At 50.3% G+C, this 56,009-nt stretch carries 56 protein-coding genes and 3 tRNA genes; 34 read left to right on the plus strand and 25 right to left on the minus strand.

All coding sequences use genetic code 11. From position 1 onward, the window contains the following. Positions 1-536 precede the first annotated feature (536 nt). Positions 537-1,568 carry a hypothetical protein gene (locus tag GM556_RS03510; RefSeq protein ID WP_155579292.1) on the plus strand — a complete coding sequence of 344 codons (1,032 nt, stop codon included), beginning with the start codon at positions 537-539 and terminating at the stop codon, positions 1,566-1,568. 42 nt (positions 1,569-1,610) lie between these two features. Here the strand turns inward: GM556_RS03510 and GM556_RS03515 are convergent, their stop codons facing one another. Further along, on the minus strand, positions 1,611-2,033 hold the full coding sequence (locus tag GM556_RS03515) for a hypothetical protein (protein WP_155579293.1): 423 nt from the start codon (positions 2,031-2,033) through the stop codon (positions 1,611-1,613). 38 nt (positions 2,034-2,071) lie between these two features. Further along, on the minus strand, positions 2,072-2,458 hold the full coding sequence (locus GM556_RS03520) for a hypothetical protein (RefSeq protein WP_155579294.1): 387 nt from the start codon (positions 2,456-2,458) through the stop codon (positions 2,072-2,074). A gap of 210 nt (positions 2,459-2,668) precedes the next feature. On the opposite strand from GM556_RS03520, the gene GM556_RS03525 reads away from it, so the two are divergent. The 3 genes from GM556_RS03525 to GM556_RS03535 all read left to right on the plus strand — a co-directional run bounded on the left by GM556_RS03525 (position 2,669) and on the right by GM556_RS03535 (position 5,019). Further along, positions 2,669-4,081 carry a mannose-1-phosphate guanylyltransferase/mannose-6-phosphate isomerase gene (locus GM556_RS03525; protein ID WP_155579295.1) on the plus strand — a complete coding sequence of 471 codons (1,413 nt, stop codon included), beginning with the start codon at positions 2,669-2,671 and terminating at the stop codon, positions 4,079-4,081. Between the two features lie 106 nt (positions 4,082-4,187). After that, the gene (locus tag GM556_RS03530) at positions 4,188-4,568 is read left to right on the plus strand and encodes a VOC family protein (RefSeq protein WP_155573093.1); all 381 of its coding nucleotides are present in this window, start codon (positions 4,188-4,190) and stop codon (positions 4,566-4,568) included. Between the two features lie 97 nt (positions 4,569-4,665). After that, on the plus strand, positions 4,666-5,019 hold the full coding sequence (locus GM556_RS03535) for a hypothetical protein (RefSeq protein WP_155573094.1): 354 nt from the start codon (positions 4,666-4,668) through the stop codon (positions 5,017-5,019). Positions 5,020-5,039: 20 nt separating this feature from the next. On the opposite strand, the gene GM556_RS03540 is transcribed toward GM556_RS03535, so the two are convergent. After that, positions 5,040-5,918, minus strand: coding sequence for an N-formylglutamate amidohydrolase (locus GM556_RS03540; protein ID WP_266137984.1), 879 nt, complete (start codon positions 5,916-5,918; stop codon positions 5,040-5,042). Between the two features lie 55 nt (positions 5,919-5,973). Here GM556_RS03540 and GM556_RS03545 point away from each other — a divergent pair. Beyond that, positions 5,974-6,048, plus strand: a tRNA-Val gene (locus tag GM556_RS03545). A gap of 452 nt (positions 6,049-6,500) precedes the next feature. Beyond that, positions 6,501-7,745, plus strand: coding sequence for a Gfo/Idh/MocA family protein (locus GM556_RS03550; protein ID WP_155579296.1), 1,245 nt, complete (start codon positions 6,501-6,503; stop codon positions 7,743-7,745). 74 nt (positions 7,746-7,819) lie between these two features. Here GM556_RS03550 and ruvX read toward each other — a convergent pair whose 3' ends face one another. Beyond that, positions 7,820-8,287 (minus strand): Holliday junction resolvase RuvX, encoded by a 468-nt coding sequence (gene ruvX, locus GM556_RS03555; protein WP_155579297.1) that lies wholly within the window; start codon positions 8,285-8,287, stop codon positions 7,820-7,822. A 65-nt stretch (positions 8,288-8,352) separates the two neighbouring features. Between ruvX and gatC the strand changes: the two genes are divergently transcribed. The 5 genes from gatC (at position 8,353) to GM556_RS08595 (ending at position 12,512) form a co-directional block, all read left to right on the plus strand. Next, complete coding sequence (gene gatC, locus GM556_RS03560; RefSeq protein ID WP_099027382.1) at positions 8,353-8,640, plus strand: Asp-tRNA(Asn)/Glu-tRNA(Gln) amidotransferase subunit GatC; 288 nt, start codon at positions 8,353-8,355, stop codon at positions 8,638-8,640. After that, a complete protein-coding gene (gene gatA / locus GM556_RS03565; RefSeq protein ID WP_155579298.1) occupies positions 8,640-10,127 on the plus strand; it encodes an Asp-tRNA(Asn)/Glu-tRNA(Gln) amidotransferase subunit GatA in 1,488 nt (495 codons plus the stop codon). The genes gatC and gatA overlap by 1 nt, the downstream gene beginning before the upstream one ends. Further along, positions 10,124-11,584 carry an Asp-tRNA(Asn)/Glu-tRNA(Gln) amidotransferase subunit GatB gene (gene gatB / locus GM556_RS03570; protein WP_155573098.1) on the plus strand — a complete coding sequence of 487 codons (1,461 nt, stop codon included), beginning with the start codon at positions 10,124-10,126 and terminating at the stop codon, positions 11,582-11,584. Before gatA ends, gatB begins: the two co-directional genes overlap by 4 nt. Before the next feature lie 92 nt (positions 11,585-11,676). Beyond that, positions 11,677-11,769 (plus strand) — tRNA-Ser (locus GM556_RS03575). A gap of 587 nt (positions 11,770-12,356) precedes the next feature. Beyond that, complete coding sequence (locus tag GM556_RS08595) at positions 12,357-12,512, plus strand: VOC family protein (RefSeq protein ID WP_196424767.1); 156 nt, start codon at positions 12,357-12,359, stop codon at positions 12,510-12,512. A 400-nt stretch (positions 12,513-12,912) separates the two neighbouring features. Here the strand turns inward: GM556_RS08595 and GM556_RS03585 are convergent, their stop codons facing one another. From GM556_RS03585 to GM556_RS03595, 3 genes are all read right to left on the minus strand, one after another. Beyond that, positions 12,913-13,404, minus strand: a complete 492-nt coding sequence (locus GM556_RS03585) for a hypothetical protein (protein ID WP_155573143.1) — start codon at positions 13,402-13,404, stop codon at positions 12,913-12,915. A gap of 126 nt (positions 13,405-13,530) precedes the next feature. Continuing rightward, entirely contained in the window at positions 13,531-14,283 is a 753-nt protein-coding gene (gene gpmA / locus GM556_RS03590) for a 2,3-diphosphoglycerate-dependent phosphoglycerate mutase (RefSeq protein ID WP_155573144.1), read from the minus strand. A 161-nt stretch (positions 14,284-14,444) separates the two neighbouring features. Next, positions 14,445-15,734, minus strand: a complete 1,290-nt coding sequence (locus GM556_RS03595; protein ID WP_155579299.1) for an MFS transporter — start codon at positions 15,732-15,734, stop codon at positions 14,445-14,447. 383 nt (positions 15,735-16,117) lie between these two features. Here GM556_RS03595 and GM556_RS03600 point away from each other — a divergent pair, with 383 nt between their 5' ends. Next, positions 16,118-16,381, plus strand: coding sequence for a bacterioferritin-associated ferredoxin (locus GM556_RS03600; protein WP_155573146.1), 264 nt, complete (start codon positions 16,118-16,120; stop codon positions 16,379-16,381). 39 nt (positions 16,382-16,420) lie between these two features. On the opposite strand, the gene bfr is transcribed toward GM556_RS03600, so the two are convergent. After that, entirely contained in the window at positions 16,421-16,915 is a 495-nt protein-coding gene (bfr, locus tag GM556_RS03605) for a bacterioferritin (RefSeq protein ID WP_155573147.1), read from the minus strand. Between the two features lie 323 nt (positions 16,916-17,238). Here bfr and nfsB point away from each other — a divergent pair, with 323 nt between their 5' ends. Beyond that, the gene (gene nfsB / locus GM556_RS03610; protein ID WP_155579300.1) at positions 17,239-17,895 is read left to right on the plus strand and encodes an oxygen-insensitive NAD(P)H nitroreductase; all 657 of its coding nucleotides are present in this window, start codon (positions 17,239-17,241) and stop codon (positions 17,893-17,895) included. 71 nt (positions 17,896-17,966) lie between these two features. Here nfsB and GM556_RS03615 read toward each other — a convergent pair. The 4 genes from GM556_RS03615 to GM556_RS03630 form a co-directional block, all read right to left on the minus strand. Then, positions 17,967-18,057 (minus strand) — tRNA-Ser (locus tag GM556_RS03615). A 25-nt stretch (positions 18,058-18,082) separates the two neighbouring features. Further along, positions 18,083-18,736, minus strand: coding sequence for a phosphoribosylanthranilate isomerase (locus tag GM556_RS03620; protein WP_266137980.1), 654 nt, complete (start codon positions 18,734-18,736; stop codon positions 18,083-18,085). Then, positions 18,733-19,452: an orotidine-5'-phosphate decarboxylase gene (gene pyrF, locus GM556_RS03625; RefSeq protein WP_155573149.1), complete on the minus strand. Its 720-nt coding sequence runs from the start codon at positions 19,450-19,452 to the stop codon at positions 18,733-18,735. The genes GM556_RS03620 and pyrF overlap by 4 nt, the downstream gene beginning before the upstream one ends. Positions 19,453-19,464: 12 nt before the next feature. Beyond that, positions 19,465-19,797: a LapA family protein gene (locus tag GM556_RS03630; protein WP_155573150.1), complete on the minus strand. Its 333-nt coding sequence runs from the start codon at positions 19,795-19,797 to the stop codon at positions 19,465-19,467. Positions 19,798-20,031: 234 nt separating this feature from the next. On the opposite strand from GM556_RS03630, the gene GM556_RS03635 reads away from it, so the two are divergent. From GM556_RS03635 to GM556_RS03650, 4 genes are read left to right on the plus strand one after another with little or no spacing between them, the layout of a single operon-like run. Then, a complete protein-coding gene (locus tag GM556_RS03635; protein ID WP_155579301.1) occupies positions 20,032-23,226 on the plus strand; it encodes a glycosyltransferase in 3,195 nt (1,064 codons plus the stop codon). A gap of 13 nt (positions 23,227-23,239) precedes the next feature. Beyond that, on the plus strand, positions 23,240-24,643 hold the full coding sequence (locus GM556_RS03640; protein WP_230873277.1) for a M20/M25/M40 family metallo-hydrolase: 1,404 nt from the start codon (positions 23,240-23,242) through the stop codon (positions 24,641-24,643). Positions 24,644-24,649: 6 nt separating this feature from the next. After that, positions 24,650-25,657, plus strand: coding sequence for a 4-hydroxythreonine-4-phosphate dehydrogenase PdxA (gene pdxA, locus GM556_RS03645; protein ID WP_155579302.1), 1,008 nt, complete (start codon positions 24,650-24,652; stop codon positions 25,655-25,657). 18 nt (positions 25,658-25,675) lie between these two features. Then, complete coding sequence (locus GM556_RS03650; RefSeq protein ID WP_155579303.1) at positions 25,676-26,371, plus strand: pyridoxine 5'-phosphate synthase; 696 nt, start codon at positions 25,676-25,678, stop codon at positions 26,369-26,371. A 9-nt stretch (positions 26,372-26,380) separates the two neighbouring features. On the opposite strand, the gene GM556_RS03655 is transcribed toward GM556_RS03650, so the two are convergent. Further along, positions 26,381-27,076, minus strand: a complete 696-nt coding sequence (locus tag GM556_RS03655) for a hypothetical protein (protein WP_230873278.1) — start codon at positions 27,074-27,076, stop codon at positions 26,381-26,383. A 140-nt stretch (positions 27,077-27,216) separates the two neighbouring features. Here GM556_RS03655 and GM556_RS03660 point away from each other — a divergent pair, with 140 nt between their 5' ends. Continuing rightward, a complete protein-coding gene (locus tag GM556_RS03660) occupies positions 27,217-27,441 on the plus strand; it encodes a DUF3126 family protein (RefSeq protein WP_099027357.1) in 225 nt (74 codons plus the stop codon). Positions 27,442-27,474: 33 nt separating this feature from the next. Here GM556_RS03660 and GM556_RS03665 read toward each other — a convergent pair whose 3' ends face one another. From GM556_RS03665 to GM556_RS03675, 3 genes are read right to left on the minus strand one after another with little or no spacing between them, the layout of a single operon-like run. Then, positions 27,475-29,244: an aminopeptidase P family protein gene (locus tag GM556_RS03665; RefSeq protein ID WP_155579304.1), complete on the minus strand. Its 1,770-nt coding sequence runs from the start codon at positions 29,242-29,244 to the stop codon at positions 27,475-27,477. Between the two features lie 33 nt (positions 29,245-29,277). Then, entirely contained in the window at positions 29,278-30,183 is a 906-nt protein-coding gene (locus tag GM556_RS03670) for a 50S ribosomal protein L11 methyltransferase (RefSeq protein WP_370513590.1), read from the minus strand. A 17-nt stretch (positions 30,184-30,200) separates the two neighbouring features. Next, positions 30,201-32,432, minus strand: coding sequence for an ATP-dependent helicase (locus GM556_RS03675; RefSeq protein WP_370513580.1), 2,232 nt, complete (start codon positions 32,430-32,432; stop codon positions 30,201-30,203). 96 nt (positions 32,433-32,528) lie between these two features. On the opposite strand from GM556_RS03675, the gene GM556_RS03680 reads away from it, so the two are divergent. Next, positions 32,529-33,152 (plus strand): JAB domain-containing protein, encoded by a 624-nt coding sequence (locus GM556_RS03680; RefSeq protein ID WP_155573156.1) that lies wholly within the window; start codon positions 32,529-32,531, stop codon positions 33,150-33,152. Positions 33,153-33,182: 30 nt separating this feature from the next. Beyond that, a complete protein-coding gene (locus GM556_RS03685) occupies positions 33,183-33,803 on the plus strand; it encodes a RadC family protein (RefSeq protein WP_155573157.1) in 621 nt (206 codons plus the stop codon). A gap of 30 nt (positions 33,804-33,833) precedes the next feature. On the opposite strand, the gene GM556_RS03690 is transcribed toward GM556_RS03685, so the two are convergent. The 4 genes from GM556_RS03690 to rpmE all read right to left on the minus strand — a co-directional run bounded on the left by GM556_RS03690 (position 33,834) and on the right by rpmE (position 36,566). Then, positions 33,834-34,970: a 5-(carboxyamino)imidazole ribonucleotide synthase gene (locus tag GM556_RS03690; protein ID WP_155579308.1), complete on the minus strand. Its 1,137-nt coding sequence runs from the start codon at positions 34,968-34,970 to the stop codon at positions 33,834-33,836. Then, positions 34,970-35,461: a 5-(carboxyamino)imidazole ribonucleotide mutase gene (purE, locus tag GM556_RS03695; RefSeq protein ID WP_155579309.1), complete on the minus strand. Its 492-nt coding sequence runs from the start codon at positions 35,459-35,461 to the stop codon at positions 34,970-34,972. Before purE ends, GM556_RS03690 begins: the two co-directional genes overlap by 1 nt. Positions 35,462-35,464: 3 nt before the next feature. After that, positions 35,465-36,076, minus strand: coding sequence for a DUF1013 domain-containing protein (locus GM556_RS03700; protein WP_155579461.1), 612 nt, complete (start codon positions 36,074-36,076; stop codon positions 35,465-35,467). Between the two features lie 262 nt (positions 36,077-36,338). Beyond that, positions 36,339-36,566, minus strand: coding sequence for a 50S ribosomal protein L31 (gene rpmE, locus GM556_RS03705; RefSeq protein WP_099027348.1), 228 nt, complete (start codon positions 36,564-36,566; stop codon positions 36,339-36,341). Positions 36,567-36,798: 232 nt separating this feature from the next. Here rpmE and mscL point away from each other — a divergent pair, with 232 nt between their 5' ends. Together mscL and GM556_RS03715 are read left to right on the plus strand one after the other, a co-directional pair. After that, positions 36,799-37,251, plus strand: coding sequence for a large-conductance mechanosensitive channel protein MscL (gene mscL / locus GM556_RS03710; RefSeq protein ID WP_155579310.1), 453 nt, complete (start codon positions 36,799-36,801; stop codon positions 37,249-37,251). After that, complete coding sequence (locus tag GM556_RS03715; RefSeq protein WP_155573162.1) at positions 37,248-37,586, plus strand: hypothetical protein; 339 nt, start codon at positions 37,248-37,250, stop codon at positions 37,584-37,586. The genes mscL and GM556_RS03715 overlap by 4 nt, the downstream gene beginning before the upstream one ends. A 75-nt stretch (positions 37,587-37,661) precedes the next feature. On the opposite strand, the gene secF is transcribed toward GM556_RS03715, so the two are convergent. Together secF and secD are read right to left on the minus strand one after the other, a co-directional pair. Continuing rightward, positions 37,662-38,591, minus strand: coding sequence for a protein translocase subunit SecF (gene secF / locus GM556_RS03720; RefSeq protein ID WP_155579311.1), 930 nt, complete (start codon positions 38,589-38,591; stop codon positions 37,662-37,664). A 5-nt stretch (positions 38,592-38,596) separates the two neighbouring features. Continuing rightward, positions 38,597-40,135 (minus strand): protein translocase subunit SecD, encoded by a 1,539-nt coding sequence (gene secD / locus GM556_RS03725; RefSeq protein WP_155573164.1) that lies wholly within the window; start codon positions 40,133-40,135, stop codon positions 38,597-38,599. A gap of 170 nt (positions 40,136-40,305) precedes the next feature. On the opposite strand from secD, the gene GM556_RS03730 reads away from it, so the two are divergent. Continuing rightward, the gene (locus GM556_RS03730) at positions 40,306-41,289 is read left to right on the plus strand and encodes a Gfo/Idh/MocA family protein (RefSeq protein ID WP_155579312.1); all 984 of its coding nucleotides are present in this window, start codon (positions 40,306-40,308) and stop codon (positions 41,287-41,289) included. A gap of 32 nt (positions 41,290-41,321) precedes the next feature. After that, complete coding sequence (locus GM556_RS03735) at positions 41,322-41,744, plus strand: superinfection immunity protein (protein WP_196424610.1); 423 nt, start codon at positions 41,322-41,324, stop codon at positions 41,742-41,744. 19 nt (positions 41,745-41,763) lie between these two features. Here the strand turns inward: GM556_RS03735 and GM556_RS03740 are convergent, their stop codons facing one another. After that, complete coding sequence (locus GM556_RS03740) at positions 41,764-43,581, minus strand: ABC-F family ATP-binding cassette domain-containing protein (protein ID WP_155573166.1); 1,818 nt, start codon at positions 43,579-43,581, stop codon at positions 41,764-41,766. Between the two features lie 133 nt (positions 43,582-43,714). Here GM556_RS03740 and cydD point away from each other — a divergent pair, with 133 nt between their 5' ends. The 4 genes from cydD (at position 43,715) to recQ (ending at position 49,404) form a co-directional block, all read left to right on the plus strand. Then, positions 43,715-45,412 (plus strand): thiol reductant ABC exporter subunit CydD, encoded by a 1,698-nt coding sequence (gene cydD / locus GM556_RS03745; protein ID WP_155579313.1) that lies wholly within the window; start codon positions 43,715-43,717, stop codon positions 45,410-45,412. Next, positions 45,409-47,049, plus strand: coding sequence for a thiol reductant ABC exporter subunit CydC (cydC, locus tag GM556_RS03750; RefSeq protein ID WP_155579314.1), 1,641 nt, complete (start codon positions 45,409-45,411; stop codon positions 47,047-47,049). Before cydD ends, cydC begins: the two co-directional genes overlap by 4 nt. A gap of 61 nt (positions 47,050-47,110) precedes the next feature. Next, the gene (locus GM556_RS03755; RefSeq protein ID WP_155579315.1) at positions 47,111-47,527 is read left to right on the plus strand and encodes an OmpA family protein; all 417 of its coding nucleotides are present in this window, start codon (positions 47,111-47,113) and stop codon (positions 47,525-47,527) included. A gap of 56 nt (positions 47,528-47,583) precedes the next feature. Continuing rightward, on the plus strand, positions 47,584-49,404 hold the full coding sequence (recQ, locus tag GM556_RS03760) for a DNA helicase RecQ (protein WP_370513591.1): 1,821 nt from the start codon (positions 47,584-47,586) through the stop codon (positions 49,402-49,404). A gap of 21 nt (positions 49,405-49,425) precedes the next feature. Here the strand turns inward: recQ and GM556_RS03765 are convergent, their stop codons facing one another. Beyond that, positions 49,426-49,914 carry a copper chaperone PCu(A)C gene (locus tag GM556_RS03765; protein ID WP_196424593.1) on the minus strand — a complete coding sequence of 163 codons (489 nt, stop codon included), beginning with the start codon at positions 49,912-49,914 and terminating at the stop codon, positions 49,426-49,428. 166 nt (positions 49,915-50,080) lie between these two features. Between GM556_RS03765 and nrdR the strand changes: the two genes are divergently transcribed. Genes nrdR through thiL form a run of 3 tightly spaced genes read left to right on the plus strand, consistent with a single transcriptional unit; the run spans position 50,081 to position 51,992 of the window. Further along, positions 50,081-50,557: a transcriptional regulator NrdR gene (nrdR, locus tag GM556_RS03770; protein ID WP_155573521.1), complete on the plus strand. Its 477-nt coding sequence runs from the start codon at positions 50,081-50,083 to the stop codon at positions 50,555-50,557. Beyond that, on the plus strand, positions 50,554-51,042 hold the full coding sequence (gene nusB, locus GM556_RS03775) for a transcription antitermination factor NusB (RefSeq protein ID WP_155579317.1): 489 nt from the start codon (positions 50,554-50,556) through the stop codon (positions 51,040-51,042). The genes nrdR and nusB overlap by 4 nt, the downstream gene beginning before the upstream one ends. A gap of 5 nt (positions 51,043-51,047) precedes the next feature. Then, entirely contained in the window at positions 51,048-51,992 is a 945-nt protein-coding gene (gene thiL, locus GM556_RS03780; protein ID WP_155579318.1) for a thiamine-phosphate kinase, read from the plus strand. A gap of 15 nt (positions 51,993-52,007) precedes the next feature. On the opposite strand, the gene GM556_RS03785 is transcribed toward thiL, so the two are convergent. Continuing rightward, positions 52,008-53,189: a hypothetical protein gene (locus tag GM556_RS03785; protein WP_155573174.1), complete on the minus strand. Its 1,182-nt coding sequence runs from the start codon at positions 53,187-53,189 to the stop codon at positions 52,008-52,010. 61 nt (positions 53,190-53,250) lie between these two features. On the opposite strand from GM556_RS03785, the gene GM556_RS03790 reads away from it, so the two are divergent. The 3 genes from GM556_RS03790 to GM556_RS08795 all read left to right on the plus strand — a co-directional run bounded on the left by GM556_RS03790 (position 53,251) and on the right by GM556_RS08795 (position 55,823). Then, the gene (locus GM556_RS03790) at positions 53,251-54,054 is read left to right on the plus strand and encodes an SDR family oxidoreductase (RefSeq protein ID WP_155573175.1); all 804 of its coding nucleotides are present in this window, start codon (positions 53,251-53,253) and stop codon (positions 54,052-54,054) included. A gap of 83 nt (positions 54,055-54,137) precedes the next feature. Then, positions 54,138-55,121, plus strand: a complete 984-nt coding sequence (locus GM556_RS03795) for a glucokinase (protein ID WP_155579319.1) — start codon at positions 54,138-54,140, stop codon at positions 55,119-55,121. A 66-nt stretch (positions 55,122-55,187) separates the two neighbouring features. Beyond that, positions 55,188-55,823, plus strand: a complete 636-nt coding sequence (locus GM556_RS08795) for a phosphatase PAP2 family protein (protein WP_155573177.1) — start codon at positions 55,188-55,190, stop codon at positions 55,821-55,823. Positions 55,824-56,009: the final 186 nt, after the last annotated feature.

The raw sequence follows: 56,009 nt of genomic DNA on the forward strand, positions 1-56,009 counted from the left end.
TGTTCGGTTGGTTCGGGGAAGGAAGCCAATTTTGAGGGGCGTATTTGCTCTCTAATATAAGAGGTTGCCAGAAGGCGATGTCTGGGCGGAGGAGTGTTGTGATGGTTGTTCCGGCCTCGTTATATTTAGGGTAGCCAACCATACCATTTTGGGCAGAGATGATGGGTATTGATTTTTCTTGCCCATTTGGAGGGGTGCCAGTGTAGGAGCCGCCCCAGATTTCAACTACCCCTAGATGGGCTGTTGTTTGGGAGATTTGCTGCTTGTAGCTGTTGGGGAGGTTGTTAGTCTCGTCTTGCGTAATGGGGGTGTAGGGCTGGAAATTATAGTTGATGTGTGTTGCGTTTACGACTCCTTCTATTTGGTCTCGTACAGTCCCAGAGCGGTAATGGTTGGTGAGGGGGCGTTGTTATCATCGCTCACAGAGAGCATGATGGTGGTGCGCCCGGGGAGAAGGTGGTTGAGGAATGTTAAGGTGACAATTTGGTTTATTTGTTGATAGGGCGGTTTTGACTTTGTGATTATTGGGGGGTGTGATGCGGGGCATTGTTGCGGGGATTTTGGGTTTTGTGGCGTTTGTTTTTGTGCCGGCTTTGGGTGTTTGTGCTGATGGGATACCGCCTATAGAGGAGGGGTTGAAGATGGTTGCGGCGCAGCAGCAATATGCGTTGCAGCGGATGGGCTTGAGTGCGTCGTTAGCGCGGCAGGCTTTGTGGGGGGCGAAGTATAAGCCTGAGTCTATGTGCGCGCAGCATGTGAGTTTGCTGTTGAGCGGGTATGATGCGTTGCATCCTGAGTTTCCTGATGATGGGCCGCCGGATAAGGATAGGCAGGAGCGTATTCGCTTAGCGAATTCTGGGTCATGGCGATTTGTTTACGATATTGAGCAGGTGCATATTTGTAGTAAGGCTTTTTTGGATAAGACGCCTGCGAAGCCCGCTTATAACCCGGGGAATGATCCTGTTCAGATTATGGCGCGGCGTTTTCAACAAGACCGGCAGGGGACGATTGATGAGATGGTGCAGGCTGGTGTGGAGAAGAATGTTGCGGAGAGTGCGGCTGTGCTTGTCACTTCTCAGCGAGGGATGTATGCGGGGTGCGCGGTTGTCGCAGTTGATATGTATCGTCGGATACCCGGTATGCCAATAAGCCGAGAGGATGCTAGGGCAATGAATATGCGGAATCCTGATACGGCGGAAACGGCTTGTGATATTAACTGGATGTATAGGGACCCGAATGCGGTTGACCCTTATGCGCCATCGATTGAGCGGTTGCAGAAGGCTTTTCGGGAGGACCGGAAAGGGACGATTAAGAAGCTTGTGAAGGTTGGCGTTAGGCGTGTATGGGCAGAGAATGCAGCGGATTTGGTGTTGGCGCAGAAGGGACGTTATCGCCGTTGTGCGGTTATTGTAGGAGGGTTGTTGGATAATATGGGGTATGAATGGGGAGATATTACCCATCATGTAGATGCGATAAATGAAGGTTATTATAGTATAGGGAGTATCGTTGGTGATGGGGTTTGTGATGTGGATAATGTGAATCATGACCCGCGGGAGGGGCTATGGTAAGTCGGTCAGTTCTATCTATCGGTGGGTTAGATTGCTCTAATTCTAGGATGGTTTTTGGCCGAGATTGGTGCGGATGCACTCTATGGTTGTGTGCCATTTGCCTTCTTGCATTTCTGTTGAGACTTCATGTTGGATGGCGATGGGTAGCCATAGGCCATCCCAAGGGGCTTTGCTGATAAGCTGGTGACTTTGGTTGGTGAGGCTGTCTGGTTGGTCCTGGGGAGGAAGCCAGTTTTTGGGAGCATATTCACTATTTAGGATGATGGGTTGCCAGAAGGCGATGTCTGGGCGGAGGAGTGTTGTGATGGTTGTTCCGGCCTCGTTATATTTGGGGTAGCCAACCATACCGTTTTGGGCAGAGATGATGGGTATTGATTTTTCTTGCCCATTTGGAGGGGTGCCAGTGTAGGAGCTGCCCCAAATGACAAAGCCCATGCTGGGCTCGCCGCTATTGCCGCAACTCATACCACCCATACAAAGGCCGATAATGTCGCCTCCGCCGCCTAAACTATACGTGATAATACGGCAATTTGCTCTTGCCGTGTTTTAGTAAAGCAGGTTTTTTCTACTTCAGTGGGTGGGGTCGTTGTCGGGTCGGTCGGTGGTAGGGCACATTCATGTTGTAGAGCAGCATTATTCTCGGTTAGTTGCTTCTCTAAAAGCTGATTCTCGACCGGTGTATTTTGCCCTTTAAGGGCATAGTATGTTTGTGCGTAATGGAAGGCAGTAACCCTAAGTGCTGGGTCGGAACAGGCGGCAGTAGAGAGAATATTAGCTTGATTTAGCCTAGCACATAGTGCACCCTCATTCTTCTGTTCTTGTGCGGATGCTATATTATTGAAGTATGAAAAAAACAAGAGTAAGCTAGTGCAGCCTAGCCATTTCTTCATGATATACGATCCTGTATTTCATATTTTTATTAAAGGAATAATAGAATTATTTGTACAGTAAAGTAAGAAAATATGGATAAAAAAGTAATTTTAATTTTATGGTTTAGTGGTCTGTTTTGCCCGTTAGGAGTTGACTTTTAGAGAGGAATAGTAGAAGGGGACAGCCATGTATGTGGAGTAGCATTCGTCCTATTGGTGAAGGAACGTAACATGATTGTTCCTGTAGTATTATCTGGGGGTTCTGGTACGCGGTTATGGCCGGTCTCGCGTAAGAGTTATCCCAAACAGTTTTGTACGCTTTTGGGGCAGGAGACGCCATTTCAAGAGACTGTGCAGCGGACGAAGTTGCTAGGATTGCAGGCAGCTCCTATTATTGTGGGTAATTGTGATCATCGTTTTGTCATGGCTGAGCAGCTGCGGCAGGTTGGGATAGAGGATGCGCGGATTGTGTTGGAGCCAGTCGCGCGTAATTCTACTGCGGCGATGGCCGCAGCGGCGTTTTGGCAAGCCAAAACCGATGATGAGGCTATTTTATGGTTTATGCCAGCCGATGCCGCGATTACAGATATTCCCGCTCTGCGAGAGGCGGTCTCTCAAGCGCGAGAAGCTGCCGAGAAAGGTTATATCGCGACATTTGGCATGACACCCACAAAAGCTGAGACAGGCTATGGGTATATTGAGCAAGGCAAGGCGTTAGACGGTACGAAAAATGCGTTCCATATTACGCGCTTCCTCGAAAAGCCAAATGAGGAGGAGGCAAAACGTCTCTTAGCAGCGGGGAAATATCTTTGGAACTCCGGCATGTTTATGGCACGAGCCAAGGTGTTTTTGTCTGAGTTAAAAGCTCTTGCTCCAGAGATTTACAATGCGGTTGAGCGTTCGGTTGAGAATGTTCAGACAGATTTAGGGTTCCTTCAGTTAGAGGCAGAAAGTTTCGCACAAGCTCCGTCCATCTCGGTGGATTATGCTGTGGCAGAGAAGACGCAGCGCGCTGCTGTAGTGCCTGCTCGTTTCGGCTGGATGGATGTTGGGAGCTGGGATGCCGTTTGGGAGTTAACACCCAAAGATAGTGACGGTAATGCAACGCGAGGCAATGTTTTTTTAGACAGAGCCAAGAATTGCTATGTACATTCTGATAGTGTCGTTGCGACCGTAACAGGCGTGGATGACCTTATCATTATCGTAACCAAAGATGCTGTTATGGTATCGCATCGTGACCGTGCGCAAGATATTAAGCATATGGTTTCGCGCCTTCGGGAAGAAGGGCGCGCGGAGGCTGAGAAGCATGTAAGGATGTATCGGCCTTGGGGCTTCTATGAGAGCTTGATTCAGGGTGATCGTTTCCAAGTGAAGCGTATTCACGTAAGCCCGGGGGAGAAGTTATCGCTACAGAAGCATTTTCATCGTGCAGAGCATTGGGTCGTTGTCGCTGGTACGGCCCTTGTAACGCGTGATGATGAAGTCCTTACGGTTAAAGAAAATGAGAGCGTTTATTTGCCATTAGGGGCTGTTCATCGGTTGGAGAATCCCGGCCGTATCCCAATTACTTTGATAGAGGTGCAATCTGGCCCGTATTTGGGGGAAGATGATATTGTGCGGCTAGAGGATGTTTATAAACGCTAGCCCTTACGGAAAAGTTAGATTTTAAAGGGCACGCATCTTATTGAAAGTAATGTATGCGTGCCCATATCCTAGCAAGATGAATATCTTCAGGCGAGGAGAGCTTGCTATGTTATATACACATGTTGTGTTGGGTACGAACGACCTTACCCGCGCTAAGAAGTTTTATGATGCGTTATTCTCCGTTATGGGTGGGAAAGCCTTAGGGGAGGCAATGCCCGGTAAGTTGCTTTACGAAAAAGACGGTCAGATGTTCATGATTGGTAAGCCAATAGATGGTAATCCTGCCTCGGTGGCGAATGGTTTCACGTTGGGATTTGCTCTTGGAAGCGAAGATGAGGTGAAAGCATGGCACAAAGCGGGCATTGAGCATGGCGGCTTGGATATAGAGAACCCGCCGGGGATACGTAAAGTCGGCGATGCGGAGTATTTTTTTGCTTATCTGCGGGATCCAGATGGCAATAAGCTTTGCGGACGGTACGACCTGTAACAGTCTGCAAGGGTTGGAGTGGGGCTATAATATGGATGGCCCCTGTCCCTCAATGTGATAAGCTTGTGGAATTGTTTGATAGAGAAAGAGGTTAAAAATGTCGGTATCGTCTATGCTAAAGCGGACATGCTTATTATTGGGTATGGTGCTGGGGCTTTGTGCAACATCTTTAGGTGTAGCAGCCGCTCAGTCTGAGGCACCTGCGACCGGCGTGAAGCAAATCACAACGCAGTTTTCTGGCTCTGTAAGCCCAGCAGGGGCAGTGTTGGATAATAAGACGGGCAAGATTATTGGCGAGATTGATCGCGGCGGCGTTGTTTATAACAATCAGGGCAGTGCTGTTGGTTCTGTCGATGATAACGGGACTGTGCGTAATAAAGCAGGGGTCGTTGTGGCGCAGGTTGCGAAAACAAACAAACTTGCAGGTGTTGCTTTCCTGTTAGAGAAGTAAGATGCGTTGCTGCTCTTTCCTTATCCTTTAGTGGTGGGGAAAGAGTGTGCCATTGTTGATAGAATCTCTGTTAAGTCCTTTTGCATAGTCTCAAAGTGACGATTAGGCTTTAGTGTTCCTAAGTTTACATAACAAGCGCGGTTGATTTCAATCTGTAGGCTTTGTTTATTTTCCTCTATTACGCCATACCGGCTTGTTATATAACCGCCCGGATAGGGTACATTGCGTTGGACGTGGTACCCTTTAGCGGTGAATAAATCTTCGGCCATGCTGATGAGTTCATGAGAGCATGTTGTACCGTGTTTATTGCCGAGTACAATGTCGCACGGCCGTGTTTGAGCAAGTGGCGGCATGGAGTGAATATCCAATAAAATAGCCGTACCAAATTGCTCGGTGAGCGAGTTCAGCGTTGTATGGAGGGCATGATGATAAGGCTGCCAATAATGGGTAAGGCGTGCTCTGGCTTCCTCGACGGGTAAGCAATAACGGTAAATACTTTTCCCCGGCGCAAGGCAACGCGGTATGACGCCATAACCTGCACGCACTTTTGCACTATAGATGAGGTCTTGCTCAACAAGTGGAGGGGAGAACATGCTGGCATCAAGCTCCCGCCAATCTCGGTTTACATCGCAAAAACTTCGTGGAAAGAGAGCCTGAATGAGGCTGAGGCCATGGGCGGGAAGATCCTGTAAAAGCTCATGAATGAAACGATCCTCCATGCGCTCTAGTTCATTTAAGGAGAGAATAGTCGTTTTTAGGAACTCAGGCGGATAATTTTGCCCAGAATGAGGGGATGATAATAAGAAGGGCGTCCGGCTTTTGCAGGGTGGCAGCTGTACCCCAACAGCGTGGGAGGAGCGGAGTGGAAGCGCACAGGGAGTTTTTTGAATTTTTTTCACGATAAAGGCTTGCCACATCTTATAGGGCAAGGTAAATACCCTCTTACACCAGGCGGGGCGCATAGCTCAGCGGTAGAGCACTACCTTGACATGGTAGGGGTCACAGGTTCAATCCCTGTTGCGCCCACCACCCCTCTGGTGATTATCTCCTTGAAAAATTGATGTTTTTAGTTGGGACTGGTCCTTTGTGGGACCTCTGCTGTGCCATAATGACCTATTCTCGTGGTGGGGTGATTATCCTTACCCAGAAGCTGTTATGTTTTTAAAGATGCGGCGTGGGGTTGTGAGGGGTGTGCCATGATTAAAATGCAATTCATCTATAACTTGCTAATGGAGTGAAAAATAAAACCTTTGTGAGGCTGGTTATAACGTTCTGTAAAATAATAACTTTATGAGTGTAATAGATTTTTCTTATATTTCTATATCGTAAACGGAGATATTCCGTAACAAGGGGTGATTGCCAAGCCCTTCTGAGCAGCTTTAACTTCCTCGGCAGAAGGCAGGTAATAGTGAAGCTAGCCTGCTTGTCGTTAGGTTTCGTAATTGTGCGGAGCCGTTGTTAAGTGGAGAGGATGTACTTAAATGAATGCTCATTCATCATCCAAAAAATCGGTCAATACAGGCCGTCGGCATGTTTTGGGCGCCCTTGGGGCTTCCATCGTAGCAGGGGGGGCAAGCTCCGCTGTGGCGCAGTCTCTTGGTTTCCCAGCTCCGCCGGCTGGTTTGGGGAAACGTCCTTATCCGAATCTTCTTCGCCCGCTGAATGACGGCCCGCGTAAGTTTGGTTACGCCATTGTTGGCCTTGGCAAATATGCTGTGAACCAGATTCTGCCTGCTTTTGCAGAGTGTGAATATGCGAAGGTTACAGCTCTTGTCAGCGGTGACATCGAGAAGGCACGCCGTCTTGGCAAGCATTATGGTATTGAGGAATCTCACCTCTATACATACGACACGTTCGATAAAATCGCGCAGGACCCGGAAGTTGATGCCGTGTACATCATTCTGCCGAACTCCCTGCATGCTGATTTTACGGAGCGTTCTTTCCGCGCAGGCAAGCATGTGCTGTGTGAAAAGCCAATGGCTGTCACGGTGGAAGAATGTCAGCGTATGATTAACGCTGGTAAGAAAGCTGGCAAGAAGCTGATGATTGGCTATCGTTGCCACTTCGACCCCGTTACACATAAAGCTATTGAGCTGGCACGCACCAGCATCGGTAAGCCACAGATTATCAGCACAGATAACGGCGATAATACCGACCCGACCGATCCTACCTACCAGTGGCGTCTAACACGCGCGCTATCTGGCGGTGGTGCGCTGATGGACCTCGGTATTTACGGGGTGAACGGTTCTCGTTACATGCTGGATGAGGATCCGATTGAGGTTCAGGCCACAATCATGCCGCCATCTGACCCGATGTTCCGTGAGATTGACGAGACAATCGTTTGGATCATGCGGTATCGCTCTGGCGCGGTGGCACATGGTAGTGCCTCCTTTAACGTCAATGCGATGTCCCGCTTTAACCTGCAAGGGACGGAAGCCTCCCTGCGGATGGATCCTGCAACAAGCTATTGGTGTAACAGCGTAAGCCACTGCACAAGTGGGGATACACAAACATGGTCCACACCGATGTTCACCATCCCAGCATTGAACCAGTTCTCCGCTCAGCTAGACCATCTAGCCATCAGCGTAGCTAATAACACACCGCTCGCTGCAACGGGTGAAGAAGGCATGCAGGATGTGCGCTTGATTCAAGCTATGTATCAGTCTGCTAACTCTGGTAGTCGCCCTGTCTCCACTGATTGGGGTGACTGGCGTAAGACCATCTGATCGTCCTTTAAGACGCTCTGATGAGGAGGGGGCCGCATGGAGCATGTGGCCCTCTTTTTTGTGGGTAAGATATATTAAGAGGCTATCGTGGCATCCAACCAGCCTTGCAACATGTAGGCTGCGGCCATTTTATCGACCACGTCTCCGCGTTTTTTACGGCTCATATCGGCTTCTTGAATCAAAAAGCGATTTACAGCACTGGAGGAGAGCCGCTCATCCCATAAGCAAGTAGGTATATTAAGACGCTCGCTCAAATCTTTTGCCCAATCATGAGCAGCACGAGCAGCAGGGCCGAAGCTGCCATCAAGGGAGAGGGGAAGGCCGACAACGATTCCCCCTATTGCGTGCTGGGTGCATAATTCCTGAAAGATTGGCAGCATCTGTTTAAGTTTTTTTCGCATCACAATGGTAAGCGGCGAGGCCAGCATGAGCGATATGTCAGACAGAGCAAGGCCTATCTGCTTACTGCCAGGGTCTATCCCCAGAACAGATTGTGAAGGTTGAAGCTGATTGCGTAGCGCGTGTGGATTGAATAGTGTCATGGCAAGAGGGTATGCTCTCTCATAGCTTGAGGCTAACGTAACGATATTGGTGGACGGGACTATACATGTCGCTTGACGTGAAAACAGTGGCAAAAATGGCCAGACTGGCAAGAATTGGTCTTTCTGAGGAGGAGCTACAAGCTCATCAGAAAGAAATGCAGGGAATTATCGGTTGGGTCGATCATCTCAATGAGGTTGATATTACAGATGTCCCCCCGATGGTCGGCACGGGTTTGGCTCAGCCACGCTTGCGTGATGACAAAGTAACGGATGGAAATTGCCCAGAAGCCGTCCTCTCCAACGCACCGGAGCGTGAAGGTCCCTTTTATACCGTGCCGAAGGTGGTGGAATAATGAGCAGCCTGTTTGATTACACATTAGCATCCGCACGGGATGCTTTGCGCGCCCGCAAGATTTCCGCTGTGGAATTGGTCGATGCTCATATTGAGGCTATTGAACGCCTTGATGATGGGCTGAATAGCTTCATCACCCGTACGCCAGAGCAAGCGCGCATTGCCGCGAAGGAGGCAGATGCTGCTTTAGCAAAAGGGGAAGGGGGGCCTTTATGTGGCCTGCCAATCGGCCTGAAAGACCTTTTTGCCACCAAGGATGTCCGCACAACGGCTGCGAGTAAAATCCTTGATAATTTCGTCCCCCCTTATGAGAGCACGGTGACAGCTAACCTCAAGCAAGATGGAGCTATCTCTCTTGGTAAGCTGAATCTTGATGAGTTCGCTATGGGTTCCACCAACCTAACATCCGCTTTTGGCGGGGTGGTGAATCCATGGCAACGGCGTGGCTCCACAGCGAAGTTAGTGCCCGGTGGGTCCTCTGGTGGTTCTGCCGCAGCAGTGGCGGCGGGGTTGGTTCTTGGGGCTACTGGGACGGATACGGGCGGTTCCATCCGCCAGCCTGCGGCTTTTTGCGGTATTGCAGGGATTAAGCCGACTTATGGCCGTTGCTCCCGCTTTGGGACCATCGCCTTTGCAAGCTCTTTAGACCAAGCAGGCCCGATGGCGCGTAACCTACAAGATTGCGCTATTTTGTTGGAATCTATGGCAGGGTTCGACCCAAAAGATTCTACAAGTGTGGATAAACCCGTCCCACATTATGAGGCGGCCTTGGGGCGAGGCGTGAAGGGCCTAAAGGTGGGGATTCCGAAAGAATATCGGATTGATGGCCTCCCTGCTGAGATTGCCGCTGTTTGGGACCAAGGGATTGTCTGGCTTAAAGAGGCAGGGGCCGAGATTGTCGATATGTCTCTGCCACATACACAATATGGCCTCCCAGCTTATTATATTGCAGCTTTGGCGGAGGCATCCTCCAACCTTGCGCGGTATGATGGTGTGCGTTTTGGTGAGCGCGTAACGGGGGCATCACTGGATGCTCTTTATGAAGCAACGCGTGCAGCGGGCTTTGGTGAGGAAGTAAAACGCCGTATCCTGCTGGGCACTTATGTGCTGTCCTCCGGCTATTATGATGCGTATTATCTGCGCGCGCAAAAGGTTCGTACCTTGTTACAGCGGGACTTCTTGCAGGCTTACGAAAAGGTAGATGTCATCCTCGCCCCAACGGCACCTTCTGGGGCTTTTGCATGGGATGAAAAACCAACTGACCCCGTGCAGATGTACCTTAATGACGTCTTTACCGTGCCTGCTAGCATGGCCGGTGTGCCTGCTTTGTCCGTACCTGTAGGGTTGGATAGCCACGGCGTGCCACTTGGCTTGCAGTTAATTGGTCGCTTCTTTGATGAAGAAACACTCTTAGCTGCGGGCTCCGTTTTGGAGAAAGCAGCATCCTTTACCCATCGTCCTACTATCCATGCAGGGGTATCAGCATGAGTGCGTATCGAATCACTGGTGAAACTGGCGCATGGGAAGTGGTCATCGGGTTGGAGGTCCACGCCCAGATTGTAAGCCAAGCGAAGTTATTTTCTGGGGCTTCTGCCTCTTATGGCGGGGAGCCTAACAGCCATGTTAGCCTAATTGATGCGGGCTTTCCTGGTATGCTGCCTGTCTTGAACCGTGAGTGCGTAGCCCAAGCGGTACGGACAGGGCTCGGCTTGCGAGCGCAGATTAATCTTTTCAGTCGCTTTGACCGGAAGAATTACTTCTATGCGGATTTGCCGACAGGCTATCAAATTAGCCAGTTTGAGCATCCAATCGTGGGGAAGGGCACTGTCGAGATCGAGCTAGCCGATGGTGAAACCCGGCATATCGGCGTGACCCGGATGCATATGGAGCAAGATGCCGGGAAGTCCATTCACGACCAAGACCCGACACGGTCTTTCATCGACCTCAACCGTGCTGGTGTGGCGTTGATGGAGATTGTGAGTGAGCCCGATATTCGCTCCCCAGAAGAAGCCGGTGCGTATATCCGCAAATTACGGCAGATTCTGCGTTATTTGGGGACATGCGATGGCAATATGGAGGAAGGCTCCATGCGCGCGGATGTCAATGTCTCTGTCCGGCGTGAAGGGGAAGAGGGCTATCGCACGCGCTGCGAGATTAAGAATGTGAACTCCGTACGCTTTGTCATGCAGGCGATTGAAGTTGAAGCGCAGCGTCAGGTTGATGTGTGGGAATCTGGTGGGGAAATTGACCAAGAGACCCGCCTTTTTGACCATGTAAAGGGCGAGACGCGCTCTCTGCGGACCAAGGAAGATGCGCATGATTACCGCTACTTCCCAGAGCCGGACCTCCTGCCTTTGGTGCTAGAGCAATCTTGGGTGGATGAGCTGAAGGCGGCTCTGCCAGAATTGCCAGAGGATAAGCGCGCACGGCTGGAGAAAGAATACGGCGTCTCTCGCTATGAATCGGGCGTTCTGACGGCTGAACAATCTGTAGCAGATTTTTACGAGACAGTGGCACGCGGGGCAGATGCACGCTTGGCGACAAACTGGATTTTGGGTGATTTCTTCGCAGCATTGAATCGAACAGGCCGGACGATTGAGAATAGCCCGGTCTCTGCTGAATCATTGCGTGAGCTTCTTGCCTTGATAAGTGATTCCACCATTAACGGGAAAATCGCAAAAGAGGTTCTCGAAGATATGGTGGAGACAGGTGATAAACCTTCCGCCATTGTGGACCGTAAGGGCCTCCGCCAAGTGACGGATACAGGCGCGATTGAAGCGGCAATTAGCGAGATTTTAGCAGCTAATGCGGATAAAGTTGCTGAATATAAGAGCGGTAAAGATAAGCTCTTTGGCTTCTTTGTTGGGCAAACGATGAAGGCCATGAAAGGTAAAGCCAACCCGGCCATGGTTAATGAGCTGCTGAAGAAACTTTTAGCCTCATAAAATCGTAAAAAGAATGGTGTAGGGGGCTTTACGTCACGCGCGTTTCCCCCTACAAACAGTTCTGCAAACGCCGTGTAAAAACCGTTTATAGCGGAGGGGTGGCCGAGAGGCTGAAGGCGGCGGTTTGCTAAACCGTTATACGGGTAACTCCCGTATCGTGGGTTCGAATCCCATCCCCTCCGCCACGGATTACCAGAAAATAGCAAAGAACACCTCAAAAATAGATTATCTCCCCTTTTTGAGGCCCCCAGCGAGGCCCCCAATTTTCTGCGCTCTCTCACAATTAATCTGTTTCTCTGCGGGCAGATTCGCGCGCGCTCTGTTATCTCGCTTCTTAGAAAACAGCCAAAAATAAACGTCAGAATGTGACAGATTGTGACATGAAGTGATAGTTAATGATAGGAAAATATGGGTAGTTGTGTGGGTAATAGCTCGGCTATAGAGGGAAAATGCTTACCGATATTGTTATAAAACGTTTCAACCCTAAGAGAAGCTTCATAGTAAAGAGGGATTAGTTATCAGAGTACTGCTTAATGGATTGAAACTATAGATACTCAGGTACAAGGTAAGTAGAAAAGAGAATACATTATTAATTAAGCCATATTTAGATGTTTCTCTGGCGCAGGCTAGAAAAGTCTATTTCTTGGTCGCAGTTTGTTATATTATTGGCAAAATGGTATAGAATTGGATGTCTAGCTATTTCGGGGTTAGCGAAAGCTTTTCGTCCGCTTCCTGTTATCACGCAGTCGCAGCATGAACATGGAGATAAACCATGCCTACTTTATTTGTTGAAGCGATTGATCATCTTGTTCTGAATGTTAATGATATTGATGTATCGTTTGATTGGTATTCAAATATTCTTGAAATGTGTGGGAAGAAGATTGTTTCAAAAAAAGTGGCGTGCGAAAAATATACTTTTCTTTGGTAATCAGAAAATAAATCTTAGACAGAAGGATATATCGCAAGAAGACTGGTTTACAGCGAGACATCCCCTTGAGGGAACAGCAGATTTGTGTTTCCTCGTCAGTCTGTCCGCAGATGATGTTGTAAAGCATCTGACACATCATAACGTAAAGATTGAATGTGGACCTGTAATAAAAGAGGGAGCTTGTGGGAAAATTTCCTCCGTTTATTGTCGTGATCCCGATGGGAATCTGATCGAATTATTCTCCTACTAAAGAGTCGGTTTTTTTTGCTAGTATATTTCTAAGATGTGTGGCAATCGTTAAATAGCTCTAGCACGGATATTATGATGGTCATCTTTCCATTGCTAGCGCTTGAAAAGTTATATTGTGATTTGTTTGGCTATCATGAGTTTTATATATATATTATACTTTTTTCTTGAAAAATAACAAACAAATCACACAAATCGGGAGGAATATTTGAAAAAAATAAAATAATCTAAAGAACCATTGGCTATTAATTTTTTTGTTTTTATCATCACAACTAATTTGTGTTGTAAGTTGTATTGCCTCGTAGCCATAGGTTTTTAGCTTCTCTTCAATATCTTCTCCAACTTTTACTGCACTAATAAGAAAGTTTCTGTACCATTTTTCTGCAAAGAGACAGCTAAGAGCAATGATAACATAAAAAAATAATATAGAAATTATAATATATTTTTCATTATTTATATCTGAATCTTTCAACAGGTAAGCAGCGAATAAGAAAAGAGCCGAAAAACAAGTTCCGAGTAATCCTCTTACGCGCATACTAATATCGTTAAAATGTTCTTGTGTATCAATGACTCTTTTCCATGCCTCTAGATAAATATTAACTGAAGCAATTTTATCGTCTTCTGTTCTTCTAACTCCAAACATCATGATTCCTTTCTCATGAAAAAGTTTCACCATTTTATTTATTGTAGAGCAGCCTATGCGTCAGCTAACAATATAAAAAAGGGACGGCAGAAAAACCGTCCCCTTCTTTAACAAAGTAAAGCCAGAAGCTTACTTAGCCTTACCCTGGTTAGCTACGGCAGCAGCCTTAGCGGCGATTTCTTCTGCATCGCCGAGGTAATAATGCTTCACAGGCTTAAAGTTCTCATCGAACTCATAAACCAAAGGCACACCGGTGGGGATGTTCAGGTTGAGGATTTCATCCTCTGTCATGTTATCCAGATATTTCACCAGCGCGCGCAGGGAGTTCCCGTGGGCTGCGATGATGACCTTTTCACCTTTTTTGATACGGGGTAGAATGCTCTTCTCCCAATAAGGGATAACGCGCTCAATGGTGAGGGCGAGGCTCTCTGTGGTGGGAAGCTCATTAGGGCTAAGATGAGCGTAGCGTGGGTCATGGCCGGGGAAACGCTCGTCAGACCGCTCCAGCGCAGGGGGGGTAACAGCAAAACCGCGACGCCATTGCTTAACTTGCTCATCGCCATATTTCTTGGCGGTCTCGGCTTTGTTCAGCCCTTGGAGCGCACCATAGTGACGCTCATTAAGACGCCAGTTTTTCTCAACAGGGAGCCATGCTTGGTCCACACCATCAAGAATGTTCCATAATGTATGGATTGCGCGTTTTAGAACGGATGTATAAGCGAAGTCGAAGGAATAACCCTCCTTACGCAGGAGTTCGCCCGCTGCTTTGGCTTCGCTGCGTCCTTTTTCGGACAAATCTACGTCATACCAACCGGTAAAGCGGTTTTCTTGGTTCCACTGGCTCTCGCCGTGACGAACCAGAACAAGCTTGGTTACAGCCATGATAAACTCCTTAATATATAAGGTTTAACGACAGGGAGAGAGTGCGCCAGTATGGCGAGAACTGCAAGGCCCTCACTAGGATTTGCGCGCATTGTTGTGCATGGCCGTTATGACGATCGAGAAAGGCCACGGTAAGTCGTCGTGGCCTTTCTCGTATGGGGTTAGTTATTTTGTTCTTCTTGTTGTTGAATGTAACGCCGTGCTTCAGGCGAAATGCGCAGCGTCATTGTTAGGCCTGCCGTGATGAGATAGATGACCGCGAATGTCCAGATAACATAGGCCATGCCTGTCCCGAAGATGAGCTCGCAGAGGGATACAATGGCCGGACCAACCCATGTTGAGGCCCCAGCCCCTAAGCCAAGAATAGAGAGGGCAGCGGCTTTCTCGCGGGGGCAAATTTGCGGCATAAGCCCAGAGAGAGGCACAAAGGCTGCGATAGAAGCCCCATATAAAATCCCAACTGCGGCGGCAGCAGCAAAATTACCCGGATACCAAAGTGGAATGTAATAAAAGAGGGGAATGGTTACGAATCCACCAATCCCACCAAAGACAGCTACAACAAAACGATAGCCGATTTTATCCGCCACCATGCCAGAGATGAGGTTAACAATAATATTGCTTAAGAAAATTAGGGATAGAAGATTTAACCATTGCCCAAGAGTAAAGCCTAGATGGTCCACAAAGAAGCCCGGCATAATAGCGAGAAAAGCATATTCGGAGGAGGTATCAACTGTCCTTACAATGCCTGCGATGAGAGTTTTAGGCTCTCGCCATATGATGCTGATAGAGCCTAAAAACGCTTTTTTAGGGGAGACATCAGCAGGGAGGAGGCGTTGTGTACCGGTTGGTTCATGCGTGAAAAGGAGGGCCAACAACCCACCAATAACGACAAGCCCTAATGAACACCAGAAGGTATTGATTTCACCAATCGCAGGAATTGCGAAACGAGCGAATTGAGAGCCTAGCGTTGGTAGCCCAGCGGAGAAGGAAAACCAAAACCATCCAGCCGCCGCACCTAACATTGTACTTGGGGTTGCTGCGGCAATCCAAACCAAGAAGCCATAAGCAAAGAGGGGGTAAGCAAAGCCGCGTAACGTGTAAAATGTAAGAATCCACGTGCTATTATTAGGCGTTAGCCCGAAGATGAGGAAGCCGACCTCTAAAACAGCCCATAAAATAAGGCCAATCCACATTACTTTTTTAGGCCCCATTAGGTCCGATAGGGGGCCGGCGAACCATGCAGCAAGCATGACCGTAATGCCGTAACATGTGAAAAGCTCATTCACAAAACTTTGTGGATGGCCCGTATGAAGCATGAAAGTATCTAAATACCCTGCCTCGACACCATCGCCCACCATGAAAAGTAGTTGCCCAACAAAGGCCCAAAAGAGGGCTTTTGGGATGCCTATTTTCTCGACAAAACTTGTTTTTTTGGTCACAGAGTCTGCCATTAAAAATCTCTCCCATGATGTAAAGAAAGAAGAAAACCATATTAAATGGCTTTATCCCTTCATTCTTAGTGGATGATGAGGTGATATGGTGTTGAATATCCTCTCAATATTTAAGCCTAACACTTATAAGCTTACGATTATCCCCTCCATAGCATGATGAGGATATTTTTTCAATTATCTATGGGTGTTTGAGGGGCAACCTATATCTCTTATTATTTCTTATAATGATGAAGTTATTATGGGTATTCATCGCTTTTACGGAGTCTTTTCCCATGATGTGTTGCAAGAGTTGGAGGGAGGGTAATGGCTTAAAGATTTTAGTTGCGAAAGAATGTCATTATCACTAGCGTGAAGAAAGATTAGCCAGCCAGAGGCGAAGATAGATGATTATATGCTCATGCAATGGGTTGTCGGATAGGGATGTGCAGACAGCCATCCAAGCCGGAGTTGTGAAACTCTCTGAGATTTATGCGGCGCGACAATGCCGGGTAAAATGTGGGAACTGCGTAAAGGGCGTAGCGTGTTTGCTCAAAGCGGCTCGCGAAACAAATTGCCCATGCCCCACAACCTTGGAGTTGGAGGAGCAAATGGCAGCTCAGGCTGTTGGGGATGAGGAGCTGGTTATAAAAAAAGAGGCCACCCTATAGGGAGGCCTCTCTTATAAGCTTAGCAGCTAACAGTAATTATTATGAGCCGCTATTCTGGTCTGCACTCTCGGAGTTGAGAGTGATGTAACGCTCGATGCCAATTTGCTTGATGAGGTCGAGCTGGGTATCGATGAAGTCCTCATGGGATTCTTCATCAGCGAGGATGCGGAAAAGAAGATCGCGGGAGACGAAGTCACGCACGCTCTCGCAATAAGCGATACCTTCGCGGATTTTCTCCAGAGCGAGAGCCTCGACCTTCAGGTCACATTCTAGAATCTCTTGAACATTCTCACCGATTTGCAGCGGGTTGAGATGTTGTAGATTCGGCAAGCCACCTAAGAAGAGGATGCGTTCAATCAGCCAATCGGCGTGACGCATTTCCTCGATGGATTCTTCATATTCCTTTTTGCCTAATTTTGTAACACCCCAGTGGTTCAGTGTCCGGGAGTGAAGGAAATATTGGTTAATGGCGGTTAGCTCATTAGCCAGCTGAGCATTTAAGAACTCGATAACTTTAGGGTCTTTTACAGGCATGTGCCTCTCCTTTGATGATTTTATAAAAGTAGGAACGCATCCAACGGCAGTACACATAAAAGTTATTTTGTAAAAAATCAATAAAAAAATGTTATTTCATGTATTCGTAGGTGATAATCATTATCATATATTGCTATTTGAAAAAGATTATCAGCTTCATCTTTAGAATTGCATCATATCCTACATTTTTGGTTGGTTTTTAGGGGAGATAATAGGGATAATAAGCTATGCCTTTCAGAGTATTCATCCTTTAGCAAAATGCTTTACGGGTTTCTGTTTGTTTGATAGAGATGGAACGATTAGAAACAAGATGGAGATACATCATGGACCTCCCCCATATTTTGCAGGCGCGTTACACGACAAAAGCCTATGACGCTACGCGGCGAATCCCTCAGGATAAAGTGACGCAGTTAATGGCGGCTCTGCGCTTCAGCCCGTCATCAGTGAATGCACAGCCGTGGCACTTTATTCTTGCTGATGATGAGGCCGGTAAGCAGCGTTTAGCTAAGGCAACCCCAGTGGAGAGCCCGCTGGCCTATAATAGGGAAAAAATTATAGATGCGTCCCACGTTGTCTTATTGTGTGCGAAGAATGAGCTAACAGATTCGTATCTGCACTCTGTGTTAGAACAAGAAGAAAAAGATGGTCGCTATCAGGATGCTGCGGCGCGCGATGGCTTTGCAGCAGCACGCGCGGGCTATGTGCAACAGCATAAAACAGCAGGTGATGTAGCCCATTGGAATCAAAAGCAGGTCTATCTAGCGCAAGGGTTTTTGCTACTTTCGGCAGCTATGTTGGGGATTGATGCAACCCCTATTGAAGGCTTTGAGCCAGAAGTACTCTCTCATGAGTTTGGCTTAAAAGAGAAAGGCTTAACCCCTCTGGTGATTGTCTCTCTGGGATATCATGCAGAACGCGATAATAATGCAAAGCGTCCTAAATCCCGCCTAGGGGAAGATGTTTTATTCTCTAAGGCCTAAGAGGCATAATTAATGGCTGGGGGAGAAACTCCCCTAGCTATAGGCTATATGACAATTTTTAGGGGGGATGCTGGCGGAGAGAGAGGGATTCGAACCCTCGGTACGCTATTAACGTACACACGCTTTCCAAGCGTGCGCCTTAAGCCGCTCGGCCACCTCTCCTGCGAGCGTGAGCCGGACAATAGCATCATTTATGGTGACTGCAAGCCCCTTTTTGAGAATTTTTTATAAATGCCTCAATTAAGGCTGCGGATTTTACGCCGGGCCGTTCTTCCACGCCAGAGGATACATCAACTGCTGGAGCTTTGCTGGTGGTGATAGCCTCAGCAACATTATGAGGGGTCAGCCCGCCTGCTAACAGCCATGGGGCAGGGGCGTGCCATGTCTTTGTAAGGCTCCAATCAAAGGTACGGCCTAGCCCGCCGGGGCGGGTATCCCCAGCCTGTGCGGGGGCTTCGATAATATAGCCATCCAGAGCGGATGAGTGGGGTAAATCCTCTTTATGGGTTACTCCACGGGCGAGCCAGACCTCTTTACCAGTGGCGTGTTTTATATGGAGGGCTGTCGCTTCATCGGTGTAAAGCTGCAAAATATCGAGGGGAACATTTTGCAAAAGAGAGAGAATGTCCTCGCATGAGGGTTTAACGAATAACCCCACGCGGTAAGGCCCACCTTGTGCAGGTGTGGGGATAGCGGCGTGTAATGTTGCGGCGTGATGAGGATCTATAAAGCGAGGTGAGGCTGGGTGAAATACCAGCCCCACCCAGCGGGCCCCTAACGTAGCGCAAGCTTGTATGTCCTCAACCCGCGTTAGGCCGCAGATTTTAACATCTATGCTCACTGTGAGGCTGCCTGTAGTTCATCCTGAATCGCCTGCGCTGCGGCAGCAGGATCGTCCGCGCGGGTGATGGGGCGACCAACAACAATCCAATCCGCCCCTGCTTCAGCGGCTTGGGTGGGAGACATAACGCGCTTTTGGTCATCAAGCGCACTGCCAGCAGGGCGGATGCCGGGGACAATGAGTTCCGGTTTATTGCCAAGGGCATCACGCAGAGCAACAAGCTCGTGTGCGGAGCAAACAAGCCCATCTGCTCCTGCTTGAATGGCCATTTTCCCAAGGCGCACAACTTCATCAAGCGGTGTATCGTTGATGCCCACTTCAGCAAGGCTTTGCTCATTCATGCTGGTGAGGACTGTAACAGCAAGTAGCTTGGGGCGGTCTGGCCCGCCCTCAAAGGATTCCTCTAACGCTGCGCGGGCACGAGCAATCATCTCAGGGCCGCCAAGGGCGTGGATGGTGGTTAAAAAAGGACGGAGAGGCGCAAGAGCCTTTAAGCCTGATGCAACAGTGTTAGGGATGTCGTGGAGCTTGAGGTCCAAAAACAATTTTTGGTGTTCGCCAAGGGCGCGTACAGCATCCAGACCACAAGCATAGGTGAACTCTAACCCCAATTTAATGGCATCCACCTTTCCTTCAAGCTGGGTGGCCCATTGGGTGGCTTCCTCATAGGAGGCGGTATCAAGAGCAGCGATAAGGCGTGTGCGTGTGCTGGACATAAGAGGTTCTTCTTATTGAGGAAGGGGGTGTTTGGTCTCGGCAGATGATGCAGATGCGGCAGCGGGTTTAAGCTGGTCAAGTCTTTGGTGCAGCTCAATAAGCTGTTTTTGTGCGCCGCGTAATTGGGATTCGGCTTTGCGAGCGCGCCGGCGTTGGCGAATATCTCCTGCAGCCCCTAAGAGGAGGCCAAGGATGAGCGATGGGACAGAGAGCAACGCGATGAGCTTGCCCATTTTGATGGAAAAGCCAAAAGAGGCGATCCAAACAGTGGTGGCGTCCAAATTGCTCATAGAGAAAATGGCTATAAAAGCCACAAAGAGGACAATAATTAAAAGCCGTATCATTAAGGTACTCCTATCCCGCTTCAGACAGGGCGACAAAGCAGGGCGCAAGGGCTGAACTGCGTTGAATGGTGAACATAACTTTAGAAGAAGTTATCCATTCTGTCATCCTAGGGGTGTAAATTGTCTGCATAATGCTTTTTGGGGAGGCTGGCGAGGCTACGTTCCCTAAGGGGTAGAATCTCTGCTATAGGTTCGGGGAGTATCTTGGAGCAAGATAAGGTGGCGGGGAGATTTATGGATCAGGGTGAAGTTTTTGGTGAGGCACCAGCGAGTCTGAATCAGCAGGGGCCTTTATGGTCTGGGTTTGATGCTGCGTGGTATCGCCGCCGCTATGCGCATCAGCTTGCCCCAAAAGACGCTGCTTTAGATGATAAGGCACTGCATAATTATTGGGAGACGAACGAGGCGGCCAAACTTACGGCCCCTAATCGTTATTTTGATGAGGCGTGGTACCTAGAACATTACCCTGATGTGCGCCGAAGTGTGCAGGAGCAAGGCATTTTTCGGAATGGGTTTCAGCATTATGCGGAGGTAGGCAACCAAAGCTGTGCGGGACATTGGTTATTCTCGGCAGAATATTATCTTAAAGAGAATCATGATTATGGGTTCAGGGCCTTACGTAAGGCGGGATATGCAAATGCGTACGACCATTTTTTAGCGGTAGGGGATAAGCAATTCCGGTCTCCGCATGTATTTTTTGAGCCAGAAATACTGATTAAAAGTTGCCTTGCTAAGGATATTCCTTTTGACCCGTCCCAAGGGACATTCTCTCAGTATTTATCGCTTGATGATGTGGAGATGGGGACAGTCCGTACCTCGTGGTATTTTGACCCAGCATGGTATGTAGAGACTTACCCGCAGGTTAAAGCGTTAATAGAGCAGGGTCTTTTCATTAATCCGCTTCATCATTATTTATGCTGTGACGAGCCACAGAGTTTTAATCCTAACCCTTATTTTGATGAATCCTATTATTTGGAGCAGTATCCTGATATTCGTGAGGCTGTAGCCCAAGGAGCCTTCCGTAATGGGTATGCTCATTTCATGCGTAGTGGGATAAGGGAGCTGCGTAATCCCTCTGCTGAGGTGGATATGCGGGCCTTTGCCGCGGGGCTGGATATGCCGCGAGATCTTCACCAAGCTCATGTGGCAAATATATTCCAACTTTTAGTAAAGCAGCGAGACGAGCCAGAGACGCCGCCAGTTGCTAAATTATCTGCCACAGCAGCGCGGACTGTAGCGTTAAAGAAGGTAGAGGCGAGTTTACCTTCTTTATGCCGCCAGCCTTTGTCTTTTAGTGCAAATGCGACCCCTCCCTTAACGGTGTTGCTCATCTCTCAAGGGAATTATTTGTTAGATGTAGCAAGCCTTACCGCTCTGCATGCGCAGGGGGTACCGGGCTTACAAATTATCATTATCGGGAGTGCATCACGCCTAGCGCGTCAGCGGCTGGAATTGGCTATTGAGGGGATTGATTACTTTAACAGTGATGAGTATTTGCCGCTTTGGCAGCGTGTGCAGGATGTTCTGCCCTTTATCCGTGGAGCGCATATTTTGCTCATAGAGTCGGGGATGCAGCTCCTTCCTATGACGTTACCGGCTATGATGGAGGCTCTGAATACACCTCATAGTGGGGGTAGTGGTAAGATTTTGGCGGCCAATAATGTTGTGTTGGAAGCCGGAAGCACCGTTTGCCGTGATGGAGCTGTGACCGCACGCAGGCAAGGTGTGGAGGCTTTAGCACATTCTGTGAGCCTTCAGCGTGAGATAGAAGCAGTGCAAGGTGGGTTGCTCTTTTGTGGCTATGACGGTCTTGAGCGCGCTTTATCTTATGTTGGTAAGCCAGTGGAGGAGGCCTTCTTTACCTGTCTTTCTATGGCGTTGCGGGCTGTGGGGGAAAGGTTGGTATATTGGCCTATCATCCAAGCAAAGGCCCTGCATGTTACCGCTGAGACTTACGCACAAGACCGCATCACGAAAGAGGCGTTACGCCGGATATTCCCCACATTCTTGCCCACACATTCTATCGTCCCGAGCGATGGAGATGGGGGGCTGAATCGTCAACCGCAGGTTATGATGATTTTTCAGCATCTCCCTAGGGCGGTAGAGGGTGGGCCTGCACGGCGTATCATGCAGCATATCCAGCTTTTCCGGCAAAAGGGCTGGCGGGTTATGGTCGTAGGGTTGGAGAGGGGAGAAGAAGACCGTCTTACCATCGCTTGTGATTATCCAGCGGATGTAGATTGTTGGTGCGGTGTGAAGGACATAGCAACTTTCATGCAGCAGCATCAGGCTAGGGTGAAGCTTTTTTGGCTGGTAGGAGCATCCTCTTTGGGGCGTGTGGGGCCTGTTTTGGCGTCTGGAACACTGCCCCTTCATGATAAGGCGATTATGCTGGATATTGTGGGGCAAAAAGGCACGGGCCTTAACGCCTTAGAGCAGCATATGCGCCGCCTTGTCGGTATGGTGGATGAGCCTCATACTTTGGTGCGAGAAGCCCAAAAAGAGCTGGAATATGCGTGGTTATGCCAAGGTATTCTTGCGGGTGATGATGTAGATGCCGCGCTGTTACATCGTCTGGGTTATGGTAATGTTGTGCAGCTCCCTTATGCTGTTGTACCGGAGCAAATGGAAACGGGGGCTGAGGTTTTTGCCCGGCGGAAGGGCGTTTTATTTCCCTTGCCTATCTATCAGGCCGGGGATGCTGGGCATGATGGATTTGATTGGTTCTGCCTTGCCATTATGCCGCATTTACAACGGCATTTTAAAGACCATTTCTCTATTGATGTGGGGGGGTATCATCACCCTTCTGTTGATATTGGGTTTTACGAGAGAATGGCCCCTCTGGATGGTTTTGCAGAGACGGAGCGGTTGGCTACTGTTCTTAAACAATGCCGTGTGGTTATGGATCCGGCGCGTGTTTTGGCGGCCACAGCCATTGAGATAGTGGAGGCTGCCGCCCAAGGTGTGCCCGCTATTATAAGCAGCGCGCAAATGGAGCGTTTGGGCTGGAAGGATGGCCAAGAAGCTCTTGATGGTGGGGTAAATGCTCCAGAACATTTTGCTCAGCAGATTATTCGCCTGTACGAGGAGCCAGAGCTATGGGAGAGCCTCCGTATAAAGGCCTATGAGTTTGTAAGCAAAGAGCATAGTGCCACAAAACAGCGGGAGATATTTGATCGAGTTTTAGAGCAGCTCTTTCAACAGCCGGTTGTGATAGACCCTGCCCCTGAGGTGCCCCCCTTTAAGCCAGAAAGAGTCTTCGCTCCCGCGCCATTGCGGATTCAGCTTAAAGTTCCGCCGGTGCCTGTGGTTGATGAGGCAGAGGAAGATGAAGGGGAAGACCAAGAGGCAGACGATGTCTCTCCCTTGCCGACCCATATCGGGGTAACATTATCAAATGATTATGAAAGCTCACGAGATGCACAATAAGATGAATGGCATAATGTCTGATGTTCTTCATTATGTTGATGAGCAGCAAGATGCTGCCCGCGAGCGGCTTTTTGATTTGCTACGCATCCCTAGTATTTCTACGCAAAAGGAGCATCGCGAGGATTGTCGCCGCGCTGCACAGTGGTTGGTTGAGGAGTTGCGCACTATAGGCTTTGCAGCAGAGACGCACGATGTCAAATGGGCTGAGCCGGGGCATCCGATGGTTGTTGGTCATGCCGATGAGAATGACGCTTATGCCAAGGCTGGGCAAACGCATGTTCTTTTCTATGGGCATTATGATGTTCAGCCAACGGACCCGGATCATCTATGGCATAGCAAGCCTTTTGAGCCGTGCATAAAGGAGGATGAAACAGGGCGGAAGGTTATCGTGGCACGCGGAGCAAGCGATGATAAAGGACAGGTGATGACCTTTATCGAGGCCTGTCGAGCGTGGAAGGCGGTGCATGGCCGCTTGCCTGTGGCGGTGAGTATCCTTTTGGAAGGGGAGGAGGAATCAGGCGGGGAGAATCTATTGCCTTTCCTCAAGGCGCATCAGGCTGATTTACGCGCTGATATCGCCCTTATTTGCGATACGGCGATGCCTAACCGTCATACCCCAGCCATTACAACCTCTCTGCGCGGTACGGTGGCGGAGGAGATTTGTCTAACAGCGGCTAAGCAAGATTTACATTCTGGCATGTATGGCAATGCGGCGGCTAATCCTGCTTATTTGTTATGTCGCCTTATTAGTGGCTTGCGCGATGAAACAGGCCGCATCACCTTACCCGGTTTTTATGATGGTGTGGCCGTGCCAGATGAGCAAACGCGGGCACAATGGGCGCATTTATACCCTGATGATGCCGCTTTGTTAGGTGAGGTTGGCTTGTCTCACGCGGCAGGGGAGCAAGGCTTTAGCGCAATAGAACAAACATGGTGTCGCCCTAGCTTTGAGGTTAATGGCATTGGCGGTGGGTACCAAGATGATGGGTTTAAAACCGTTATCCCGGCTCAAGCCTCAGCAAAATTATCGTTTCGCCTTGTCCCGGGGCAGGACCCGTTGAAGATTCGGGAGGCATTTCGGGCTTATGTGCGTGATAACCTGCCAGAGGATGTGACTGTCACTTTTACATCACATGGGGCCTCTGCTGGTTTTGCGGTGGAAAAAGAAAGCCCATATCTTGCCGCAACACTCAAAGCCTTGAGCGAAGAATGGGGCGAGCCAGCCGTTACAACGGGTTGTGGTGGGTCTATCCCCGTTGCGGAGGAAGTCCGGCATGCTTTGGGGATGGATGCCTTGATGGTGGGGTTTGCTCAAGCGGATGATCATATTCATTCCCCTAATGAGCAATATGGTTTTGAGTCTTTTCATCATGGGATCCGCTCTTGGGTGCGCATTCTCGCAGCTTTAGCGGAGTGAGACGATATGAAGGCGGCACCACTCGCACTCACAATGGGTGATCCCGCTGGCATAGGGCCAGAATTAACAGGCCGTGTTTGGCAAGCATTGCGGGATACGGGATGTGTCTTTTTCTGGATTGGTGATCCGACTTTGTTGGGTGAGGCGATTGTATGGCAAGAGATCACTCATCCAGCAGAGGCGAGAGCTTGTTTTGCCCATGCCCTGCCCGTTCAGCGGGTATCGTGCCCGGAGGTTGTGCAGCCGGGTAAGCCTTCCGCGCAAAATGCCCCTGCGGTCATAGAGAGTATAAAACAGGCTGTGCATTATAGCTTGGCGGGTCAGGCTGGGGCTGTGGTGACTAACCCGATTGCTAAGCATATATTAGCGGCTGCGGGGTTTCCTCATCCGGGACATACGGAGTTTCTTGCCTCTTTATGTAAGGCTTCAGGACAAGAGGTGATGATGCTCGCCTGCCCAGAGCTGAAGGTCGCTTTGACGAGTATTCATGTTTCTCTCCAGCAGGCCATTAAGTGTTTATCGGCGGAGCGTATTGTTGAGGTCAGCAAAATCACGGCCAAGGCTCTAAAGCGTGATTTTGGGTTTACGAATCCTAGATTGGCTATTGCAGGTCTTAACCCTCATGCCGGGGAGCATGGCATGATGGGGGATGAGGAGGTGCGGATTATCCGCCCTGCTATTGAGGTTCTTACTAAAGAGGGCATTAATGTTATTGGCCCGATGCCCCCTGATACGATGTTTAGTGCCGCTGTGCGTAGCCATTATGATGCGGCGATTTGTTTATATCATGACCAAGGGCTTATCCCTGTAAAGACTCTTGATATGGCAGGGGGGGTGAATATCACGCTGGGCCTTCCCATTATTCGGACCTCACCTGACCACGGTACAGCCTTTGATATTGCCGTGGGGCGTGGGGAGAAAAGCCGTGCGGATTGTTCTAGTCTTTTATCAGCGATGAGAATGGCCCATGATATGGCGCATCAACGAGCAGTGACTGAGTCTCACTGCAAGTGAGCAAGAAAGGATAAGCCGATGATTCGTCTTGGTATTAATGTGGATCATGTTGCAACATTACGAAATGCGCGTGGTGAGGCTTATCCAGACCCTGTGCGTGCAGCAGAGCTTGCTTTACAGCATGGTGCTGATGGGATTACCGCGCATTTGAGGGAAGATCGCCGTCATATCCGAGATGAAGACGTAAAACAGCTGCGTGCTTTGCCCGCTCCACTTAATTTTGAGATGGCTGTTACCGATGAGATGGTCGCTATTGCATGTGACTTAAAGCCTCATGCCTGCTGCTTAGTGCCTGAGAGACGGGCGGAATTGACAACTGAAGGCGGCTTGGATGTGATCGGTCTGCGCGATCATCTTGCTCCGCATATCACGCGCCTGCTTCAGGCAGGTATTCGTGTTTCTTTATTCATCGACCCAGAGCCAGAGGCTATCCGTACTGCTGCGGCCTTGGGGGTCCCGGTGATTGAGCTGCATACGGGGGCCTATGCCGCAGGCAAAGCGGGAGAGCTGGAGCGATTGCATCAGGCTGCCCGCATTGCTGGGGAGGTAGGGTTGGAGCTCCATGCGGGGCATGGGCTGACCTATGAAAATGTTACGCCGATTACAAAATTGCCGCATCTTAAAGAGTTAAATATTGGGCATTTTCTAATCGGCGAGGCCATTTTTGTTGGGTTAGGACCTTCGGTAAGGCGGATGAAGGATTTATTGTCGTAATAAATCCGTTTAGTCGCCGGGCTCATTAATAACGGGGAGGCCATTATCGCCCTGCTGGATGTTAATGAGCCCACGATTGCGGGGAACATCCGGTATTGTTCCATCCTTAGGAGCAGGCTGGATGAGAGGTGTGCCGGGCTTATGTTTATAGAAAGGTACATATTTACCCGATTGGTCTGAATAGGTGGCCTTGGGGCTTTGCTCTGGCGTTGGCGTAGAATGGAACGCAGAGATTGGCCCCATAGGCCAGATGCCCGGTGCATCCCGCATGGTCCCTTCTGGCTGACGCGCACAACCGCGTGTGAGCATGGAGCAAATACCATCTTGGCCGATATATTCATCATCATCACCCGTATAATGGACCTCTGAAACGCGGTCATGGTCTATGCGGATGAGCATACGGCAGCTAGCCCCAGCCCCACCAAAAATAGATTGATACGCACTAATGGCCGCACTGGCAGGAATCAAACCAGAATCCGGAAGTGAAGGAATGGAGCGGCTGATGTCATATTCCCACACAGCTGTTGTGTCGTTTAATGTCTTTGTCGAATTAGGGCCGCCCGCACAGGCTTGGAGGTCATAGGTCGTCATGCCGATCATCTCATATTGAGCGCGATGAGCTTCCCGCGCATCCCAATAGCCACAAGCTGTGAGAGTGACGGGCAAAAAGTAAGCAAGGCAACGGACAACCTTTGGGAGGGTCATTGTTTCTTCCATATGTGTAGAGTTACGAAATATGGGAGATGCTCTATCATGTTTTCCTTTCCATCGGGAAGATGGGTTTTCGTCTTCTTAGCAATGGGCTAGAGAGGGGAAAGATTCATTCCGTATTTGGAGCTTACTTTATGGCTGATATGTCCCACTCTGAAATCCTGCGCTTACAGGCGGCGTTACAACGTCTCTTGGGGTCTCCCAAGCTGACGGTGAATGTCCCCCCTCGTAAGGGTATGAGTGTGGAGATCGCTGTGGCAGGCGAGGTTGTAGGGACGGTATATCGTGATGAGGATGAGGGCGAAGTCTCTTATGCCGTCAACCTCACCGTGTTGGAGGAGGACCTCCCCGCTGCCTAAGGGGGAGGCACCGTCCTTATTTTATGGGCTTGTTTAGGTGAGTGGGGCGCAGCTTTCTTTCACCCACTCATGAAGCTCCCTCTCTAGGAGGGGCAATAATCTTTCCTGCACTGTGGCGTGATAACGGTCCAACCATTGCCGCTCATCTGGTGTGAGATGCGCCGTGTCGATGAGACGTTTATCAATGGGTGTGTGGGTGAGGGTTTCAAACTCCAAGAAGGGGCCTGATGGGCCGTTAAGTGTGCTTTCCTTCACTAAAAGGAGATTCTCAATCCGAATCCCATACGCACCGACCTCATAATAGCCGGGCTCGTTAGAGAGAATCATGCCCGGTACTAACCCGGTTGGCCTTAGTGCTACGGAGATAGATTGCGGCCCTTCATGGACGGAGAGATAACTCCCAATGCCGTGGCCTGTACCGTGGTCGAAATCCAGTCCCATATTCCATAAGGCAGAACGTGCTACACTATCGAGCCGATACCCCGATAGGCCGTGCGGGAAGCGTTGGCGGCTTAGCGCGATATGCCCGCGCAACACAGCAGTAAAGGCCTTTTTAAGGGCGGCTGGTGGCTCATCAGGGCCAATCCATAGAGTGCGGGTGATGTCGGTGGTGCCGAAGGGATATTGCGCCCCACTATCGACAAGATAGACGCAATTCTCTGTGAGGATACTATCGCGCCCTACTTCCGCTCGGTAATGGGGATAAGCCCCATTCGGCCCCGCTGCGGAGATTGTTTCGAAACTAGGGCCTTTATAATCAGGTGATAAAGCCCGGAATGATTCTAACTTCGCAGCAAGTGCCGTTTCACGCTGGCCAACACCGTGTTTTTCTACCCAATGGAGGAAACGGGCAAGGGCAATACTATCAAGCTGATGCGCCCGGCGATTACCGTCTTGCTCTGTCTTGGTTTTTATCGCTTTGGGCAATGTGCAGAGGTCTGGCCCATCAGCAATTTCAGCCCCTGCTGCCTCTAGCGTCATACGGAACCAGAGTGGGGTTGTTGCTGGGTCTAGGCGGACAAGTTTGCCGGAAAGATGTTGTAAAGCCGTTGGTAAAGAAGATGGGGCTTTTGGTAAAATGCCGTCATCTTCTACAGCATCATGAAAGCGGCTTTGTTCAGCAAAAATCTCAACCTGCCCACTCGCATAAAGGATACCATAAGCATGGGCTATGGGGGTCATGGCAATATCATGGCCCCGGATATTGAGTAACCAAGCGAGAGACGGGCAATCGGCTATAATCATGGCCTCTTGGCCTGCCTGGCGTAATTGTTGGGCAAGCTCTGCTCGTTTCTCGCGGCTTGTTTTGCCGGTAAACTCTAATGGATGATGGATGATAGGGGTTGTTGGGGGGACGGGTTGGTCAGTCCAAGCGGCATCAATGGGATTGCCCTCTAGGGCGATGAGCTGAATATGGGGAGAGGACCATGCTGCAAGCTCCCGCTGGCTGACTAATTTTGGGTCATAACCAATGCGTAAGCCCTGGGCATGTTCTTCTAACCATTGCCGGGGCGGGGTCTTGCTACTATGGCGCGTCTCCCAATGCTCGGGGAGGGTTTGGTCCTTCATCTGCACGGTATAGCGTCCATCCGAAAAGACACAGCCTTTATCGTTTAGTAAGATGGCCAGCCCTGCGCTACCGGTAAAACCCGTCAACCATGCGAGCCGCTCTGCATAGGGGGCAACATATTCCCCCAAATATTCATCCCCGCGCGTTATGATAAACCCTGCAATATCAAAATGCGGGAATTGTTGGCGCACGAGAGCGGGACGGTCTTTTAGTGGAAGAGACGACAAAGACATAGGGGCACCATGCAGATAGGAGAAAGGATTCGCTTAAAAAGGTTTGCGGAGGACGAGGGTGCTCCAAGCACCTTCTTTTAGATGATGTTCTAAAACCAGCCCTTGGCGTTGATGAGCGACAAGAACCATGCGCGCTTGCGTGGTGAGCAGCCCAGCAAGGATGGCCGTACCCCCTTTTTGTAAATGGTAGGCTAAATCCTTGGCCATACGGCATAGTGGGCGGGCGAGGATATTGGCAAAAACAAGGTCGTAAGGGGCTTTTTTGCGCACGCTCTCGGTTAGCCAGCCATTGCCGAAGCGGCACTCTAATAACGGCCCCAATTTATTTAACCGTGCATTAGAGGCCGCCACACGGACAGACCAAGGCTCAATATCCACCGCTAAAACGGGACGATGGAACAGCCGCGCAGCAGCCATTGCAAGAATCCCAGAGCCGCAGCCCATATCTAAAATATGTTGTGGTTTGCGGTACGCAATGCGTTCTAAAGCGCGCAGACATCCACGCGTAGAGCCATGCTCGCCAGAGCCAAAAGCAATCCCGGCATCTAAGGTGATATTCAGCCGGTTGCGTGCCGCCTTATCTTTTAAATGTGTTCCACGAATACAAAAACGCCGCCCGACATATTGAGGAGGAAAGGCCTCTTGTGTGCGGGCTAACCATCCTTCTGCCTCCGTTTCCCGCCGGAGGAGCGGGGCCTCAACACCTGTCATAGCACGGACAAGGGCGAGGCCATTTTCTAATTCATCTTCATTCTTGCCGCGTTCTTTAACGGCCTCTAACCGCCAATAGCGTTGCTCATCATCTTCCTCAAACATCCCGACTGTATCGCACACCCCGAGGAGAACTTGCTCAAAAAGTGGAACATGTGCTTCCTCCACCACAATGGAGAGGGTCTCCAACATACGCGCATGGCGTGTGCTAATATGGGATGGGGCGATGGGGCTTTGTTTTGCCTTCATGATACGACCTTTACAAAACCGGCCATGATGCGTTTTAGGCCGACATCTTCAAAATTAACGGAGAGTCGCTCCCCTTCAACACCAATGACCACGCCTTCACCATAGCGGCTATGCTGCACAGTCGCCCCAAGGGGAATGGTAGGACGGTTGGAGAGGGCCTCTGGTCTATAACGACTAGAGGAGGGAGACCTGCTCATGTTGGCCTGAGCTTGGCGTGCAAAAAAGGAACCGGGACGCGGATTATGGCGCGCAGGGCTATGCCGTTTAATATGCTTATCGGGTAGTTCTTCAATAAACCGGCTAGGGATGGAATCTTGCCAATTCGCATAAATACGCCGGCTTGCGGCATGGAGGATAATCGCCCGCTCCCGCGCACGGGTAAGCCCAACATAAGCAAGGCGGCGTTCTTCCTCCAAAGCGCGATTGCCCCCTTCATCCAATGAGCGTTGAGAGGGGAAAATCCCTTCCTCCCAACCGGGAAGGAACACGGTAGGAAACTCCAATCCCTTAGCGGCATGGAGTGTCATAAGGCTTACTTTGTCGCGTTCGTCTTGGAGGGTATCGCTCTCCATAACGAGAGCAATATGCTCTAAGAAGGCCTCCATCGTGGGGAACTCCCCAATGGCGCGGAGAAGCTCACCTATATTATCCAAGCGTCCAGCGGCTTCTACTGTTTTGGGGTCATCACGCCACATCGTGAGGTAGCCGCTCTCTTCTAAGATAGTCTCGGTTGCGACTACATGCCCCTCTTTGGCAACAATCTTCCGTGCTTTCTCCAAAGCCGCGAGTAGCTCGGCTAATGTAGCGGCAGATTTCCCTTTGATGAGCTTATGCTCAATTTGTTGTTGGAGGGTCTGTTGGAGAGAGCGTCCCGCTTCGCGCGCAGTAAGGCGCAGGCGGGAGAGTGCCACATTACCAAAGCCACGTTTGGGAAGATTAACGATGCGCTCAAAAGCGAGGTCGTCTAACGGGTAAAGAACGGCCCGCATATAGGCAATCGCATCGCGGATTTCAGCCCGCTCATAAAAGCGAAGGCCCCCGATGATTTGATACGGAATCCCCATGCGCATGAGGGCTTCCTCAAAAGGACGCGTCTGGAAGCCAGCGCGCATCAAAATAGCCATATCTCCATAAGCCTGCCCCTCTTGATGGAGGGTCTGAATACGCATCCCCACAATACGGGCTTCATCATCGGAATCAGGCGTGCTGATGACCTCTACTAACTCTCCCTCATCACTCTCTAAACCGGGGCGGAGGGTTTTGCCCAACCGGTCCTCATTATGGGCAATGATATGAGAGGCAGCACTAAGGATGCGCGGTGTAGAGCGGTAATTTTGCTCTAGCCGAATGATACGCGCACCGGGAAAATCGTTCTCAAACCGCAGAATATTAGCAATTTCTGCCCCGCGCCAAGAATAGATGGATTGGTCATCATCCCCCACGCAAGCGATGTTTGCAGGCTCGCCGTCAGGATGTTTGGCTAATAAACGTAGCCATAGATATTGGATGGCGTTTGTATCTTGATACTCATCCACCAAAATATAGCGGAAACGATGGTGATATTGAGCAAGAACATCGGGATGCTGACGGAAGATGGTCACCATATGGAGCATTAAATCGCCGAAATCGCAGGCATTAAGCTCTTTTAGTCGGGCTTGATACGCTGCATAAATCGCACGCGCTTGCCCATTAGCGAGGTCCGTATCATGTGCGGCGGTAATCTCCTCCGGGAGGAGGGCTTTATCCTTCCATAACTGGATTTGGTGCATCAGCTGGGCAGGGGGCCAGCGTTTGAGGTCCAGCTTCCAAGGTTCCATCACTTGCTTGAGCAAGCGTAGTTGGTCATCAGCATCAAGAATGGTAAAGCTGCGCTCTAGCCCAACGCGGGGGGCGTGCTGGCGGAGCATACGCGCACAAAGGGAGTGGAACGTCCCTAACCAAAGCCCTTCGACCGGTTTATCCAAAATCACGCTAATGCGCTCGCGCATTTCTTTCGCGGCTTTATTGGTAAAGGTCACGGCCAGAATCTGTTCCGGCCAAGCGCGCTGTTGGAGCAGAATATGAGCAAAGCGCGTTGTTAACACACGGGTTTTGCCCGTTCCCGCACCGGCGAGAATCAGCAAGGGGCCTTCTGTTGTCTCTACAGCAAGGCGTTGCTCTGCGTTTAGCCCAACGAGATAATCAGGCTCGGAGGGCGAAAGACGGGGGGAAAAAAGATCATCAACCACAATTATCTGATATAATGCGATCATCCTCTAATAGCTAGGACATAACCGCAGATTGTGAGTAAAGTAGCACCTTCTAAATCAGGACATAGGGCCCGTATGCGCGAGCGCATTCTGGCCTATGGGGCGGAAACACTTGCAGATTATGAGCTATTAGAGGTGCTTCTTTTTTATGCCATACCGAGGCGAGATACAAAGCCGCAGGCTAAAGCTTTGCTCGCCCGCTTTGGGACAATAGGCAAATTGCTACAAGTTGCGCCAGATTCTTTAAAAGATGCGGGAATGAGTGAGAAGGCGATTGCGCTCCTTCAACTGCCTATCATAGCAGCGCGCGCCCTTGTGGAGCATGATGGTGATGCACCTTTGCAATTAAGTAATAGTGATGCCTTGATGCGTTATGCCCAAGGGGCGTTGCAGCATGTTTCCACGCAAACGATTAGCTTATTATGTTTGGATAGTAATAATAGGCTTATTGTGGAAAAGGAGTTGCCTAAACAAAGACAGATAAACACAATGCACCGTCTCATTGCTTGTATTCTTCTGGAGTGTCATGCTACAGCGGTAATTATTATCTATTACCATCCTCAGGCCCCCGCTACGGCTTTAGCGGCAGATGCACGGGGGTTGAAGCAGGCCTTATCGGCTTTAGATATTACGGTGCATGAGGGTATGTTAATCGCGCCAGATTGGCATGTTAGTATGAGTGAGGCTGGGTTATTATAAAAAGTGTCTCATCCGACAAGTCTTAAACATATGGCCTCCCCACAGAGAGACGATATCTTTGCTGAGATTGCGTCTCTCATCTTCACAGCGGAAGATGCACAGCAGGGTTTAACCTCTTATCTCATCGCACATTATGAATCATTTGCTGATTTATTATGCACTCCAACAATAAACTGGGAAAAATTACCGCGAGAAACGGTAGCTCTGCCTGTTTTATGTGCGATAGTGAAGGAGCTAGCCCATCGTTATAGTCGGGCTTTATTGCCAGAGGGGGACCTGCTAAAACATCCAGAATTACTCTATGATTATTTGATGATTCATATGGCGCGGGAGCGTGTAGAGCAGTTCCGGCTTTTATTTCTTGATAAACACCATCGTCTTATTTTGGATGAAATACAAACGCGGGGCACAATTAATCACGCACCGGTTTACCCGCGTGAGGTCGCAAAACGCTGCATAGAGTTAAATGCCTTTGGTCTTATTATGGTGCATAACCACCCATCGGGCCAAGTTATGCCTTCTAAGAAGGATGTCATCATGACCCAATCGATGGAGAGGGCCTTGCAGGTTGTAGAGGTCTCTGTGGTAGATCATCTCATAGTAACGCGTAAGGCCTTAACGAGCTTCCGTCAGCTTGGCTTACTTTCTTGAGAGATGATCTACCATCTATGTCTTACTGAATTAGGCCGAAAGGATAGGCTTATAATGCTGTAAGACCATAGCACCAGGTAATCCACCGCGTGGGAAGATGCGGTTTACATGGCCCATCTTACGGCCCGGGCGGGCATCTTCTTTACCATAAAGATGGGGAGAGGCATTTTCCTCCGCTACAATCTCTGGCAGGAGGGCCATGTCTTCAGGGCCAATGAGATTATGCATATACACATCAGAATGACGCCGAGGCGGAGGGAGCGGTAACCCTGCAACCGCGCGTATATGCATCTCAAATTGATCCACCAGACAGGCATTCATCGTCCAATGGCCAGAATTATGAGGGCGAGGGGCAATCTCATTAACAAGGAGCTTGCCATTTTTATCTTCAAAAAGTTCTACCCCCATAATGCCGATTAAACCTAGTTTTTCAGCAAGCTGTGCAGCGAGTTTTTGCGCCTCCTCAGCTAAGGCAGGCATGATAGGGGCAGGGACGATGGAGACGCGTAAAATCCCATCGCGATGGTGATTTTCAGCTACATCAAAACACCGGACAGTCCCATCATGACCGCGTACGACCATGACGCTTATCTCTCGTGCGAAATCAATATGCTGCTCGGCAACGAGGGGGTAAGGGAGGGTATCAGCTTGGCGTAATAGAGCCTGAAACGTCTCCTCATCTGGAAGGCGGAATTGCCCTTTGCCGTCATATCCGAAGCGGGTTGTCTTTAAAATACATGGGAAGCCGAAGGAGGCTAGTGCTGCGAGGTCTTCAGGGCCTTTGATTTCACGCCATGGGGCGACAGGTAAACCATAAGAACCCAACATTGTTTTTTCAGCAATGCGGTCCTGACTGGTCTCCAAAATATGCCCTGAAGGATGAACAGGGCAAAAACGTGCTAAATGCTTTAAGCCGCTGGCACTGATATTTTCAAACTCAAAACTAATGACATCACAGCTCTGGGCGAAGTTCTCTAAGCATGAAGGGTCATCATAAGAGCCGATCGTTACTTTGGCAGATGTCTCCGCCGCTGGGCTGGGGGCCGTGTTGGAGAGGATATGGACCTTATAGCCAAGCCGCGCCGCGGCTATAGCGGACATGCGGCCGAGCTGCCCGCCCCCTACGATGCCAATCCATGCGCCAGGTTGTAAGGGCTGCTGTGCCATTAAACGGGGACCTCCGCGACTGAAGCTGTTTGAGCCTCTCTATAAGCAATAAGACGTTTGGCCAACTCTGCATCAGAGAGGGCCAGAACAGACGCCGCTAGTAAAGCCGCATTAACAGCCCCTGCACGACCAATCGCTAAAGTTCCAACAGGGATACCAGCAGGCATTTGGACGATGGAGAGCAAGCTATCTTGCCCTTTTAGGCTTCGACTTTCGACCGGTACACCAAAGACAGGTAGGCTTGTCCAAGCGGCACACATACCCGGGAGATGAGCCGCACCACCTGCCCCGGCGATAATCACCTTCAGCCCCTTATCATGGGCCGATTTCGCGTATGAAGCGAGGCGGTCCGGGGTCCGATGGGCGGAGACGATACGCGCCTCGTAAGGGATGGCGAGCTTCTCTAGCAGCTCGCACCCATGGCGCATTGTCTCCCAATCGGACTGACTACCCATAATCACACCCACTAAGGGGGCTGCGCTATCCGTCATGCCTTAAAGACCGTCATGTGATTCATCAGGGATCGCGAAAAGACGGTTCGGGTCGTCTTCATGAAGTGTATCCTGCAATGCCGTCCCTTCACGGACGAGGCGGTCATTAGCTGCTTGTACGGCTGCGTTGAGGTCAGTTTGTGTGCAAAGACCAAGAATGACAGGGTCACGCGGTTTGATATTGGGGCTGTTCCAATGTTCGCGGTTACGAATCTTTGCGATTGTATCCTTCGTTGTCCCCAATAGCCGGACGATTTGTGTATCGTTAAGCTGGGGGAATTGGCGCAGAATGAAGGCAATCGCATCGGGCCGGTCATGCCGCTTTGCCACAGGGGTGTACCGAGCACCTTTTGCACGGCGTGCCACAGGGTTGGGCGCGGCCTTCAATTTTAGACGTGCAGAGGCGTTGCCCTCGCAGCGTTTAATCTCAGCCTCGGTCAGTTGATTATTTTTGATGGGGTCGTACCCGTTGATGCTCCCGCCCACTTCACCATCTGCAATGGCCTGAATCTCTAACGGGTGCATCCCGCAAAAGACAGCAATTTGCTCAAAAGTGAGGGCGGTTTTCTCAATAAGCCACACAGCGGTAGCTTTGGGCATTAACGGTAGGGTCATGTTAACGCGGTCCTTTTGCAGAATGGTAGAAGGTCCGGCATTTGGCAAGCCCGGGCCACTCTGAAAAAGAATCACCCGCCACCCAAAAAGAGGCGGTGCCTGCATAATGCACGACAGTGGCGCTACCATGCGTTAGGACGGGGGGAACGTCAAGCAGAGAAATTAAGAGAGGAGAGTGCTGGGCCTTTATAATATGAAAAACCCTCTATTTCCGTGGGAAAGAGAGGGTCTCACATCATATCATCTTATAAAGATGACCGTTTTACTTCTTGATATTACCGATACCAGAGAAACGCTTGTTGAACTTAGCAACCTGCCCCCCTGTATCGAGAATACGCTGTACGCCTGTCCAAGCGGGATGGGTCTTGGGGTCGATATCAAGGCGTAGCGTAGCACCAGGCTCGCCATAGCAGGAGCGGGTTTTATATTCGCTGCCATCAGCCATCACGACTGTGATTTCATGATAGTCGGGGTGGATGCCGGATTTCATAATATTTCCTGAACCTAAAAGAAAGAAACTCCGATGCCGACCGGAGCAGACGCAGCCCTCTTACAGGATTTTTTCTATAAAATAAAGCGCGTTTCCTTTCTTTTTATGGGGTTCTTATGAGGAAGGCCGCTTGTGGTTTTGGCGAACATATACAATATGTCTCCCCATTGTTTTACGCCTTTATGGGCATAGGCTTGTTGGGGCGTTTCACTTTAAGGATTAGGTTGGGTTTATGAGTCGGATTAAGACGCCCGGTTGGGTTGCTGATTTCCAGAAGTTCATCATGCGTGGCAATGTTATGGATCTTGCCATTGGTGTTGTCGTTGGTGCAGCTTTTACGGGAATTGTAAATAGTGCCGTCAAGGATATCCTGACCCCTATTTTGGGGTGTCTAACAGGTGGTGTGGATTTCTCCAATATTTTTATCACCATAAAAGGACCTGTGAAGGATACTTTGGCAGAGGCGCAAAAAGCCGGATCTGTGACCATTAATGTTGGTTTGTTCCTTAATGCAGTGATTCAATTCTTAATCATTGCCTTCTTTGTCTTTTGGGCCATGAGATTGATTAGTAAATTGCATCGTAAAGAGGACGCTAAACCAGTTGCTCCGCCAGCACCTAGCCAAGAGGAAATCCTGCTGACGGAAATCCGTGACATTTTAGCTGGGCGTTCTTCCGACAAATGAGCCGTTTTCTTCCCTCCCTTATGCTTAAGCGTGGGGTAATGCTAAGCGTTGCCCTTTTTGCAAGTAGCCTTATTGGGGTTGGTCATGCTGATGATGCACCCTTTGGGGTGCCCATCTCTCCCAACGCGCATCTTTATTCCTATTTTGTGATTAATGGGATGGCGCGTGGTGCCTTTATGCTTGGCAAGTTACGGCAAAAAGATATGTCAACGCTCATTCAAATAGATGAGGCCACACGCAAGGCGGTTCTTCATAATATGAATGCTCAAACAATCCGCTCAGACTTTCAGGCAGATCAAGTTCTTGCGCGTTATTTGGAGCTTATCCCACGGTAAGTTGTTTGGATGAGAGCCTATTAAAAAAGGGAGGCCTTGTGAGCCTCCCTTTTTATATGTCGCGCTAGTTTTTACTTAGCTCGTTTTGCGTAAGCGTTTTTGCCCCATTAACAGCAAGAGTGGGGCTGCGATAAAGATAGAGGATGATGTCCCTACCACAATGCCAAAGAGCATCACTGTAGCAAAGCCTGTAAGTGTACTCCCCCCAAAGAGGGCGAGGGGCAGTGCGGCGAGGAAGACCGTCATAGAGGTACCCAAAGTGCGATTGAGAGTCTCATTGATGGAGAGGTCTAACAAATCCCGTAAAGGCATGGTGCGGTACTTACGCAGATTTTCCCGTACGCGGTCATACACAACCACTTTATCATTCGTAGAATAGCCGAGGATGGTCAAAAGAGCGGCGACCATCACAAGGTCAAACTCAAAACGTGAGATGACGAGAAAGCCAATCGTTTTGGTAAGGTCCAAAATCAAGGTAATGACCGCACTAAGGGCGAACTCACGCTCAAAGCGGAACCAGATATAGATAAGAATCATACCCAAACTAAAAAGCAGGGCTAAAACACCATCACGAAATAATTCAGAGGAGACAGAGCCACCAACAGCATCAGCACGTTGAATCTGCACACCGGGGATAGCCTGCACAATTACTGAGCGGACATGATCGACCAGCTTTTGGGTGACATGCTCATCTTCTCCACCGCGTGGGAGATTGATAGCAATGCGGATATCCTGCGGGGACCCGAAGGTCTGTACGGAGGCCGCATCAACCTGCCCAGCTTTGAGGATAGCCCGCATATGGGCAGGGTCCTCTGCGGTGGGGGAGTGTGTCTCTACAATGACACCGCCGCGGAAGTCCAAGCCGAGATTCAATCCCGGTTCAAAGAACAACACAAGGGAGGCGATAGAGAGCAATGCAGAGATGATTAAGCCCGCATGACGGCCACGCATAAAGTGGATCTGACGGTCATCACGCACGAAACGAAGAAGAGGACGAGAAAACATGATGATTAGACCGGCAATTCTTGTGGACGTTTATGCGCATACCACCGAATGATAAGCATGCGCGAGACAATAAGGGTTGTGAACAGCGTTGTGGCAATACCGATGGTGATGGTGAGTGCGAAGTTACGCACCGCCCCTGTCCCAAAGACAAAGAGCATCACATGGGCAAGAAACGCGGTGGCGTTACTATCGATGATGGTCCCTGTCGCGCGTTGGAAGCCAACCTGCAATGCTTGGAGTGGCTTACGCCCAAGGCGTACTTCCTCTCGGATACGCTCGTTAATGAGGATGTTCGCATCCACAGCCATACCAAGTGTGAGGAGAATACCGGCCATACCCGGTAGGGTCAGTGTTGCTTCAAAGAGTGACAGCACAGCCAAGATAAGCACCAAGTTGGCAAACAGAGCTATATCAGCATAGAAGCCAAACCGGGCGTAAAAGAGGAGCATAAATAACACAACGAGGATGAAGCCAGCGGCGAGGCTGATAATCCCAGCATGGATGGAGGCTGCCCCGAGGCTTGGGCCGATGCTGCGTTGCTCCACCACGGTAAGCGGTGCAGGGAGAGCCCCAGCGCGGAGCAATAACGCCAAGTCTGAAGCAGAACGTGCGGAGAAGCTCCCTGTAATGATGCCTTGCCCTGCTGTGATGGGGCCATTAATGACGGGGCTGGTTAGGATACGGCCATCAAGCACAATGGCGAATGGCTTGCCAACATTGGCCGTGGTGATGCGGGCGAAATCCTCCGCACCTTTATTATCGAACTTTAAAGCAACAACCCATTGATTCTCGCTCATAGTTGCAGCAGCGTCAGCAAGGTTGGCCCCGTCAACGTCAATCTTATCTTCTACAGCAAGTTGCCCATGCCCATCTGCGAGCGGAAGTAAGGTGGTACCAGGCCCTGCATGGGTTAGGTCAGGGGAGAGGAGATGGAAGGTCATCCGCGCTGTTGTGCCGAGCAGAGCTTTAATACGTTGTGGATCGCTAATCCCCGGCAGCTCTAGGACGATGCGGTCTTCTCCCTCGCGCGCGATGCTAGGGTCAATAGCCCCGGTGCTATCAATACGGCGGCGGACAATCTCGATAGAGCGTGTTACGGCTTCCCGCGCACGGCTGCGGATGGAGTCTTTTGTCAGACTAATAACAAAAGACCCTCCTTTTTCCTCAAGAGTAAACTCTCCCGGTGTAGCGGCGATAAGCCCTTCTAAGGCTTGGCGGTCAGCATCACGCTCCATAAGGGCGCGTGGGGTGATGATGAGGCCGCTATGGGTATCATCACGCCGAATCTCACGATAGCCTAGATGAGCGTCTAATAGGCTTTGGCGGACTTGGCCCTCTAAAGACTGTAAACGGTCACGTTGAAGAGTCTGCGTATCAAGCTGCAATAGCAAGTAGGAACCGCCTCGTAAGTCGAGACCAAGATGCACTTGATGCCAAGGCAATGAGGGCCAAGGGGACTTTATAAAGTTAGGTAGGCAAAGCAGGGCAGCAATAAGGCAGACACCCGCCACGCCCAACATCCTGAGGCGGCTATAATACAACATAGGGGGTTCAAGAACCTCAAAAACGTTAATAATGGAGAGGCCAGAGGCCTACTGCACAGATGGTGCAAACCATGCCCTTTTAACGATTTTAATGCAACCATTATACATAGCCATGCTGTGCATGCAGCGGATGGCTTGTAAAATACGGCCTTATAGATATGGTGAACCCTATGATGGAAAAGCGGGTCCTTAATGTCGCAGTGGTGGGGGCTGGGTATTTTGGCCGCTTTCATGCTCTGCATTCAGCAAAACATGCACGAGAAGCTCTTATAGGGCTGTACGACTCTGATAATCTGCGGGCACAGGAGGTTGCGCGGGAGGTCGGGACGACTGTTTTTGAGGATTATGAAACAGTTTTACAGCAATGTGATGCGGTTATTATTGCCGCACCAGCGGAGGCGCATTACAGCCTAGCCCGTCAGGCTCTTGAAGCAGGATGTCATGTTCTTGTTGAGAAGCCCCTTGCCTCTACGCGGCAGGATGGAGAGGCTCTTGTCCGTTGTGCGGACGATAAAGGGTTAGTCCTGCAAGTAGGGCACCTTTTACGCTATTCAGCGGAATATGAGGCCATTAACACGCGCATTAAACATCCTCTTTATATAGAGGCAACACGCATTGCCCCATATAAATTGCGCGGGACGGATGTTTCCGTTGTGTTGGACCTTATGATTCATGATCTCGACCTCATCTTAGCGTTGGTTGAGAGTCCAATCCTGCATATTGATGCGATGGGAGCTGCTGTCTCTAGCACGCATGAGGATATTGCCAATGCGCGGGTACAATTTGCCAATGGTTGTGTAGCGTCTATCACAGCAAGCCGCATCTCGTTTAAAACAGAGCGGAAGATGCGTTTATTTAGCCAAGAAGGCTACCTCTCAGCCGATTTTACAAGCCGCACATTATCCTTTATTAACCGAAAAGAAGGTCTGATAATGCCGGGGAGCGGTGGCTTCCGGCGTCAGAGCGTGCAGTGGCGTGATCATGATAATTTGGCGGCCGAGCATGATGCGTTTGTTGCGTCTTGCTTAGATGGTAAGCCCGTTATTGTGGATGGAGACGCTGGCTTGCGTGCTTTGGATGCTGCTTTACGCGTTGGGGAGGACATGCAACGCGCACGGCAGTTATTACAGAGTTCAGGCCTTTTATCTCATTAAATCTCTCCTTTGGAGAGGAAGGATTTTCTAGAATGAATGCGGTTGATTACTCTTACGCACATGTTGGTGGGTTAAATCCGTTTGTTAGCCTGCTCATTTTTGCCGTATTAATGCTCGCTTTGTTCGGGTTGTATTTTCTGCCGAGCGTGATTGCCCTCATCAGACGGCACCCGCAGAGATGGATACTCGTTGGACTAAACGTCTTATCAGGCTGGACGGGGCTGGGATGGATTGGCCTCTTGCTGTGGTCTTTGTGGCCGCGTGAGGAGCTTTTGGCAGTAAATCGGCGTTTAGCGTCATCTGGGCAGGATTGGGGCCCGTATCAAAACCGGGAACAATCTTTCGGCGGGCCGAGCCCAGCTGATGAGTTGGCCAAACTCGCCCAGCTCAAAGAACGCGGTGTTTTGAGCGAGGCTGAGTTCGAGCAAGCCAAAGGGCGGCTCCTGCATAAATAAAAGTGTAAGGGCTGGGTTGTTAGGATTCCAAACTCTCACGTTTGGCTTCTAACTCCAGCCATTGCTCCTCCGCTTCGCTGAGTTTTTTCTCAGTTTCAGCTAATATAGCCGTGATCTTCTCAAATCGTGCGGGGTCACGGCTATAAAGCTCTGGGTCAGCGAGGGCTTTGCGGCAGAGCATAGCGTCTTTCTCTAACGCCTCGATTGTGAGGGGGAGTTGGTCTAGCTCACGCTGCTCTTTATAGCTGAGTTTGTGCGTTGTCTTGTTGCTACGCGTAGGGGGAGCCTCTGCCTTCTCTTGCGATGAGGAAGTGGGAGCCGTTTTTTCCTGCCGCTCTTGTGGTGGGGTACCCTTGCGTTGGGCGAGCATATCGGAATAGCCACCAGCATATTCTATCCAACGGCCATCACCTTCCGCTACTAAGGTGGATGTCGCGAGACGGTCCAAAAAGTCACGGTCATGGCTTACGAGCAAGACAGTGCCCGTATAATCCCCGAGCATATCTTGGAGAAGGTCCAATGTTTCTAAGTCAAGGTCATTTGTTGGTTCATCAAGAACAAGCAAGTTAGACGGACGTGCAAGGGCCGCAGCAAGGGCAAGGCGGCCTCGCTCTCCCCCGGATAAATGGCTGACAGGTGTGCGTGCTTGCTCTGGGCGAAAGAGAAAGTCCTTCATATAACCGATGACGTGACGCTTCTCCGTACCAACCTGCACCATGTCGCCATGCCCATCGGTGAGGAAATGAGCCACCGTTTGGTCGCCTTCTAAAGCACTACGTTGTTGGTCCAGTGTGACCATCTGGATGGAGGGGCTACGGCGTATCTCGCCCTTTTGGGGCTCTAATGCGCCAATAAGAAGTTTAAGAAGGGTTGTTTTACCCGCACCATTGGCCCCGCAAACCCCTAGCCGGTCTCCTTTGCTTACTGTTAAAGTTAGGGAGTCTATGAGGGTTCGTTCCGGGTAGGACCAGCCAATATCTTCCGCAGCGATGACGATTTTACTCGTATTTTCTGCCTCATTGACTGCTAATTTGAGCGTTCCACGCTGACGGGAGGCGATATCGCGCCGCTCAGCTCGTAAGTCCGCAAGCTCTGCAACGCGCCGAACATTGCGTTTACGCCGCGCGGTGACGCCATAGCGCATCCAATCTTCTTCCCGTGCGATTTGACGGTCCAATTTATGAGCGGCGCGCTCAGCAAGTTCGATTTGCTCATCTCGCCATGATTCAAAATGGGAAAAATTAGCCTCTAAGCGTTGGGTTTTGCCTTGCTCCAACCATAAGACGGCACGGCATAATGTTTCTAAAAAGCGGCGGTCATGGCTGATGATAACCATTCCCGCTTGAGAGGCGAGGAGTTCTCGTTCTAACCAAGCAATGCAAGGGAGGTCTAAATGGTTAGTTGGCTCATCAAGGAGGAGAAGGTCAGGCTCGGAGGCCAAGGCGCGGGCGAGAGCACTACGCCGCGCTTCCCCGCCAGAGAGGGCAGAGCAACGCTCGCTACCATCCATTCCTAGTTCGCTGAGCATAGCGCGCGCTTTGTAATGAGCGGTTTCGTCTAAGCCAGAAGTGACGTAGTCAAAAACAGTCTGCCAAGCGGAGAGGTCAGGCTCTTGGGGGAGGTAATACACCTTCAACCCCGGTTGGAGAAAATGTTCCCCGCTATCTTGCTCCAGCTCCCCTGCGGCAATGCGGAGTAAAGTGGATTTACCAGAGCCATTACGCCCGACAAGGCATAGCCGCTCCCCCGGTTGGACGGAAAGCTCCGCACCATCCAGTAAAGGACGACCGCCGAGCGTGTAGCTGATATTTTGGAGATTCAAGATTGGTGCAGACATAGCTTTGATGTGCGCAAAAGAATGAAGATTTGCAACCTAAAACCGCCAAAAGGCAGAGAGAAAGATTTTCCCGATACAAAACTTATGCTTTGTTTGTTGTTCTTTTAAAGCCTTCCCTTGTATATGTCGCAGCATGAAGGCAGATAAGAAGATGCTAAAAGGCTGGGTACGGCAGCAAAATCGCGCTAATCGCTCGGCCACAATGAGTCTTGCCCTAATAGGGATGCTCAATGTTGTGACCGGTATGGTCTTAATGTGGAGCCTAGCGTCCATGCTCGCTACATGGCTTGCGGGCGGCCAACATGCCACACCGCATTCTATGGTGGTGCTTTTTATCATTGCCTCTCTCGTGCGTGTCTTTTTGGGGTATCTGCAAGAGACGCTTGCCCTTCATGCGGGGGAGACGGCCCGCAAACGTTTGCGGCGCAGCATAGTAGAGCGTTTTTTTGCACAAGGGCCATCTTTATTACGCCATCAGCATAGTGCAGCTCTTGCAGCGATGGTGACGGACCGCGTGGAAGCGTTGGAGGGCTATTTCGCCCGTTGGTTGCCAGCGTCCGCTTTGTGGGTTGTAGCGCAATGGTCTGTTGTTGTGGTGGTGTTTTGGCAGAACCATCATGCTGGCTATATCTTAGGCGCATGTTGCTTATTCTTACCCGTTTTCCAAGCTGTTTTTGGGATAGCCACGGCTATAGCTTCACGGCGGCAGATTTTAGCCCTTAATCGCTTACAAGTCCGCTTTTTAGACCGTATCCGTGGGATTGCCACCATCGTTCTCTCTGGCAATGCGGTAAAGGATTCAGAAGAACTTGGCCACGCAGCAGATGAGCTACGCCAAAGAACTATGAAAGTGCTGCGTGTTGCCTTCCTAACGTCTGCCTCAACGGACCTTGCCATGATTGTGGCTTTGATAGGGATTGTGATTGACCAACATCATAGGCTGCAACAGGGGTCTTTTTCATCAATAGAGAGCATTATTTTTGCCGTTTTGATGGTACCGGAAGCTTTCGCACCATTCCGTGCTTTATCCGCAGCTTATCAAGACCGGGCACAAATTACCCATAGCGGGGAGGCTTTGCAAAAACTTCCCGCTTTACAAGCATCAATCACGCCGGAGAGAACAAACTCTGCCGCGTCAGAGCGTACAAAGGCGGGAATCGCGTTGGATGTGCGGGACGTGTCTTATCGATGGGTGGAAGACCGCCCACTTGCGTTGGACCATGTGAGTTTTCACTTAGAGTCGGGTCAGATTGCGCTTTTAACGGGGCCTTCTGGAGCGGGGAAGTCAACCCTCATAGAGGCGTTGCTTGGCTTTATTCGTCCGCTAGAAGGGCAGATTAGCCTTGGCGGTGTTGATATTCAGACCCTCCATCCTGCTGATGTAACACGTCAGATAAGTTGGATAGGGCAGAAACCCGTTCTTTTTGCAGGCTCATTGAAAGAGAATATCATGTTTGCCGCCCCTCATGCCTCGGAGGCGCAATTCCAAGCTGCGTTAGAGGCATCGGCGATTACGCATTACCTCCCCCTCTTGCCGGAAGGGGTGGAGACGCGCTTAGGAGAAGGGGGCTTCGGCCTCTCTGGTGGGCAGGCACAGCGCATTGCGATTGCGCGCGCTTTTCTGAAAGATGCGCCGCTCCTGATTATGGATGAGCCTACAGCGCATCTCGACCCCGAGACCGAGGGTGATATTCTTACGGCTTTAAAGCCGCTATTGCAGGGTCGTACGGCAGTTATCTCCACCCATTCCCAGCAATTTCAAGGGATTGGTGAGAGGTACCATCTTCTAATGGAGCAGGGCCGGCTTACAGTGCAGGAGGGCCAGTCATGAAGCGGTTTTACCCTTTAATCAAAGTTTGGCAGGCCCGTTGGCTGCGCTTATTCATTGGGCTGATTTTGGCTGAACTCTCCATCTGCGCTGCATTTTTATTAATGGGGCAGACAGGGTCTCGCTTGGGGTTAATCGCTACAGCGGGGGCGTTCGTCACATTTGGGCTGTTGCGCTGGGCAGGTTCGGCACGTCTCATCCTACGTTATGGAGAGCGGCTAGCGACGCATGATGCCACATTCCGCGTCTTGGCGGATATTCGTCTTTGGTTTTATCGGCGTCTAGCGCGGGGTGCGGCGGCAGGGTTGGGGTTTCGCCGTACTGGGGATTTACTCACCCGTCTCGTCTCCGATGTGCAAAGCCTCGATAGTCTTTACCTGCGGATTATTATCCCCTTAGCAACGGCGTTATTAAGCCTGCCGATTGTTATCTTTATCTGCCTGAAAGGCAGTATGCTGCTAGCATTCAGCATTGCTATCATTTTTTGCCTGACAGCCTTTATCTTACCAGCCTTTATGGCACGTATGTCATATCGTTGGGGGCCTGTCTTGCAGCAGGCTCAATCAGAGATGAATAATCAAGCTCTTGAGCTGGTAAGCGGTATGAAGGAGCTTCGTATTTTTGGGCAAGAGGATGCCGCAAAGGCACGTCTTTTTGCTGCAGAGGAGGCCTTTTACCAAGCCCAACGCCAACAAAGCCGTGCTATGGCGCGGACTCATACGTTGGCTCTATTCCTTACACGCTTAGGAGTGATTTGCGCTCTAGGGGGCTGTGCAGGGTTGTTCTTCTCTAAAGAGCAAGCAGTGATAGGCATCACCGTACTCTTTGTTGTGATGACAGCTCTTGATAATATTGTGGACCTCCCGCGCGCTGGTCTTATTGCTGGGCAAGTATGCCATGCAGCAGAGCGCATTATAGAAGCGACAAAAATGCCCGCGTCTCAGCCGCCAGAAGGGAGTCGTCCTGCTCCCAAAGGGTATGACATTACAGCGCAGGCTCTTTCCTTCGGGTGGTCGGAAGGCCGTAGCACGCTCAAGAACATTAACTTCATCCTTCGCGAAGGGGAGCGAGTAGCTCTTATTGGTCCTTCCGGGGCCGGGAAGTCCAGCCTTGCTGCTTTGCTCTTAAAGGTTGTTTCGCCTCAAGAGGGGTGTCTTACCCTTGGTGGGGCTGACATTGCAGACATTAAAACCGAGATTGTGCGAGAGCGCATTGCATGGCTATCACAAGCGAGCCATTTATTTGATGATACAATCCGGGCTAATCTTCTCCTAGGGCGTGAAGCTCCATCAGATGAAGTGATATGGGCGGCGTTAGAGCAAGCGCAGATAGCTGATTTTGTACGCTCTTTACCTGATGGGTTGGAGAGTTGGGTTGGTGAAAATGGCTCCCAATTATCAGGCGGGCAGGGGCGGCGTATTGCTTTGGCACGGGTGTTGCTCTCTAACGCTCCCATCTTAATTCTTGATGAACCCTGCACGGGGCTGGATATTGACACAGAGCGGGCCTTTCTCAAGACGTTGAACCAGCTAGACCGCTCCCGCACTATTCTGCTAATCACACACCGTTTGACAGGTATAGAGCAGCTCGATCGCTTATGGACCCTTCAGGATGGTCTATTGACATCCCATATCCCATAAGGAACAGACTGTTACCCTGTAATTGGGGAGGAAACTCCCACTGAATGAGAAGGACGCTCCCATGAGGAAGATTTCTGCTTTTATACGTCAGTTGGCTCCTATGGGGACGGCCTCGCTCTTGGCCGTTACTGTGCTAGCTGGCTGCGTGTCTCATCCCCCGCGGAATGACTATGTCGTCTTTTTTGACACAGAATCCGTCAAGCCGAGTGCAACGGGTGTAGCTATTATCGCGAATGCGGTGAAAGATGCTCGCAAACGGCACATCTCTCAATTTACCGTTTCTGGCTCTGCTGGGAAAATGGGTGATGATGATGTGTTGAAGAAGCTCGCTGAGGCGCGTGCTGATAAGGTTATCGCCCTTTTACAGGCTGATGGCGTTAACCCAACAGACATCTATAAAGTACCTTTTACACCGTCCAGCCTTGAGGATTCTCGTGTGGCTTTTCGGCGTGTGACGATTCACCTTGGTAAGAATTGATTTCTACTAAGGCTCAAAATGTAGTGGGAGGGGAGGCTTCAGGGTTTGGAAACCCGATTGATAGCTTCCCCCGTTATATTGGCGAGACGCCGGAGACCGTACTGCACCGGGTTTTTGGTTTTGCCTCCTTCCGAGGATTGCAAGAGGAGGCCGTTCGCACGGTTATGAATGATGAGGATGCTTTAGTCCTCATGCCGACTGGGGGTGGTAAAAGCCTGTGTTATCAAGTCCCTGCTTTGTGCCGAGAGGGGGTAGGGCTGATTATCTCCCCGCTCATCGCGTTGATGGAGGATCAAGTTGCAGGTTTGCGGCAGCTTGGCGTGCGGGCAGCGGCTCTCCATTCTGAGATGGAGTATCAAGACCAACTTACAGTCCAAGAAGATTTAACGTGTGACCAGTTGGACCTCCTTTATATCTCCCCAGAGCGTCTTTTAACCCCGTATAGTTTGAACCTCCTCAAACGCTGCCGTTTATCTCTCATTGCGATTGACGAGGCGCATTGCGTTTCAGCATGGGGGCATGATTTCCGCCCAGAATATCGTGAGCTTGCCCATCTTAAACAGCGTTTTCCCCATGTCCCTCGCATTGCTTTGACAGCAACAGCGGACCCACGGACACGCCGCGATATTTTAACGGCTTTAGATATGCCCGATGCGCATATTTTTATGGGGAGTTTTCATAGGGAGAATCTGTTCCTTCAAGCGCAACCCAAAATCGCTGAGATGCAGCAGGTATTAACCGCTTTGAGCCGCTATATGGGGCAGGGGGCGGCTATTATTTATTGCGGTAGTCGTAAGAAAACAGAGCTTATGGCGCGGCAACTCCGAGAGAAAGGCTATACGGCTTTTGCCTTTCATGCAGGCATGTCCCCTGCGGATAAACGGGCTGTGTTATTGCGTTTTCGCTCTGGCGAGCCGATGGTAATCGCGGCGACTATTGCTTTTGGTATGGGGATTGACCGACCCGATGTGCGCACCGTTATCCATTTAGAGATGCCAACTTCCCCAGAGGGCTATTACCAACAGATTGGTCGTGCTGGGCGAGATGGGGAAGCCTCCCATACGTTATTGCTTTATAGTGGTGAAGGGGTGGCACGGGCGCGTTATTGGCTAGATGAATCACAAGCCCCTGAGAGTGAGAAAAAGGCTATGCAAGGGCGGTTGGAGAGCATGATCTCCTTAACCGAAACCACTGGATGCCGCACACAGGCTGTCTTAGCCTGTTTTGGTGAAAGCCTAAATGAGCCTTGTGGGCATTGTGATAATTGCCTCAACCCTCCCTCTACCTTTGATGCGACAGAGGCCGCGCAAAAAGTGCTCTCTACAATTTATCGGACCGGGGAGCGATTTGGCATTGTCCAGCTCATCGCTGTTTTGAAAGGCAAGATGACTGAGGCGGTAGAGCGTCATGCCCTCCAACATCTTTCTGTCTTTGGCATTGGGAAGGATAAAAGCGATATATGGTGGCGCATGGTCATACGCCAGCTTATCGCCCGTGGTGCTATTGGCATGGTGGGAGAACATGGTGGCTTTGGGTTACGGCGCGATGCGGCCCGTCCGATTTTACGCGGGGATGTTGCTGTGCAGTTGCGGGAAGATAACTCTTTGCATGCCCTTAAAAACGTCACATCAAGACCGAACCTAGCAGAGGAACTCTCTGAAGAAGAACACCGTTTATTCCTCGCGTTAAAAATGTGGCGGCGTGAAGAGGCTTACCAGCAAGAGATTCCGCCCTACCTTATTTTCCGCGATATTACCCTGCGTGAAATTATCCGCGCTCACCCAATGGATAAGCCCGCCCTAGGAGAGGTGAAGGGGGTTGGCCAAAGTAAGGTTGATCGCTACGGCGATGCTGTTTTGGCTATTTTGAACGCATAATAAGGCAAGTGCGAGCAGCCATTACGGGCCGACATTTCTCTCCTCAACAATCGGTTGCATTGTAAAGGAGGCAGTTACATCCCCTACATTTTGGAAGTGAAATGTAAAAGAGAGCGCATTCCCCGGTTGATAAGGGACTTTCAGCCCGTGGCAAATAAGATGATACTCACTGGTGGGAAAAACAAGCGTACTCTCACGCGGGATGGCCATATGTTGGAACATATCATCCATATCGTTAGGTGATTGAATGGCAACTTGGCTATTCCGGTTAGAGGTTACGCTATTGCAGCTAGGGGAAGAAATACCGCGCAATAATAAATCGGTTGTGCTGTGATTGGTAAGAGTGAAGGTCCCAAAAGCAAAAGGGGCCTCTTTATAGCGTGTATGTAAAGCCGTATCGCTAACGGTAATGTCCTTAACACTCGGTGCTGTAGGTGTATTAGCGGCCATTGCTATGCTGCTCTGAAACGCTAAAAGTAACGCAGCTGCTGAAAAGGCACTATATTGCATAATTATATCCTCTCTCATTCTCGCGGAATGACGTTACGAAACGCCTCAAGAGCGCAAGAAAAAGACCCTTTCATATTCCTCAATGCGCTTATTTCCGATAGACTGCGTGGCATGTTGGGTCAAGCAATCAAGCGTGGCCTTACCGTTATTGTTTGTGGAATATGCCATGCATTGCCCTTTTTGTGGACATCAAGAAACACAGGTGAAGGATAGTCGCTCCACAGAGGATGGCGCGGCTATTCGGCGGCGGCGTGTTTGCTGTGCATGTGCCCAACGCTTTACAACGATTGAGCGTGTGCAACTGCGCGAGCTTACCGTCATTAAGGCTGATGGCCGCCGCATCCCGTTTGATCGCGATAAGCTTGCGCGCTCTATTCGTATTGCGTTGCGCAAACGCCCTGTCGATGATGTTCAACAAGAGCATTTGCTTAATAAGTTAGTGCGGCAGCTAGAGGCTTCTGGCGAGCAAGATATACCATCGCGGCGCATTGGCGAGTTAGCAATGGAAGCTCTCCGTAGCCTTGATGGCGTGGCTTATGTCCGCTTTGCAAGCGTGTATAAAGATTTTCGGGAGATTGAGGCGTTCTCGAAGATTCTTACTGATATGAATATGCCTTCTAATCCCTCGCAGGAAACCTCATGACTAACGCGCCTTCCGCTCCTTCTCGTAAACGCAGCCGCACGATTGCCCGCATGGCGGCAACGCAAGCTCTGTATCAATGTGAACAAACTGGCACGAATGCGGAATCTGTCCTCGCAGAGTTCTCACGCCATCGCCGGAATAACTCTGCCGGTAGTTTTGAGGATGGTTATATTCCTGATGCCGACCTTACTTTGTTAGATGAGATTGTTCTCCAAGCTGTAGCAAAGCAAGACGCTATCGATGCAGCTTTGGTGCAATTATTACCCGAGAGCTGGCCTATGGGACGGCTGGACCCGGTGCTTCGTGCCCTTTTACGCGCTGCTCTCGGTGAATTGATGGCCGATTTGCCCGTTCAAATTGCTATTAATGAATATCTTGATGTTGCTCATGGCTTCTTTAACGGGGATGAGCCGAAGATGGTCAATGGCATTTTGGATAAGTTCGCGCGTCAGAAAGCTGAAGGCAACAGCGCGACACAAAGGTAAAATCTATGGGTGAGTTTGATTTCATAGCACGGCATTTCCGTCCCTTAGCGGGAGCTGGTGCTATGGAGCTGCGTAATGATGGTGCCGTGATGGACCTTCCCGCGGGGGAGGAGCTTGTTCTCTCTAGCGATACGATGGTCGAAGGACTGCATTTCCTCCCTGATGACCCTGCTAAAACCATCGCGCAGAAGCTCTTACGCTGCAATCTTTCCGACCTCGCTGCTATGGGTAGTCGTCCTCGTGGTTATATGTTGAACATAAGCGTTCCGCCTCATCGGCATTATGATGAGGCATGGTTTACTGATTTTGCAAAAGGACTCGCTGAGGACCAAAAAACCTTTGAGTTTCATCTGTTAGGAGGGGATACGACTGGCAGCCCATCCCCGTTGGTGCTTGGTGTTACGATTTTGGGGAGTGTCTGTAAGGGTGAAGCCCTCCGCCGGGATAGAAGTCAGCCGGGCGATGGTGTTTGGGTAACGGGGAGTTTAGGACGTGCAACTCTTGGGTTGCAGGCGCGGCTGGGAGCGTTAGAGGATGAAGATGGCTCTTTAACCCAAGCCTATCGCGTACCAACGCCGCGCATTGGCTTATCCCTTTATGGGATTGTGAGTGCCGCCATGGATATTTCAGACGGGCTCATCCAAGATTGTGGTCATATCGCTGAAGAATCAGGCGTCTCCATCACGCTATATGAGGAGAGATTGCCCCTTACCCCGGCTGTTCAGAAGCATCTTGCACAGCATAAAGAGCGTATTTTGCTAGGGGGCGATGATTATGAGCTGCTCGTTACATGCCCTGCCGCAAAAGAAGCAGCCCTACAAGCGCAGTGCGCTGCACAGTCTGTTCCCATTACGCGGATTGGGGAGGTGAGAGAGGGAGCAGGGGTTACAATGTTGGATGAGGAAGGTAAGCCGCTCCGTTTTTCTCGCTCCGGGTGGCAGCATTTCTGAGAGAAACACTGCGCCTTATGCGGGAGGTAGTTCTTTTTCATATAAACGATGCCGTTTATGCGGGTGAGGGACGAGCGATTCGGCAAGATTTCTCATACCTGTATCACTTTCCAAAACCCAGCCGAGTTCGACCCATGTATAAGGCAAATTATGCCCCCGGCGCATCAGCTCAACAATCGCGAGGGATGGCAGGAGTGAGCCAAGCATGGTCCCGCGCAATTTGCTCGTAACACCAAGGAGAATCACTCGGGCGGAATGAAACTTATGTGTCGCTAAGCGATAACCGAGGCGCACCCATCCCAGCGGGCTAGGGGCCCCGCCTAAATCCCCTGCAATATCGTAAAGATTCGGCAATACCATAGCCATGGCAACAGGCTCACCATTCTGGTCAATCTGCACATAATGCTCGGGGCGGAGTAACGGCTTGATTTGCTCAATCATGGCCGTCATCTCATAATCCTGCATGGGCACAAAATTATATTTATGTGACCACGCATCATTATAGAGCTTCCGCAGCACTTCCCCTTGGGTGGTGATTTCTTTTTTGGAGAGATTCCGCGTTGTGATGCTGCTTAACCGCCCTTCGCCGAGCTTCAAATTACCGGGGACTTTAAAACGTTCCTCCGTATTATCACCTAGCTCTAAACGATAGCTTAGGAGGTCTTGTGTCTTTTTATAGCCAGCTTGGCGAATAAACTCATCCAAGCCTTTCGGATGCCAAGGAATCGCAATCATAGGGGCAGAGCATTGCCCATCCACCATGGTACCAGTCTCCGCATTTCCACTAAGGGTCACAGGGCCGCGGACCTTGGAAATCTGCCGTTTTTGTAGCCATTCCTCTACCTTCTGTAGAAGGGCGGAAACAATGGGGGATTCTGGCAAAGCATCTAACGCGCCAAATTGGCCGATCACTTCCTGCCAATGTTCAATGGCTTTGAGATCAACAATAGCAGCGATTCGCCCAACTGGCTTGCCATCACGCCATGCAAGGAAGTATTGAATCTCAGCATGCCGGAAAACAGGAGATTCCTTAGGGTTTAGTAAATGCCTCTGCTCCATATCCAAAGGGGAGACAAAGCCTGTCATTCCTTTGTAGATATGACGCGGAAGTGTGATAAAACGACGCAAATCTCCCCGTGTTACGACGGGACGAACATCGATCTCACCAGATTGAGGGTTTGACGCTTCACATTGCATAGCAATGGCTATACGCGTACATGACCTTTCCCGCTAGAGGGTAAAAAATGAAAGGGCCACTATGTCCAGACCAGAAAAAGAGACAATGACAGTGCGACATCACATTCTTATTACGGGGGCTTCCAGCGGTATTGGGGCAGCTCTAGCAGCCTATTACGCACGTCCCGGCGTGTTGCTGACATTGTGGGGACGCAATGAGGAGCGTCTTGAAAATACGGCGTCCATCGCTCGTAAAAAAGGGGCCGCGGTAGAGACGCTTTGTATCGATTTAACGCAGGCAGACAAAGCTCTAGCGGCTTTAATTAAGGCAGATGATGAATGTCCGGTCGATATTTTGATTCTCTCAGCTGGGATGGCCGATATTCGCCCACATAATGCCCTTGCTGAATCTGCGGAGACAGCTTTGCGGATGTCCATGGTCAATTTTGCCACACCAGTGGCTATGGCTACAGAGATGGCAAATCGTATGGCAGAGCGGCGGCGTGGGCGCATCGCATTGATGGGGTCTGTCGCTTCGTTCCATGACCTCCCCTTAGCAACCGTGTATAGTGGATCTAAGGCAGGGATTGGGCGGTTTAGCACGGCTCTGCGTGCCGCGATGGACCCTTACAACGTGCGCGTTTGCCTGATTGCTCCCGGCTTTATTGATACCCCTATGAGCCAGCGTCTCGATGGTGAGCAAGCCTTCCTTGTGCCTGTCGATAAAGCCGCACGTAAAATTGCACGCAGCATTAATGCGGGGCGGGCTGTTCTCGTATTCCCATGGGTGTTCCAGTTGACGCGCCTGTTGGAGATGCTTCTTCCACGCCCGATTGCGCATCGGATTTTGCGGCGTCTGGATGTGATGCAACACCCAGAGGGATAGTGATTTTTGATCAAACTTGCAGCTCTCAGCGTAGCGTGGGAAAAGGGGGGTATATGCCTTTAGGTGAAATGAAGGACGAGTCCATGAAAGAAATTGTTGCCGTTGATATTGGTGGCACCCACGCACGTTTTGCCATTGCGCAAGTTAAAGAGGGCAAAGTTGTCTCTCTAGGTGAGGCTACAACGCTAAAATGTGCCGAGCATGCTTCGCTTGCATTGGCATGGGAGGCTTTTGAGCGGTCTTTGGGTCGTTCCGCCCCACGGGAGGCCGGTATTGCTGTGGCTTGCCCTATTAACGGCGACATCCTCAAAATGACTAACAATCCATGGATTATCCAGCCAGCTCAATTAGGGGCACGGTTGCATTTAGATGATTTTGTGTTGGTCAATGATTTTGGTGCGATTGGACATGCTGTTGCTCAAGTCGGCCCGGAATATATGAATCATCTCTGTGGCCCCAACACAGACCTGCCGAATACGGGGACGATTACGATTTTAGGCCCCGGCACAGGCCTCGGTGTTGCACTTCTTCTGCGGAGAGAGCAGGGGTATCATGTGATTGAGACAGAAGGCGGGCATATGGATTTCTCTCCGCTTGATGCCATTGATGATCATATTCTCTGCGCCTTGCGGGCACGTTTCCGCCGTGTCTCTGTGGAGCGAATCGTCTCTGGTCCGGGGCTGACAAATCTTTATGAAGTCATCGCGGAATTGCAGGACCGCCCTGTCACTATCAAGGATAATCGTGCCTTGTGGACAACAGCGATGGAAGGGACGGATAATCTCGCTGCGGCTGCGTTAGAGCGTTTCTTCCTTAGTTTGGGGGCTGTGGCTGGGGACTTAGCTCTTGCTCATGGTGCGCATGGTGTTGTGGTTGCTGGGGGCCTTGGGCAAAGATTAGCGAATATTCTGCCTCATTCTGGTTTTGCGGAGCGTTTCTTAGCGAAAGGGCGTTTTGAAACTATGATGAGCGAAATGCCTGTAAAGATTATTACGCATCCTCAGCCGGGCCTCTATGGGGCGGCGGCGGCTTATGCAAGCAAGCTTGCTCATAAAGCCAAAGCTTAGGGCATCTTTTATAGGGTTCTCTCGCTTAAAAGGTGAGGGAACCCTCTCCATAAAGGGGCGTAGAAGGTGAGGTTCACTCCTTTTGTCATGGTGATTCTTGCAGGGCTTGCTGGCTATGCTGGCTTTGTAGCAGGGCATCATAGGCCATCCTTTACGAGGTCACGTCTCCCGCCACCACCTGCTTTGGGCTCGCGAGATGCTGAGCTGGATAAGCAGATATATCTAACAACGCGACAGTTGATAGGATCGGCACGATGGCAACAAGCCGTTGAGGATGCAAAACTGAATGATGAAGGGACTGTTCAAGCTTTTGTAGAGGTTGAACAACTGCATCTCTCCCCGGTGGAGAAAGAAGCCCTCATGCAGCGATTGAGAGTCGTGCAGGCTATGGCACGCCGCGCTATGGGCGGAGAGAAATATATATGGCAACGCCGCCGCCCCTTTATAGATTATGGCGGGCAAAGTTGCGTTATTGATATTCAACGCTTTCTCACAAGTTGGTCCTATCCCTCGGGCCACACGGTACGTGCCTACGCGCTAGCATTGGCTTTATCGAAATTATACCCCGAACATCGAGCTGCCTTCCTAGCAAAAGCCCATCAATTTGCAGAAAGTCGCGTGATTTGTGGGATGCACTGGGCGTCCGATATTAAGGCAGGTGAAGCATTTGCAACTCGATTGATGGAGACTGTTGCCCCGTAGCTAGGCGTATGCGTGCAATGGGCATAAAAGCTAGATTTTATTCAGTTTAGAGGCTCCTTTGCAGTGTCATCCTTATTATGAGGGACTGCGAATAAAGTTACCCAATGTTGCTATACAATTCGGGGTTTGGTGAGGGGATTGCTTCTTAATAATCCCTTCTCTATTCCAGTGATTCAGTATAATTAT

The organism is Bombella sp. ESL0378, assembly GCF_009725845.1.
Lineage (GTDB): Bacteria > Pseudomonadota > Alphaproteobacteria > Acetobacterales > Acetobacteraceae > Bombella > Bombella pollinis.

Excerpts from the sequence above, each read along its gene's own strand:
- gatB (WP_155573098.1), top strand. The coding sequence starts at position 10,124 with ATGAGTGCGTATCGAATCACTGGTGAAACTGGCGCATGGGAAGTGGTC.
- GM556_RS03690 (WP_155579308.1), bottom strand. The coding sequence starts at position 34,970 with ATGGCACAGCAGCCCTTACAACCTGGCGCATGGATTGGCATCGTAGGG.
- GM556_RS03755 (WP_155579315.1), top strand. The coding sequence starts at position 47,111 with ATGAGGAAGATTTCTGCTTTTATACGTCAGTTGGCTCCTATGGGGACG.
- pdxA (WP_155579302.1), top strand. The coding sequence starts at position 24,650 with ATGAAGGCGGCACCACTCGCACTCACAATGGGTGATCCCGCTGGCATA.
- GM556_RS03660 (WP_099027357.1), top strand. The coding sequence starts at position 27,217 with ATGGCTGATATGTCCCACTCTGAAATCCTGCGCTTACAGGCGGCGTTA.
- GM556_RS03735 (WP_196424610.1), top strand. The coding sequence starts at position 41,322 with ATGAATGCGGTTGATTACTCTTACGCACATGTTGGTGGGTTAAATCCG.
- GM556_RS03790 (WP_155573175.1), top strand. The coding sequence starts at position 53,251 with ATGTCCAGACCAGAAAAAGAGACAATGACAGTGCGACATCACATTCTT.
- GM556_RS03515 (WP_155579293.1), bottom strand. The coding sequence starts at position 2,033 with ATGAGTTGCGGCAATAGCGGCGAGCCCAGCATGGGCTTTGTCATTTGG.
- GM556_RS03685 (WP_155573157.1), top strand. The coding sequence starts at position 33,183 with ATGGCCTCCCCACAGAGAGACGATATCTTTGCTGAGATTGCGTCTCTC.
- GM556_RS03530 (WP_155573093.1), top strand. The coding sequence starts at position 4,188 with ATGTTATATACACATGTTGTGTTGGGTACGAACGACCTTACCCGCGCT.
- GM556_RS03700 (WP_155579461.1), bottom strand. The coding sequence starts at position 36,076 with ATGACCCTACCGTTAATGCCCAAAGCTACCGCTGTGTGGCTTATTGAG.
- GM556_RS03600 (WP_155573146.1), top strand. The coding sequence starts at position 16,118 with ATGATTATATGCTCATGCAATGGGTTGTCGGATAGGGATGTGCAGACA.
- gatC (WP_099027382.1), top strand. The coding sequence starts at position 8,353 with ATGTCGCTTGACGTGAAAACAGTGGCAAAAATGGCCAGACTGGCAAGA.
- secF (WP_155579311.1), bottom strand. The coding sequence starts at position 38,591 with ATGTTTTCTCGTCCTCTTCTTCGTTTCGTGCGTGATGACCGTCAGATC.
- mscL (WP_155579310.1), top strand. The coding sequence starts at position 36,799 with ATGAGTCGGATTAAGACGCCCGGTTGGGTTGCTGATTTCCAGAAGTTC.
- GM556_RS03585 (WP_155573143.1), bottom strand. The coding sequence starts at position 13,404 with ATGATGTTTGGAGTTAGAAGAACAGAAGACGATAAAATTGCTTCAGTT.
- GM556_RS03650 (WP_155579303.1), top strand. The coding sequence starts at position 25,676 with ATGATTCGTCTTGGTATTAATGTGGATCATGTTGCAACATTACGAAAT.
- nusB (WP_155579317.1), top strand. The coding sequence starts at position 50,554 with ATGACTAACGCGCCTTCCGCTCCTTCTCGTAAACGCAGCCGCACGATT.
- nfsB (WP_155579300.1), top strand. The coding sequence starts at position 17,239 with ATGGACCTCCCCCATATTTTGCAGGCGCGTTACACGACAAAAGCCTAT.
- GM556_RS03715 (WP_155573162.1), top strand. The coding sequence starts at position 37,248 with ATGAGCCGTTTTCTTCCCTCCCTTATGCTTAAGCGTGGGGTAATGCTA.
- GM556_RS03525 (WP_155579295.1), top strand. The coding sequence starts at position 2,669 with ATGATTGTTCCTGTAGTATTATCTGGGGGTTCTGGTACGCGGTTATGG.
- GM556_RS03680 (WP_155573156.1), top strand. The coding sequence starts at position 32,529 with ATGCGCGAGCGCATTCTGGCCTATGGGGCGGAAACACTTGCAGATTAT.
- GM556_RS03595 (WP_155579299.1), bottom strand. The coding sequence starts at position 15,734 with ATGGCAGACTCTGTGACCAAAAAAACAAGTTTTGTCGAGAAAATAGGC.
- GM556_RS03520 (WP_155579294.1), bottom strand. The coding sequence starts at position 2,458 with ATGAAGAAATGGCTAGGCTGCACTAGCTTACTCTTGTTTTTTTCATAC.
- nrdR (WP_155573521.1), top strand. The coding sequence starts at position 50,081 with ATGCATTGCCCTTTTTGTGGACATCAAGAAACACAGGTGAAGGATAGT.
- GM556_RS03795 (WP_155579319.1), top strand. The coding sequence starts at position 54,138 with ATGAAAGAAATTGTTGCCGTTGATATTGGTGGCACCCACGCACGTTTT.
- GM556_RS08595 (WP_196424767.1), top strand. The coding sequence starts at position 12,357 with ATGCCTACTTTATTTGTTGAAGCGATTGATCATCTTGTTCTGAATGTT.
- GM556_RS03740 (WP_155573166.1), bottom strand. The coding sequence starts at position 43,581 with ATGTCTGCACCAATCTTGAATCTCCAAAATATCAGCTACACGCTCGGC.
- cydD (WP_155579313.1), top strand. The coding sequence starts at position 43,715 with ATGAAGGCAGATAAGAAGATGCTAAAAGGCTGGGTACGGCAGCAAAAT.
- GM556_RS03765 (WP_196424593.1), bottom strand. The coding sequence starts at position 49,914 with ATGCAATATAGTGCCTTTTCAGCAGCTGCGTTACTTTTAGCGTTTCAG.
- GM556_RS03665 (WP_155579304.1), bottom strand. The coding sequence starts at position 29,244 with ATGTCTTTGTCGTCTCTTCCACTAAAAGACCGTCCCGCTCTCGTGCGC.
- ruvX (WP_155579297.1), bottom strand. The coding sequence starts at position 8,287 with ATGACACTATTCAATCCACACGCGCTACGCAATCAGCTTCAACCTTCA.
- GM556_RS03655 (WP_230873278.1), bottom strand. The coding sequence starts at position 27,076 with ATGACCCTCCCAAAGGTTGTCCGTTGCCTTGCTTACTTTTTGCCCGTC.
- GM556_RS03630 (WP_155573150.1), bottom strand. The coding sequence starts at position 19,797 with ATGATACGGCTTTTAATTATTGTCCTCTTTGTGGCTTTTATAGCCATT.
- thiL (WP_155579318.1), top strand. The coding sequence starts at position 51,048 with ATGGGTGAGTTTGATTTCATAGCACGGCATTTCCGTCCCTTAGCGGGA.
- GM556_RS03730 (WP_155579312.1), top strand. The coding sequence starts at position 40,306 with ATGATGGAAAAGCGGGTCCTTAATGTCGCAGTGGTGGGGGCTGGGTAT.
- gpmA (WP_155573144.1), bottom strand. The coding sequence starts at position 14,283 with ATGGCTGTAACCAAGCTTGTTCTGGTTCGTCACGGCGAGAGCCAGTGG.
- secD (WP_155573164.1), bottom strand. The coding sequence starts at position 40,135 with ATGTTGTATTATAGCCGCCTCAGGATGTTGGGCGTGGCGGGTGTCTGC.
- GM556_RS03550 (WP_155579296.1), top strand. The coding sequence starts at position 6,501 with ATGAATGCTCATTCATCATCCAAAAAATCGGTCAATACAGGCCGTCGG.
- GM556_RS03535 (WP_155573094.1), top strand. The coding sequence starts at position 4,666 with ATGTCGGTATCGTCTATGCTAAAGCGGACATGCTTATTATTGGGTATG.
- GM556_RS03785 (WP_155573174.1), bottom strand. The coding sequence starts at position 53,189 with ATGCAATGTGAAGCGTCAAACCCTCAATCTGGTGAGATCGATGTTCGT.
- cydC (WP_155579314.1), top strand. The coding sequence starts at position 45,409 with ATGAAGCGGTTTTACCCTTTAATCAAAGTTTGGCAGGCCCGTTGGCTG.
- bfr (WP_155573147.1), bottom strand. The coding sequence starts at position 16,915 with ATGCCTGTAAAAGACCCTAAAGTTATCGAGTTCTTAAATGCTCAGCTG.
- GM556_RS03510 (WP_155579292.1), top strand. The coding sequence starts at position 537 with ATGCGGGGCATTGTTGCGGGGATTTTGGGTTTTGTGGCGTTTGTTTTT.
- GM556_RS03635 (WP_155579301.1), top strand. The coding sequence starts at position 20,032 with ATGGATCAGGGTGAAGTTTTTGGTGAGGCACCAGCGAGTCTGAATCAG.
- purE (WP_155579309.1), bottom strand. The coding sequence starts at position 35,461 with ATGACGGATAGCGCAGCCCCCTTAGTGGGTGTGATTATGGGTAGTCAG.
- pyrF (WP_155573149.1), bottom strand. The coding sequence starts at position 19,452 with ATGTCCAGCACACGCACACGCCTTATCGCTGCTCTTGATACCGCCTCC.
- GM556_RS03640 (WP_230873277.1), top strand. The coding sequence starts at position 23,240 with ATGTCTGATGTTCTTCATTATGTTGATGAGCAGCAAGATGCTGCCCGC.
- gatA (WP_155579298.1), top strand. The coding sequence starts at position 8,640 with ATGAGCAGCCTGTTTGATTACACATTAGCATCCGCACGGGATGCTTTG.
- rpmE (WP_099027348.1), bottom strand. The coding sequence starts at position 36,566 with ATGAAATCCGGCATCCACCCCGACTATCATGAAATCACAGTCGTGATG.